The following is a 57,671-nucleotide window of genomic DNA, read 5'->3' as shown; positions in this document are numbered from 1 at the left end:
AAGCCGGTCAATACCTCTTCTGCGCCGATTGCGCGCGGCGCGCGCAGACGTATGCTAGCGCGAGCGCCGGCCACCGCTTCGACGCGGTTTGCCTATGCGTGCACGGGCGAGCGGGAGCGTGTCGTTTTTTTTGGACTTTCCGCCGCAACCTTCGCGTTTGTTGCGGGCACTTGCGTCTGCGCGCGTGCCTCATTCAACGCATCGCCCAGCGACTCGGCCGCAACCTGCAAGCCGAGATCGGCGGCGCTGATGACCGGGCTTTCGGCCATCACCACGGTGCGCCGGATGCAGTTGAAAAGCTCGCGCACGTTGCCGGGCCAATCGTATTGACGGAGCGCCACCAGCGCATCGGCGGAAAAGCCGCGAATCTTGTGCTGCGCTTCCTTTTTGTAGAGCGCAAGCGCATGTTGCGCGAGCATTTCGATATCCGCATCCCGTTCGCGCAGTGGCGGGTTGGTGATCTTCAGCACGCAAAGCCGGTGATAGAGATCGGCGCGAAACTTTCCTTGCGCCACGGCCGCTTCCAGATCCACATGGGTCGCCGAAATAATGCGGACGTCGACTTTAATCGGCGTATTGCTGCCAAGGCGCTCGAATGTGCCTTCCTGAAGAAAACGCAACAGGACCGCCTGACACGAATAAGGCATGTCGCCGATTTCGTCGAGAAAGAGCGTGCCTTTCGCCGCCGATTCGATGCGGCCGATCTTCTGTTGCATGGCGCCTGTGAATGCGCCGCGCTCGTGGCCGAATAATTCGGCCTGCAGCAGCGTCGTGGGAATGGCCGCGCAATTGATGGCGACATAGGGCTGGCGCGAGCGCGCTGAGCGATTGTGCACCGCGCGTGCCGCGAGTTCCTTGCCAGTGCCGGACTCGCCGCTGATGAAAACCGGCGCCGCCGTGCGCGCGCAGCGCTGAATGCCGCGGTAAAGCTCCTGCATGGATTCGCACTCGCCGATCATGTCGAACTGGCCGTGAGCGCGACGGCTGGTCAAGCGTTTCGTTTCTTCGACAGGCGCGGTAGCGCTTGATGCGTCGCGCAGTGTAGCCAGGCCATAGGCGTGGCCAATCGCGAACAGCAGGCTAGACTCGGGGTAGGGCGAGGTGATGAAGTCGTAGCAATGATCGAGGATGAACTGACGGGTCGCGACCGCATCGGATTGACCCGGCTGAACGAGCGCGATCCAGGTGACTTTCGTACGCCGCACGCACCTTTGCAATGCGCTCAACTGCTCGGGCGTGGCGTCGTGCGGCACCTCGATCAGGCCGACGCGCGACGCGACTTTCGTGATCGTTTCGGGTGCGGTTTCCGCGTCCGTTGGCAACACGACGACTTGCCATGCGGCTTTCGTCAGTAGTTCGACGATACGGCTGTCCGGATTGCCGGACACGTACAGGACCGCGCGTTCCGCCGCCAATGAAGCCGATAAGGTATCCATGTTCCCCCCGAACATTCGGCCTGCTCAAGCGGCAATTCACCGTGTTTACCCGGTGATGCTCGAATTTGTGCAGTGCCACACATAGATCTACCTTAATTCAAGGTCGTCGCAGTTTCAATCAGATCAAAACCGCATCAAGTTTTAGCGTAGTGGTTTTCCCCCGGGCGATGGCTGAACTGGCACCAGATTTCGCGCGACGTTATCGTCCCGCCGCGCGTACGCGGGTTGCCGTGCGTCGGCGCGCGAAGTCCAGTTTGGCAACCTGCTCGGTGCGCGTGCTGGACCGCCTGACGGGCAGCGTGCTGACCTTGTTTCTGGCCTGATAGCGCCGCCGCACCAGATAAACCGGACGGCCCTTGGTCTCGTGGTAAATACGACCGACATACTCGCCCACCACGCCGATCCCGATCAGCTCGATGCCGCCCATGAACAGCAGCACGGTGAGCAGCGATGCGTAGCCTGGCACCGGATTGCCGAACAGGATCGTGCGCCCGACGATGAAACCGCCATACAGAAACGCCCCGGCGGCGATGCTCAGGCCGATATAGGTCCAGCTGCGCAGCGGCACCGTGCTGAAGCTGGTAATGCCTTCGAGCGCGAAATTCCAGAGGCGCCAGCCTGAGAACTTCGAATGGCCGGCACTGCGCGCCTCGCGTTCGTAATCGACGATCACGGTCCGGTAGCCCAGCCACGCGAACAGGCCTTTCATGAAGCGCCGGCGCTCGGGCAGCCGCCGCAGCGCGTTGACGACTTCCCGATCCATCAGGCGGAAGTCGCCGACGTTCTCCGGCAGCTTCACGTCGGAGAGCGCGTTATGCACGCGGTAGTAGAGCCCGGCGGCCGTGCGCTTGGTCCAGGTATCGCAGGCGCGGTTGGTGCGCCGCGCGGCCACGACATCGGCTCCGGCGCGCCAGTGCTCGATCATCACCGGAATCAGACTGGGCGGGTCCTGAAGATCGGCATCGATGGGAATCACGGCGTCGCCGCAGGCCTCGTCGATGCCGGCCGTGAGCGCCGCTTCCTTGCCGAAGTTGCGGGTCAGGTCGATCACACGTATGCGCGCGTCTTTCGCACCCGCGCCGACGAGTTTATCGAGTGTGTCGTCGCTGCTGCCGTCGTTGATGCAGACGATCTCGAAGCGTATCGACGCGATGCATTCCAGCACCGGCACGATGCCTTCGAAAAAACGTTCGACGGCTTCGCCTTCGTTGTAGAACGGCACCACCATCGAAACAAGTGGTTTGCTGGTACGTGTGTTCATGATTCCCCCGGTTCAGCTCGCGCGGCGTGAGGCCGCGTCTTTTGCTGCTGGTTACTACGTTTGCGGTCGCGCTCAAACGGCTACTGGCGCTCGTAATGCTTGCGGTTCGCGCGTGCGGCGCAGGACGATCAGCAGCACGAGCAGCAGCGCGATAGGGCCGATTTGCGGCAACATCACATAGCGATTGAACAATTCGTAGATCGGCAACAGCCACGCCAGCACGATGACCGTCTGCTCGCCGCGCAGCCAGCCGGTGCGCAGGCCGCTGGCAAGCAGCCAGGCGAGCGTAAGTCCCAGCCAGGCCAGCTCGTAGTGCCACACATAAGGGTTGGAGATCAGCGTGGCCAGTGCGAGGATGGCGGCGCGCGCGCCGGCGTCGTGCGTTTTTCGCCAGATATGACATGCCGACGCAATCGCGAGCGTAGCTACGCCGCCCTGCAGCAGATACGCGACCGGCAACGGTACGTCGCCCAGCCGCAGCACGGCAAACGTAGTTGGCGAGGCGAGCCAGAAGTTGGCGCTATGTTCGAGGATGATGCTACGCGCGAGATCTGCCACGAGAAACGAGAGCTTGACCGTATGAAGGCCGAAGATCGCCACGCTCAGGCCCGCGCAGACCATGACGGTCACGGCGGCGCTGGCGAAGGCGCGCCACGCGCGCGTGGCGATCAGCACGAACGGGAAAATCATCGCCATCTGCGGCTTGATACATAGCAGTCCGATGCAAATCCCGGCGCGTACTGGATAGCGCTCGACCCAGCGCACGCCGAAAGCGGCAAGTGAGGCAGTGAGCAGCGAGTTCTGCCCGAACGTTGCGGCAACGAATACGCAAGGCGAGGTCGCCAGCAGCAGGACCGCAACGCGGGCATTGCCGCTCCAGCGCGAGAGGCGCGAGAGCGCAAGCGCGCCTTTGACATAGGCAAAGAGGCTTGCGCTGACGAAGAGCGCATAGGAAAGCAGGAAAGGCAGAAGCGCCAACGGCGTGACTACGGCAAGGAAAGTTGGCGGATAGAGCCACGGCAGGAACGAGTTCTTATCAACGCTGCCGAACAACGCGGCTTGCGCTGCGGAGAACGAGGTGAAGTTATAGACCTGCGCCGCGGTGCCATGAAGCAAGACGTGCGATGCGCTCCAGAAAACCGCGAAGTCGCCTGCCGGTCTGGCCGTGCCGGTCGCGAGAAAGCAGTTCGTGACGCGTGCCCACGTTGCAAAAAAGATGACGTAGAGAATGCACATCGTCACGCTGTACAGGACGAAGCGCTCGTGATTGAGCCAGCCTTGCGCACGCTTGCCAGCGCCGCCCGCCGATTGAAGTGGTAATTCCATTGCCACGCCCCCGCATGATCTGCCGATCCGGAGCAGCTTGTTCTCCGGTCGTGCGAATTGTTTAGTGCTGCATTTTAACGACTGATCGTGAAATTGCCTTTGCCGGTCCGGCGATTCGATCTAGACGTAATTTCTATCTCATCTCTGGCTTATCTATTACGCATGCACGTTCTCTCAATTGATTATGTGTAGAAATCGCGATGCGTTACAAGCCAGCAGATTCCAGCACATCAGGCGGCGGCGCGATGCTCACTGGTTTTTCCCCATTTGTCGGTTCAAAACCGGGGCGATGTTTCAGTGTTGTATCAACCGTGGCGGCCTTCCCTGCAGGCTGGCCAGGAAGGGTGTGCAAAGCAGCACAAAGACGGCCCAGGGAAAGTCCTGGGAAAAGCGGCTCAAACCGTTCATACAAAAGGCGATGGCGGCGTTGACGCGGTGGCACGCGCGCAAAGCCGATGTATCAGTTCAGTAACATTTTCGATTGCTGGCCATAGGCAGGGAAATCTTGCCGATTTGCCGGGAGGCCAATGTTTTCGGGCTTCCTGCAGAGCTGGCCCGTACCTTGCCTAGGACTGGTTACGCAGGTCGGCAGTATCGTGGACGAAACAGGCGCCACTGGCCTGACGCAAAGCACCGGCAAAGACCGGATGCCAATAGAAGCGAGGTTAGATCGGGGTATAAAAATGAGCTACGGGGCAATTACACGTTTCATCTTTTCACGCCGCTGCGCGCCAGCACGCTGGACGCTGGCCGCACGGCGCACTCTATTCCTTCACGCATTCATCGGCGGCGCGTTTGAACTTGCGCCTGCTGTTGCGATGCGCGCCATGCCGACATCGGCGACCCAGTCGTCCGCTTACCCGGCCAGGACCGTTCTGCCGCGTTGAGCCTGCTCGCCAGGCTTCTGCGCTCACTCGAAGTCGTTCAACCCCTGCGCCAATTCCGGCAATGGGATTTATGTAGTCATCCTAATGGAGTTAATCATGAAGAACATCATCGCCAAGGCCAGCCAATTCATCCGTGACGAAGACGGCATCAGCGCCATCGAATATGCGCTGCTCGGCTCGCTCATCGCACTCGCCATCATCGCGGCCGTTTCGGGACTTGCCACGAAGATTTCGACCGCTTTCAACACGATCGGCGACTCGATCTGAGTTGTGAGGCGGCGGACGAATCGCCGCTTGCGATTCGTCCGCTCCTCCTGAACTCCAGCATCGACACGAGACGAGGCACGCGATGTTTGTCGAACATCTTCCAGCGCAACCCATTCCGCTATGCGTGGTCGTGCTGGCCATCGTGACGGCCAGCACCGATCTCGTCGCGCGGCGCATTCCTAACCGCATTGTGCTGGGCGGTCTGATCGTCGCGCTGTTCGCGCAGGTCTGGTTGCTTGGCCCGCTCAAAGGCGGCGCGGCCTGGATCGAAGGCGCGCTTGCAGGGTTTGCGCTGCTGTTGCCGTTTTATCTGGTGCGCGGGATGGCCGCTGGCGACGTCAAGCTGATGATGACGATCGGCGCGTGGCTTGGGCCGGCCTTCGCATTGCACATCGTACTGGTGACGCTTCTGATTGGCGGCGTGTGGTCGATCGCCGTGATCGTGAAGCGGGGCAGGATAAAGGATTTGATGCGCCTGATCCACAGAATCAGCGCGCGCTGGCTGCCGAACGCCGTGTGGATCGGCGTCGCGCCACAGGCGCCCAATGAGAAACCCGCCTCGTTGGGCACGTTGCCCTACGGCGTGGCCATTGCGAGCGCAACGATCGGGGTGTTGTTCGCTGCGGTCTAGACGTCATCAACGAGGAGTTTTGCCATGAAGAACAGTCGTGCATTGGTCATGTTTGTTGTCGCCCTGGCGGCGGGCCTCGCGGCCGCGCTCTCGGCGTCCCGCTGGCTCGTGCAAACCTCGTCGAGCGGCGTCACGACCGTGGCGGTCGCCACCCAGGACATCAGCCTCGGTGAGCCGATCGAAGCGAACATGGTCCAGACCATCAGCTGGCCGGCCGGCAGCGTGCCTGTCGGTGCCTTCAAGGATGCGAAGCTGCTGGAAGGCCGCGTCGTGCGCGCAAGCGTCTCGAAGGGGGAACCGGTGATCGAGGCGCGGCTCGCGCCCGCTGGCACCAAGGGCGGTTTGTCCGCCGTCATCGCCGAAGGCAAGCGCGCCATTACCGTGCGCGTCAATGATGTGGTCGGCGTGGCGGGATTCGCACTGCCAGGTAATTACGTGGATGTGATCGTCAACACCCAGGAGCCGGGCCGGACCGATCAGTTGAGCATTTCCAAAACCGTGCTCGAGAAGATTCTGGTGCTGGCTGTGGCGCAGCAGGTTAGCCGCGAGGATACGGCGCCGAAGGTAGTCGATGCCGTCACGCTGGAAGTCACGCCGCAACAGGCCGAGAAACTCGATCTGGCGCGCAGCGTGGGCACGTTGTCGCTCGTGTTGCGCAACCAGGTGGACGAGAAGGGCCTCGCAACGGACGGCGCGACCAAGGACACGCTGCTGGGCACCGCCGTGCCGGTGGCGGCGCCCGCGCCAGTGAAGCCGACCCGCGTTCGCTATGCCGAGCATCGCGCGCCAAAGCGCGATTGCATCAACGTGATCTCGGGCGTCACCAGCAGCCAGGAATGCTTCTGAGCGCGGCTGTATGAAAAAGCGTGGCGCGCGACCGGGCGCACCCGCAGCAAGTCCGGCAACAGAAAGATAGATAAACAGACAAACAAGCAGATAGACATGAATCGGGGGCAATCCGTCATGAAAACAGCACTGCATCACCCACCGCGGCGCGCAGGCCTGCGCCGCACTCCGCTTGCCGCGGCCATGACAGCCTGGGTCAGCGCAGGGCTGCTGATGGCGCAGCCTGCCCGCGCCACGGACGGGGATGAGAATACGCAGGCAGCGAAGACGGTTGCCGCGCCCGCATCGCTCCCGCACGGGCCGGTGCAGATGACCATCAGCATGACGCCGGTTCCCGCCAACGCGTCGGCTCCCGCTGCGGCACCCACGGGCCCGTTGCGCGGCCCGAACTGCACCGGACCGATCCGTGGCGAAAACACCGTGGTCGTGCCGCTGGGCAAATCGGTGCTTGTGCCGCTCGACGAGCCGGTGCTCAATCGCACGCTTGGCAACCCTGCCGTTGCGCAGGCAACCATGTTGTCGCCGCGCACGCTCTATCTGGTCGGCCAGTCCGTGGGCACGACCAATATGATCGTGCAGGGGCGGGGCGGCTCGTGCCAGATCATCGACGTGGTGGTGAATGTCGATGCCGGCGGCCTGATGTCGTCGCTCGCCCAACTGCTGCCCAACGAGCATGACGTGCGCGTCACGACGGCGGGCGACAACCTCGTGCTCTCGGGCCGCGTCTCGACCGCGCAGGCGGCGCAGCAGATCGTCGAGATCGCGAAGGTCTACAGCACGCATGCCGCGGGCGCAGACGGCAAGGGCGGCGGCGTACTGAATATGCTGAGCGTCGATTCGCCTCAGCAAGTCATGCTCGAAGTGAAAGTCGCGGAGGTCGACAAGACACTGATCGATCAACTGGGCGCGGCGGTCAATATCCAGGGCGGTTTCGGCTCGTGGACCGGTGCGCTCGTGAGCAATCTGCTGGCGGGCGTGTCTAGCGCCATCGGTTTCAGCAAGGCGAACAACAAGCCCTTGTCCTTCGCCGTCGATGCGCAAAAGACCGACAGCCTCGTGAAGATTCTCGCAGAGCCGAATCTGGTCACCATCAGCGGTCAGGAGGCCACTTTCCTCGCGGGCGGCGAAGTGTTCATTCCGGTGCCGCAGAGCGTCGGCGGAACCTCCAGTTCCATCATCCTGCAGCAGGAGGAGTTCGGCATCGGGCTGAAATTCACGCCCACCGTGCTCGGCAACGGCAAGATCAATCTGCGCGTCGCGCCGGAAGTCTCCGAGCTGTCGTCGACCGGCGTCACGCTGAGCGCGGCCAATGCGGGCAGCGTGTCGATTCTGCCGCTCATCACGACGCGCCGCGCGTCCACTACAGTGCAGATGAACGATGGCGAATCGTTCGCGATCGGCGGGCTTATCAAGAACAACGTGACCGGTTCGCTCAAGGCGCTGCCGGGCATCGGCGAAGTGCCGGTGCTCGGGGCGTTGCTGCGCAGCACGTCGTTCCAGCAGGACCGCACCGAGCTGGTGTTCGTCATTACGCCGCATCTGGTCAAGCCGTTGCCGATGTCGAATCCGCCGCTGCCGACGGATAGCTTTGTGACGCCCAACGAAGCCGATGTCTACGCCACCGGCAACATGGAAGGACGCGGTGCAGCGCACCCGAACGGCGCCAGCGCCACACCGGCTACGCCCGCTGCGCCCGCGTTGCCGATTCAGAGCACGCAGCCGTCCGCCGCTATCGCCGCGCCCGCCAACGTCGCGGGGGTCTCGACCGAGGGCGCTGCACAAGCCGGCGTCGCACTCAAGCAGTGATGAAAAGGGGAATCTCATGAAACTCGAATGCCTTCGCATCGCTCGTTTGTTCGTGCCATTGGCGACGGTTTGTACTGCGCTCGGTGGCTGCATGACCAGCACGCCGGTCTGGGATGCTCATTTTGGCGAAGCCGTGCGCACCAACACGCAGGCGCAGATCATCGACCCGCATGCGAGCGAGCACAATCCATCGACGCAGGGTGTCGATGGCCAGTCGGCGGTCTCCGCGATGACCCAGTACGACAAGCTGTTCTCGGCGCCACCGGTTTCGTCCAACCCCTACACCATCGGCGTGAGCAGTGGTATGGGCGGCGGAATCTCAGGTGGTCAGTAGTGCAGATTGTTGAAGAAAGAAGCATCGAACAAAGCATCGAACAAGGGTAAGCGCCATGATCGACATTCTTATACTCTCGACAGACTCCGCCAGGCTCGCACAGATCATGAATCTGGTCGGTGAGTGCGGAAACTACCGGACCACCCGCGTAGTCGGTGATGCCTCTGTGCTGCTCGAGCGAGGCGACAGCCTGGATTTGTTCGATATGCTGATCGTCGATGCTTCTTCACTCGACGAGGTGTCGCTCGCGTCCACCGCGCGCCTGTGTCGCGAGCACAAGCATCTGACCTGTATCCAGGTTGCGCCCGATGCGTCGCCAGATACCGTGATCGCAGCGATGCGCGCGGGCTTTCGCGACGTGCTGAGCTGGCCGCTCGGCCGGCACTCGCTGGAAGATGCGCTCCTGCGCGCACAAACGCAGCACAGTCAGCGTAACGCACGCGAGACCCAGGTGGTGTCGTTCGTTTCGTGCAAGGGTGGCGTGGGCACGAGTTTCATCGCCAGCAATGTCGCCCATGCGCTCTCGACCCAGCGCGGCAAGCGCGTGCTGCTGGTCGATCTTTGCCAGCTATTCGGCGACGCCGCGTTTCTCGTCACCGACGAAACGCCGCCTTCCACGCTGCCGCAGATGTGCGCGGAGGTGGAACGCATGGACGGCGCGTTCTTCGGGGCGAGCATCGTGCATGTGAGCGAGAGCTTCGACATCCTTGCCGGCGCGGGCGATCCGGTCAAAGCGGCCGATATCAAGGTGGACCGGTTCGAATGGATTCTCGGCCTGGCCGTGCCACGCTACGACTTTGTGATCGTCGATGTCGGGCAGACGCTCAATCCGCTGTCGATACTCGCGCTCGATCGCAGCACGCAGATTCACCTGGTCTTGCAGGCCACCATGCCAGGCGTGCGCGCCGCGCGGCGTCTCCAGGAGATTCTGGCTTCGCTGGGCTATGCGCCGAACCAGTTGCGCCTGCTGTTGAACCGCTACACGCGCCATGACGAACGCACGCGGGCCGCGCTCGAACAGGTGCTGGGAATGAAGCCGCATCACGTCATCGCCGAGGACGCGCGCGCCGTGCTGGCGGCCGTGAATCAGGGGGCGCCGGTTGCGAAAGCGGGTAACGGAAGCGTCGCTCGCAGCGTTCAGGAAATCGCGGCGCAGATTGCGGGGAATACCGCCGCACCGGCGCAGGACAAACCAAAGACCCGATCGTTGTTCGCGCGTCTGCGCGGCGACGTCCTTCAGTCTGGAGCCCGCCATGTCGCTTCGTGATCACATCAGCGCACAACGCGTGCCGTTCGTCGAGCGTGGCGAGTCGTCGAACGCAGCGCCCGGTCTGCAGCGCGCCGCGTATCAGAAGCTCAAGCGCGACGTTCATCAGGCAGTGCTGGATCGCGTGGAACTGGAGCGTCTGGCGCGCCTGCCTGCCGATCAGGTGCGCCAGGAGATCGCAACGCTCATTGCACGCATACTCGAAGACCAGAAAGTACCGGCCAACGATCTCGAACGACGCCAGTTGGTGAGCGACGTCTACGATGAAATGTTCGGCTTCGGCCCGCTCGAAGTGCTGCTGCGCGATCCCACGATCTCGGACATTCTCGTCAATACCGGCACTCAGATTTATATTGAACGAAAAGGCCGGCTCGAACTGAGCGACGTCACGTTCTACGACGACGCGCATCTGATGAAAGTGATCGAAAAAATCGTATCGCGCGTGGGCCGCCGTATCGACGAATCGAGCCCGATGGTCGATGCGCGTCTGCCCGATGGCTCGCGTCTGAACGCGATCATTCCGCCTGCGGCCGTGGACGGGCCGTTGATTTCGATCCGGCGTTTTTCGGCCACGCCCTTGCAGGTCAAGGATCTGATTGCGCTGCAAACCCTCACGCCGCCGATGGCCGAAGTGCTCGACGGCCTCGCGCGCGCGAAGATCAATATTCTGGTTTCGGGCGGCACGGGCAGCGGCAAGACCACCTTGCTCAATCTGCTGTCGGGTTTCATTCCCGCCGATGAGCGCATCGTGACGATCGAGGACGCTGCGGAACTGCAACTGCGCCAACCCCACGTTTTGAGGCTCGAAACGCGTCCCGAGAACATCGAAGGCCGCGGCGAAATCACCCAGCGCACGCTCGTAAAGAACGCGCTGCGTATGCGCCCGGATCGCATTATCCTGGGTGAAGTGCGTGGCGCAGAAGCGCTCGACATGCTCAATGCGATGAATACGGGCCACGAAGGCTCGCTCGCCACGATCCACGCGAATACCCCGCGCGATGCACTCACGCGCCTCGAAAACATGATCGGCATGGGCGGTCTTGCGCTGCCGCCGAAGACCATGCGCCAGCAGATCGCCTCGGCGATTACGGTGGTGGTGCAGGTGGCGCGCCTGACCGACGGGCGGCGCAAGATCATCAGCGTATCGGAGTTGACCGGCATGGAAGGCGACATGATCAACATGCAGGAGATCTTCACGTTCCGGCGCAGCGGCGTCGATACGAATGGCAACGTGCGCGGCGCCTTTCATGCGACGGGGGTACGTCCCAAGTTTTCCGAGCGCCTGGAGGCGTTCGGCGTTCATCTGGCCGATGCGACCTACGACCCGGCGCGGCGTTTCGAGGCCGCGTGAAATGGGTCATCGGCTTGCATTCAGCGTTGTGCTTGATTCGTGACCGGAGACCTGCATGAGTCCGATCTTCTATGCGACCGTGGTTCTGCTGTTCGTCGCCGTGGTGCTGGCGATGGAGGGCGCGTATATCTGGTGGAACAGCCGTCACGGCCCGGTCGCGCGCCGTGTCGAGTCGCGCATTCGGGCGATTTCGGCGGGCGCGCCGCTCAGCAACGAGCGTTTGTCGATCCTTAAGCAAGGCACGTTCAGCGATGCGACGCCGTTCGAGCGCGCGCTGAGGCTTTTGCCGCGTGTGCAGGGTATCGACCGTTTCCTGCAGCAGGCCGGCGTGCGGTGGTCGGTGGCGCGCCTGGTGACGACGTGCGCGGTGTTTCCGCCGGTGGTGTTCTCGATCGCCGTGTTTTCGCCGGCGCCACTGCCAGTCATCGCGATGCTCGCGCTTCTCTCGGCATCGCTGCCGGTCCTTTATGTGCGGCGTCGGCGCGCAAAGCGGCTGCGTCAACTCGAACGGCAATTGCCGGAAGCTTGCGACATGCTGGCGCGCGCGCTGCGCTCCGGGCACGCGTTCAGTCTCGCAATCGACATGGTCGGTACTGAATTCGCCGAACCGATGGGCAGTGAATTTCGCGCCACGTTCGACGAAATCAACTATGGCGTCTCGCTCAATGAAGCGCTCGCGAATCTGGCGACGCGCGTGCCGATTCGCGATTTGCGCTACTTCGTGATCGCCGTGCTGATCCAGCGCGAGACCGGCGGCAATCTGGCCGAGGTGCTCGACGGCATTACCGTGCTGATACGCGAGCGTTTCAAGCTGTTCGACAAAGTCCGCGTGCTTTCTGCCGAAGGCAGGCTCTCCGCCTGGGTGCTTGGCCTGCTGCCGTTCATCGTCGGCACGTTGATGATGTTCCTGAATCCCGGCTTCCTGCAGGTGCTCTGGCAGGATCCGATGGGCCTGAAGATGATGGTGTCGGCGCTGTCGAGCATGGTGTTCGGCGTCATGTGGATGTCGCGCGTCGTGGCGCTGCGCGTGTGAGCGCAAAGGAGACAACATGCAAGCGCTGAACCTGACGCAACTGGCGATGCTGACCGGAGTATTCGCGGTTGTCTTTCTGATCGTGCTGACAGCGATGCACGCGTTTTCATCAAATGACCGGCGTCGCCGCATCGAGCAGGTTGGCGCTGCGCGCCTCGATCCGTCGAAGTCGTCGCCTAACGGCGGGCAGCCCCAGGTCGAAGAAAGTAGCAAATGGCTTGAAACGATTGTTGAAATCTCGCAGCCGATCTCGAAGCTGTCCATCCCGAAGGAGGGCTGGGAAGGGTCTATTGCGCGCCTGAAACTGGTCAACGCGGGATGGCGCACGCCCAATGCCGTTGCGATCTACTTTGCGGCCAAGACCGTGCTCGCGCTGCTGTTGCCACTGCCGGCGCTGGTCTGGCTGGTCGGAACCTCGGTCGAGACCAGCACGACAATGTTCTGGATGATTCTCGTTGCGCTCGCATCGTTCGGATTCTATTTGCCGAACCTGGTGCTGTCGCGACGCGTGAGCACCCGCAAGCGCGCTATTTTCGAGGATTTCCCGGACGCACTCGATCTATTAACGGTGTGTGTCGAAGCCGGACTCGGTCTTGACGCCGCGCTGATGCGAGTCGCGAAGGAAATCCAGCTCGGCAGCCCAGTGGTCGCAAACGAACTGGACCTGCTGCTGCTGGAATTGCGCTCGGGATTTTCCAAAGCTACCGCATTGCGTAATTTCTCTCTGCGCACGGGCGTTGAGGATATCGAATCATTCAGCACGCTATTGATTCAGGCCGACCGGTTCGGCACGGGCATTGCCGCATCGCTGCGCGTGCTTTCCGACACGCTGCGCACGCGGCGGCGCATGCGGGCCGAGGAACAGGCCGCGAAGATCTCGCTCAAGCTGCTGATGCCGCTGCTGTTCTGCATTTTCCCGGCACTAATGGTGGTGCTTGCCGGGCCGGCGTTCATCAACATCTATCGTACCGTGCTGCCTAACCTGCCAGGCAGCTAAGCTGGGGAGAGAAAAATGAATGCGAAGCGTCAGCGAGGAACAGCGGTGGTGGAATTTTCCCTCGGCTTGCCCGTGCTTCTTTTCATGATGTTTTCCATTGTCCAGGCGGGATGGTGGATGAGTAACTATGTCGTCCTGACTAATGCGGTATCGGCGGGAGCGCGCCTGCTGGCATCGGAGCGGGGATTTTCGACGCCCTATACGGATACGGCTGGCGCCGTGTCGTCTGCGACGGGAAGTCTGTCCGGTGCGCAGACCGTCACGATCGCTGTGGTGGGATCGGGCTCCACCACGACCTGCAGCGGGAGAACGGCGGATACCACCTGCGCGACGGCATTGGGTACGCTTAGCCAGCCGCCGGCGGCGGGAACGCTTGCTAGCGTGTCGATCAGCTATCAATTCGCCGCGCCATTTGGCGGTTCGCTTTTCGGGCTCGGCTCGATCATGCCGTCGACCATGAGCGCTAATGCTGCGGTGGTGGTGCAATGAGCCGCCACGCCAAACGCAACTGGGAGGGCGCCGCGCAACGCAAACGCCAGAAAGGCGTGGTGGCGGTCGAGCTGGCTCTGGCCGCCCCCATCCTGATTGCCATCGCGATGGGCATCGCGCAGTTCGGCTGGCTGCTTGCAAATTCCGTGATGGTTGCGAGCGCGGCATCGGCCGCCGCGCAGAACTTCGCGTTCCAGCGCAACACGACCACGCCCTATAGCTCCACGCAGACGCAGATGACGTCGTCATCGTCATGGCTCAAGTCGCAGAATCTGACGCTCACGACGTCTGTGAACGGCGCGCAATGTAGCAGCGATACCTCGTGCGCGACGGCGTTGACGAGTGCGACGGGCCAGGCGGCCACCGTGACGGTTTCGTACACATTTACGCCGCTGCTGCGCGGCTCGATTTTCGGCATCGCCGCGATGCCGTCCACGCTAAGCACCACGGAAGTCGAGCGCGTGCAGTGAAGCACACAATAAAGTCTCTCTCGGGGAACATCATGAACCGACACCTGGGTCGCCATTCGGGTCGCAAATCGGGTCGCCATTCAGGGCGCAAAGCGCAGCGCGGCGCCGTATCCGTCATGGTTGCGCTGTCATTGATTGTGCTGCTGGGTTTTGCCGCATTGTCGGTCGATATCGGCTACATCGCATTCAGCCAGCGGCGTTTGCAGGCGGGCACCGACGCCGCCGCGATGGCGGGTGCGATGGATCTGTGGAAAAGCGCATCGGCGACGGCGTTCGCAGATGCCCGAGCCTACTCGGCGGGGCAAGGCAACACGCTGCCAAACGGCGTGACGGTCACGGGCACGACGGTTCAAGGCCTGACGCTGAGCGCGAGCAGCGTGCCCTTGCCGGCGTCGCAGGCGGTATCGACGTACAACGGCATTCAGGTTACGCAGCAGGCGAGTGTGCCGCTGTTTTTCGCCCGCATCTTCGGCATCACCAGCAAGACGATTTCGGCGAGTTCGAAAGCGGGCGCGGGATTCGGCGCTGCGCCGTACAACGTGATGATCGTGCTGGACACGACTCGCTCAATGGCGACGACGACCGACAGCAACTGCAAGAACTCGAGCGGCGTTGCGCTCACGCGCCTCGCCTGCGCCGAAGCCGGCGCGTTGCAACTGCTCAACGGTCTCTCGCTCGCGGGCGACAACGTCGGCTTGATGGTGTTTCCGCCGATTAGCCCGTCGTCGTCGGGTTATAGCTTCTCGTGTTCTTCGACGGAGCCAGGCGTCGTTTCGACTGGCCAGCAGGGCTATTCTGCCGTGGGCGCTTCAGGCTCGAACGCCACTTACCAGATTTCGCCATTGGGCGGCGGCTATCTTAGCGGCGGCCAGCTCAGCACCAGTTCGGGCGTCGTGCAGGCGCTGGGTGGCGCGTCCAGCAAGTGCGGCGGGATCAGTGCGCCGGGCGGCCTGGGCACGTTCTACGCGCAGGCCATCGCTTCGGCCAATGCCGCGCTCACTACGTTTTCGCAGGGACAGAATCCGGCTGGCAAGAACGCCATCGTATTGCTCAGTGACGGCATTGCAACGGCTAGTACTTCGCAGCTTGGCAACGTCTACGGGAAATCAGGCGGATCGAGCTATGTCTATGGGACCGAGTGTCAGGCCGCGATCAACACGGCGGCCACCGCCAAAAGTAGCGGCACGACGGTTTATACCGTGGCGTATCTGGGCGGCGAAGGCGCGAGTGCGCCGTCATGCGGCGACGGCGCGGACACGCTCACCGCTTGTGGCACGATGCAGTCGATTGCGAGTAGTCAGTCTGATTTTTATTCGGACACCTGTACAAATGCGAGCAGCACACAAAGCCTGAGCCAGATCTTCTCCAGTATCGCCTATAGCTTGACCAAGGCGCGCCTCATTCCGCCTAACGCTACGTGAGCGCTTGAATGTATGGCTGGAGCGGGCGCGCCTGGTCGATCAGGTACCCGACTTAAGTTGTGCCCACAAGCGATTCTGCAGGCGCATGATGGCGGGCGGTTGCGGGCGCATCACGGTCATTTTGTCGAGCACCTCGTCAGACGGGAACGTGACGGGATCTTTAGCAATAGCCGACTGGACAAGTGTTAGCGAAGCGCGATTCGCGGTCGGATAAAACACTTCGTTGGTGATCGCCGCGCTCGTCTTGGGATCTTCGATGTAATTGATCCATTTGAGCGCGGCTTCCGGATGCGGTGCATCCTTTGGTATCGCCATCATGTCGAACCACACGAGACCGCCTTCCTGCGGATTCACGAACTGGATCTGATAGCTGCGCTTCGCTTCGACGGCGCGCCGGCGCGCGATGCCGGCGTCGCCCGAATAAGCAACGGCCACGCACATATCGTTGTTCGCCAGATCGTTGATGTACCCAGACGAATTGAATTGCGTAATGTAGGGTCGCACTTTTTTCAGCACGTCATAGGCGGCCATATAGTCGGCGGGATTCGTGCTGTTGGGATTGCGATGCAGATATTGCAGCACGGCAGGAAAGACATCGGATGCGGAATCGAGGAAGGACACGCCGCAGCCTTTGAGTTTGGCAAGGTTCTCCGGGTCGAATACCAGCGACCAGGAATCGGGCGGCACGGCGCCGCCCAGCGCTTTTTTGACTTCCTCGGTGTTGTAGGCAATGCCATCCGTGCCCCACGCCCACGGCACGCCGTATTGATTGCCGGGGTCGGCGTCGCTCACCAGCTTCATCAGATGAGGATCGAGATTCGCGAGATTCGGCAATTGCGATTTATCGAGCTTGCGATAGACGCCCGCTTCGATCTGCCGTGCCATATACGCTGATGAAGGCACCACGACGTCGTAACCGGAGCTTCCGGAAAGCAGCTTGGCCTGCAAGGTGTCGTCGCTATCGTAACTGTCGTAGCGCACCTTGATGCCAGTCTGTTTCTCGAAGGTGGGGATCGTGTCGTGTGCGATGTAGTCGGACCAGTTATAGACGTTGACCTGCTGATCTTCTGCCAAGGCGGCCTGCGCCATCACGGCGGACAGGATCGAAAAGGCCGCAACCTGCTGGATTTTCTGATGGAGTTTCATCCTGCTTCCCATTGAGTTCTGTCGGGAACGGCATGCGCGTCCCCGCACCCGGCGTCTGTCGCAACAGACGGGGCGTACTGGATTGCCGCGATCGCCGGTGCTCTGCAAGCACAACAGGCGATAACGGACCGCCGCGCAACGGCTTCAAATAGCGTTACGCGGCACGATTTGAATCGGGAAAGGAAGAAGCAGGCTAGGGCTTGGGCAGCAAGGACGCGATTTCATCCTTGCGAACGGCGAGGAAATCGCACGACATGGCCGTGTTGTGGCGGCGCACGGAGCGAATCGAGAGGACAGTGTCGATCGAGAAATAACAGCAAGGCCTGGCAGGGGTGCACGAGCCTGAAGAAATCGCGCTGCGCATGGCGAGAAAGCCGCCATGTCCTCGATCGTACTGTATCAAGGGGCCACGAAATTTCATGATCTAAGGCGCACGGTATGAGGCGTATGAGCGTCAGACTGCTTGTGGGTGTGTCGGCTGGAATGCCGACGATTTCATACTACCTGCGCCAATAATCGTGTCAATGGGGATCGACCGCGATCATCCAGAACCAACCGTGGCGTGTCAGGTCAATACCTGACTGCGATTCCTTCGCCACGTTTCACTCGGCAATTCACCATATTGCTCGCGATATTCATTGGCGAAATTGCCGAAATGCCAGAAGCCCCAACGCGTCGCCACCTCGGTGACTGTTGCGGCGTGCACGAGGTCCTTACGGACTCTCGCCAGTCTTATGGCGCGCATATATGCCAATGGACTGATGCCCGTGGTTTCTTCGAAAGCGTATTGCAAGGTGCGACGGCTCGCATGCATGCGAGCGCAGAGTTCGGCAACGGACAGCGGACAATCGGGCGAACCTTCGACAATTTCGCGCACGCTGCGCACCAGTTGCCAGTTTCTCGCGATGCGTGCTTCGCCGCGTTCCTGTTGCGCGATAACCGGGAAGTCGTTGAGTGCTTCACTCAGCCCATAAACGATGGATTTTTCGAACGACACCACACTGTCGTGCTCCTGGAGCACATGCGGCGCATCGGCGACGCTGTCGAGCAGGATTCTCAGCACCTCGCGAAACGGCTCCAGACGCATTGGGGCAATATTCACTACGCCCGCTTTCATGCCGATCCGCGCAATGATCGATTCCAGTTGTGCGCGCGTTGCCGGGTCGGCCACGGCGGCCGGCTCGATTTCCAGGTTGACGAAAACGTGTTGATCCGGCGAAAGGAATTCGAATCCGTCCTTGCCGGAGAAAACATGCAATGCGTCGAGGTGGCTCGTTTGCCCTGCCAGGAGCGCGTGCCCTTCGAGGTGAAACGGAATGCCCACGGCGAATTTATTGCGGTCGACGTCGCCGCGCTGATAGACCGTGCGGTTCAGCTTCTCCACCAGCACCTTCACGGCGCCCGCCATGAACCAGGTCACGGAGCCGTCGAACGTACCCCGCGAAAGCTGGCAATAGCTCTGGTTCCATGCGTCGAGCAGCGCCGCCTGTTCGTCGACGCTGCGACAGCTTCGAAACTGTATGGCCTCGTTCGGCCCGTGGACCGCTTCCATTGTGTCTCCCAGGACAAAAGCGTTCATGCATCGCAACAACGCCGTTCTCCACCTGCGCGATCCCTGATTTTTACGGCAATTTTATTTTTTTGCCAAATTTGGATAGTTGCCGTTTTTTGGCGCACCTAACTTGTGCATACGATGGATTCGACCAGGAGCCAGGCATGAGTGAAAGGGCAAGAAAGCTGGAAGGCAAGATCGCGATCGTTTCGGGCGGCGCGACGGGAGCGGGCGGCGCGGCGTCGCTGCTGTTTGCCCGCGAAGGCGCGCAGGTTGCCATCGTCGACGTCAATCGCGGCGCGGGCGAAGAGGTTGTCGCGCGTATTCGCGCCGAGGGCGGCGTGGCCGAACTGTTCGTGGCGGACGTCTCGCAACGTTCGGCCGTAGACGACGCCGTGGCCGGCATCGTCGAGCGATTCGGCCGTATCGACACCTTGTTCAACCACGCGGGCAGCATCGTGGTGAAGCCGTTTCTGGACACCAGCGACGAAGAATACGACTGGCTCATGAACGTCAACGTGAAGAGCATGTTCATGATGACGAGAGCCGTTTTGCCTCATATGCTCGCGGCGGGTCACGGCTCGATCGTTTGCACGGCGTCGATCTCATCGGTGGCGGCGACGCCGCTCGAAGTGCTCTATTGCACCACCAAAGGTGCGTGCGCGATGTTTGCGCGCGCGATCGCCGTGGAGTATCGCGATCGCGGTATCCGCTGCAATGCCGTGTGTCCGGGCTTCATCAACACGCCTCATGGCCAGCGCGAAATCAGCGCACTGGCGCAATACGGCTTCGACGCGAGCGAAGCAGCGCTGTCACTTCAGCAAGGACGTCTGTGCAAACCGGAAGAAGTGGCGCAGGCCGCCTTGTTTCTCGCCAGCGACGACGCGAGCTTTATCAACGGCGCGCATCTCTACGTCGATAACTGCTTTACGGCTGCGTGATACGGAATCCTGTTTAAAGGATGACGAGTTCGACGCTTCAATCACCTCGTTTGAAGGAACGTCATATGGACGCGAATACACTCGAACCCGCGGCGGATCAAGCCGCGCATGCAGACCAGGATGTCTCGTTGCTGCACAAGATGGGCTACGCGCAGGAACTTTCGCGCCGCATGGGCGCGTTCTCCAATTTCGCGGTTTCGTTTTCGCTGATCTGCATTCTCTCTGGTGGCATAACGTCGTTTCAGATGGGGTTTTCAGCGGCAGGCGGCGCATCGATCGGGCTGGGCTGGCCGCTCGGCTCGCTGTTCGCGCTGGTGGTGGCGGCAGCGATGGCGCAGATCGCGTCGTCCTACCCGACGGCAGGCGGCCTGTATCACTGGAGCTCGATTCTGGGCGGTAAAACGTGGGGTTGGCTCACCGCGTGGCTGAATCTGCTGGGTCTCGTGTTTGTGGTCGCAGCGATCAATTACGGCACCTACGATCCGTTCTTTCGCACGCTGATTGCGCCGATGTTCGGCGTCAAACCGGATTCGCTCGGCTGGTGGGATCAGACAATCTTTCTCACGCTGATTACCGCATCGCAGGCGTTCCTGAATCATCGCGGCATTCGCATCACCAGCAAGATCACCGATCTGTCCGGCTACCTGATTTTCGTCGTTACGGTCGTGCTCGTCGTGTCTTTGCTCGCGTATTCGCCGGTGAAGGTCGATCTGTCGCGCCTCTACACGTTCACAAACTTTACCGGCACCGATGGCGGCGCATGGCCGAAGCAGACGATGGCGATGGCGTTTCTCTCCGGTCTGCTGCTAACCGCGTACACGATCACGGGCTTCGACGCTTCCGCGCACACTTCGGAAGAAACGCATCAGGCTGCGCGCAATGTGCCGCGTGGCATCGTCGGATCGGTATTCTGGTCGACGACGTTTGGCTACGTCATGGTGTGCGCGTTTGTGCTCGTGATGCCTGATCTTGGCGCGGCGGTCAAACAGGGCACGGGATTTTTCGAGGCGATCCTCGCGCCGATTCCCACGCCCTTACGCATCGTTATCGAATTGCTGATGTTCTTTATCAACTATGCTTGCGGACTGGCGGCAGTCACATCGACGTCACGCATGATGTTTGCATTCGCGCGTGACGGCGGTTTGCCGGGTTCGAAGTGGCTGCGCAAGGTGAATCCGGCGCACCGCACTCCGGGCGCGGCGATCTGGACGTCCGCCGTACTCGCCATTGCCGCGACGCTCTATGGCGATGCCTTCACCGTGCTGAGCGCCGGCAGCGCCGTGTTTCTGTTCGTCTCGTACGCGATGCCGATCGCAGCGGGCATTTTCGCGGAAGGCCGCACCTGGAAAGAGAAGGGGCCGTTCCAGTTGGGCAAGTTGTCGAAGCCGTTCGCGATTGCGGCTGTGGTGGGCGCGCTGATTCTCGCTTATGTCGGCATTCAGCCGCCGAACGAGAAGGTGCTGTATCTGATCGGCGGCCTGCTGCTTGCACTGCTCGCCATCTGGTATGTGGGCGGGGTACGCAATCGGTTTGCAGGCCCGCCGATCGCCCAGTCCTCGCGTGAACGCGAACAAAAGTTGAGTCTCGCCGAAAGCGAAATCGGCGCGAAATAAGCTGATGATGCCGCTGCATCGCCAATGTTAGTTGTCATTGAGCGATGCAGCGCAGTCGCTGGAAATACAAATGCATGGTGACCGTAAGCCAATCGCTTGCAGGTCCTTACCACTCGTTACACATATAACAAGTTCGCCTTCATTTTCCCTCTCTGCCTGAAATATGATGGGCCGATTGTCCACGAGAGATGAGAATGGGCCCGAACAGTCATCAGCAGCCGCTACTCAAGCGCCTGGGTTTTCGCGGTATGCAGGCCCTCCAACAGGGCGCTGCCCACGCGGGCGCGACGTATGCGGACCCGGTCGAATCCGGGGTCGTGCAGCACGGCGCGAACGCGTGCGGCCGCGACTTCGTGGTCGGCGATATTCACGGCTGTATGAGCGCGTTCGAGCAATTACTGGCCGAGGTCGATTTCGACACTCAGCACGACCGGATGTTTTCCGTAGGTGACCTGATCGATCGCGGCGAACAGAGCGAACGCGCGTTGGGCCTGCTGGAGCACGACTGGTTTTATCCGGTGCTGGGCAATCACGAAGAAGCATTGTGCGCGGTCGTCGATGGACGTTTGCCGCGCGAGCGCTGGTACGAAGTGGGCGGCGAGTGGGCGCGATCGCTATCCGACGGCGAGCTTGCGGCGCACGCCGCGAAACTGAATCTGCTGCCGCTCGCACGCATCGTGGGCGAAGGCCCCACGCGCTTTAATATCCTGCATGCCGAATTCCGTGGCAACGACGAACAACTGGCCGCAGGCCACTTCGAAGCCGCCGTGCGCCGCCGCATGCTGTGGGGCCGCGATCTGGCGTTCAGCGTGTCGCCTTCACGGCAGGCATTGTCGATCACCTACTGCGGGCACACGACGATGCGCGAAGTCCGCCAGATTGGCGCCCATATGTTTATCGACACCGGCGCATGCAGCCCCGGCGGCAAACTGACTCTCGTCGAACCCGCCACCGGCCGTCTCTGGTCGAGCGTCACGCTCTGCGCGTGACGGCGCGGCTTTCCGCTAGATCGTTCCAAACAAGGCACGGGGCCGGTCGCGCAGCGTACGCGCGAGCACCTGCAAGGCCCGTGCGAGTTGTTCGCGCGAACTCGCACAGGCGAGGTTGATGCGCACGCCATGCTCGGTGGTCGAGCGATCGACCGCGAAGGCCGAAGCAGGCATCGTATTCACGCCGCGCGCGAGCGCGTTCGCGGCGAAGTCGTCGGAGCGCCACGGCTCCGGCACACGCAGCCAGACGAACATGCATGCAGGATCGCTCTTGAGTAACTCCTGCGGCAGCAGTTCGCGCGCGAGCGCCTGGCGCGCCTGCAATTCCTCGCGCTGCGCTTCGAGTATTGTCTGCGCCGTGCCGTCCTCGATCCAGCGCGTGACGATGAGCGTCGAAAGCGGCGCGGGCATCCATGCCGTGGTGCGCACGGCTTCTGCGGCGAGCGCAGCGCCATGCGGCGGCGTCAGCAGATAGCCGATGCGCAGGCCCGGCGCAAGGATCTTGGACGTCGAAGCAATGTGGAACGTCAGTTCCGGACAAAGGCTCGCAATGGTCGGCAAGCGCTTGCGCAGCAGCGGCCCATACACGTCGTCTTCGATGATCGCGATGTGATGCCGGCGCGCAATGTCCACGAGCGCCGCGCGCCGCGCAAGACTCATTGTGACGACGCTCGGGTTCTGCAGATTCGGCACCGTGAAGATGGCTTTCACGCGCATGCGTTTGCATGCTTCTTCAAGATGATCGGGCAGCAAGCCTTCGTCGTCGCTGGGGATGCCCACCAGTTCGAACTGGAACACCGGTGCGAGCGCCTTGAGGCCGTAATAGGTCAACTGATCCGAGAGAATCACACCCTCGTGGCCCATCAAACTGCTAAGCACTGCGTATAGACCGTGCTGCGCGCCGCTCGTCACTACGAGATTGTCGGGCGTGGGCGCAAAGCCTGGCGCGGCGATCCATTGGGCGCCCGCCGCGCGCGCCCAGTCGGGACCTTGCGGCGGCTGATATTCCTGGGTTTCCGAAAAGCGCGGATCGCGCGCGATGTTCGTCATCGTGCGCGCAAGCTGCGCGAGGAATTCGCCCGTGGCCGGGCGGTTCACCGTGAGATCGATTACGCCGCTGGCCTGCGGTTCGTCGGCGTTGCTGCGCTGCGCGGGCGATTTGATCGCAGGCATCGCGCCGCCCGTGACGATCGAGCCGCGCCGCTTGCTCGCGACGATCAGCCCGCGCGCCTGTAATTCCTTATAGGCGCGCGAAACCGTGGAGACGTTGATGCCCAGTTCGATCGCCAGGTCGCGCTGCGGCGGCAGACGGCTGCCGGGCGGGTAGCGACCACTGCGGACCTGTTCTTCAAGGTTGCGCGAGACCTCGAGATAGGTGGCTTGCCGACCTTTTGTCTGGAGTTGTTCGTCGCTTTTTGTCTGGTTATCTTCGCGCATCATTCAAGTAGTAGCTCCATACAAAAAACGGCCAGATATCGAGAGAGCGCGGCTGATGAGGGTCGCGCGCCGCGACGCTGCCTCTTGTTTAACTCGGTATCCTGCTGTTTGGCAAGGATTTTCGCGAATATGCAGACGTGCATAGCCGTCGTCGCCAGGGCAAATCCTGGGGTCCATACAAAGACTTTTTATTTGCACACAAAAAATTATTGTGTGAGTATGGATCCACGGTTTTGTTCGGCCGGCATGCCGGCGCAACACGCACTGTACCTGAGGAGCTGTCTGTGGCAAATCACCCAATCCATCCTTCTTCGGCCCCGTCCGGTGGCTCGTCCGCCCATCTCGGCCATGCGCTGCGCAAGCGGCACGTCACCATGATTTCGCTCGGCGGCATCATCGGCGCGGGTCTGTTTGTCGGCAGCAGCGCGACCATCAGCGCGATGGGCCCGGCCGCCTGCCTGAGCTATCTGCTGGCCGGTATCGTCGTGCTGTTCGTCATGCGCATGCTCGGCGAAATGGCGCTCTCGCACCCGGGCGTCGGCTCGTTCACGGAATTCACCCGCCTGGGTCTGGGCAACTGGGCGGGGTTCACGAACGGCTGGCTGTACTGGTATTTCTGGGTGATCGTCGTGGCGGTGGAGGCGGTGGCGGGAGCGGCCATCCTGCAACGCTGGATACCGGCGCCCGTGTGGCTGATCGGCCTCGTGCTGCTTTCGGTGATGACCGCCATCAATCTGCTGTCCGTGAAGTCGTATGGGGAGTTCGAATACTGGTTCGCGTCGATCAAGGTCGCGGCCATCATCGTCTTTATCGTCGTGGGCGTGAGTTGGCTCGGCGGCTTCGGCGGCTGGCATCATACTGCGGCGAATCTGCTGGGCGACCGCGGCTTCATGCCGTTCGGCGCGATGTCGATTTTCGCGGGCGTGCCCACCGTGATCTTTGCCGTGGGCGGCGCGGAAATCGCCACGATCGCCGCCGCCGAATCCGACGATCCGGGCCGCAACGTAGCTTCCATGACGCGTTCCGTGATCCTGCGCGTCATCACGTTTTACGTGGGGTCGATGTTCGTGATCGCCTGCATCGTGCCGTGGTCGCATATCAAGGTCGGTTATTCGCCGTTTGTCGCGGCGCTCGAAACCATGCACATTCCCGGCGCCGCCGACATGATGAACGCGGTCGTGCTGGTGGCCGTGCTGTCCGCGCTCAATTCCGGGCTGTACGTTTCCTCGCGCATCATGTTCCGCCTTGCCGAACGCGGTGACGCGCCGCGCAGCCTGCTGACGCTGTCGAAAACCCGTGTGCCGCGCCTCGCCGTGCTGGCGAGCAGCGTGGTGGGCTATGTGGCGATCGTCGCGGCCATCGCTTCGCCCCAGGGCGTGTTCCTCTACCTCGTGAACGCGTCCGGCGCGATCATGTTGTTCGTCTATCTGTCGATTGCGCTTGCGCAGATCGTGTTGCGCCGCCGCCTTGAAGCCGAAGCGCCCGAGCGTCTCACGCTGCGTATGTGGCTGTTTCCCTGGCTGTCGTGGGCGGTCGTGGCGGCGATCGCCGGCGTGCTGATCGCGATGGGCTTCGACCGGTCGCTCGCGAGCCAGTTGCTCGCCAGCCTTGGCAGCCTGGGCGTGGTGTCGATCGCGTACTGGATCGCGCGTAGTCGCAAGCAGCGCGCGCAGTTTCAAGGCACGCATGGCGGCACGCAGGGCCGCGCGTTTGGCGAACCGGCTGCAAACTGGAAAAAATAATGGCTGAAGTCGCTGTCATCGGTGCGGGATTCGTCGGGCTGTCGTGTGCGTACTGGCTCATGCGCGACGGCCACCAGGTCACGCTGCACGATCCGCTCGGGCCGGGAGAGGGCGCGTCGTACGGCAACGCAGGCACGTTTGCGAACTACGCCTGCATCCCCGTGAACAATCCCGATGTGTTCCGCCAATTGCCGCATTTCCTGTTTTCGTCGACGAGTCCGTTGCGCATTCGCTGGAGCTACGCGCCCACGCTTGCTCCCTGGCTCGCGCGCTTTCTGCTGGGCGCGACGCAACGGCGCTACGAGGCAAGCGCGCAGGCGCTGGCGGCGTTGCTCTCGCGCGCTTTCGACGGTTATCGCGAGATGCTGGGCGATGCGGCGACGCAGTCCTTCGTGCGCGAGCGCGAATGTCTGTATCTGTACTCGAGCGCATCGTCGTTCGAGGGAGCGCAGGCGTCGCTCGCGCTGCGCGCCTCGCTCGGCGTGCGCTTCCAGACGCTCGATAGCGACGCCATCCGCGCGCTCGAACCCGGTCTTGCGCCCATTTTCGCGCGCGGCACGCTGTTCGACGGCAGCTGGTATCTGAGCGATCCGCGCGGCTTTTTGCAGGCCTTGCACGCCTTGCTCGTGCGCCGCGGTCTCACGCACATACCGGCGACGGTCGCGCGGCTCGAACCTGCACGCAACGGCGTGCGCCTCGTCGATGACGCAGGCGGCGCGATAGACGCGCAATACGCGGTCGTCTGCGCGGGCGCGCATTCGAAAGCGCTCGCGCGCCAATGCGGCGACGCAGTGCCGCTGGATACCGAACGCGGCTATCACGTACGTTTTCCCGGCACCTCGAATCTGATTTCGCGGCCCTGCGGCTGGGCCGAGCGCGGCTTCTACATGACGCCGATGACGGGCGGCATCCGCGCGGCGGGCACGGTCGAACTGGGCGGCTTCGACGCGCCAAAGAACCGTAGCCTGCTCGACCTGATCACGCGCTCGGCGCGCGAGGCACTGCCCGAGCTGCCGCAGCCCGATAGCGACTGGCTCGGCTTTCGCCCGAGTCTGCCCGACGGCCTGCCGGTGATCGGCGCCTCGCGCAATTCGCCGCACGTGCTCTACGCGTTCGGCCATCAGCATCTGGGCGTGACGCTGGGCGGCATCACGGGCAGCGTGGTTGCCGACCTCGTGGCGGGCCGCGCCGCACCGCTCGATCTTTCGCCCTATAACCCGCGCCGCTTTTGAGGGCGCATTCAACCACCGCTGCAGTCTTCAGAAGAGGACGAACATCATGAACCGCCGCAATCTGGTCATCGCGCTGGCTCTCGGCGCACTCTATGCGAGCGTGCCCTCGTATGGCGCCGAGCCCGAAACCGTCAAGATCGGCTTTGCCGGACCGCTGACCGGTCCGGTGGCGCGGGTCGGCAAGGATCTGCAATATGGCGCGCAACTCGCGCTCGACGAAGAAAACGCGAAGCATCCCGTGATCGACGGCAAGTCCGTCAAATTCGTGTTAGACGTGCAGGACGATCAGGCTGACCCGCGCGTGGCGATCCAGGTCGCGCAAAAACTTGTCGATGACGGCGTGGTGGGCGTGATCGGCCACTACAACTCGGGCTGCAGCATTCCGGCCTCGGCGGTCTATCACAATGCGAATGTGGCGATGATCACGCCCGGATCGACCAATCCCGCGCTAACACAGCAAGGATTCCTTAACGTGTTTCGCACCATGGGCAACGACGGTATTGGCGGCGTGATCGCGGGCCGCTTTGCGGTCGAGCAGTTAAAGGCGAAGCGCATTGGCATCATCGACGATCGCACGGCGTTCGGTCAGGGGCTGGCCGATGCGTTCCAGCAGGGCGCGAAGGAGGCGGGCGGCAATATCGTCGATCGCGAATTCACCAACGACAAGGCGGTGGACTTTCGCGCGATCCTCACCTCGCTCAAGGAAAAGAATGTCGACATGATCTTCTTTGGCGGCCTTGACGAGCAGGGCGCGCTGCTCGTCAAGCAGATGCGCTCACTGGGTTTGCAGGCGCGTCTGTTCGGTGCGGGCGCGCTCAAGAGCAACGCGTTCCTGCAGGTGGCGGGCAGCGCGGGCGAGGGGACGCGCGATCTGGAGCCGGGCCCGGCGCTCGACAAGTTGCCTTCGGCGCAGGCCTTCGCGAAGCGCTACAAGGCGCGCTTCAATCAGGATGTCGAACTCTATGCGCCTTTCGCTTATGACGCTGCGCTCGCCATGATCAAGGCGATCGAGAACGCGAACTCGTTGGACCGCGCAAAAATCGTCGCCAGTCTGCCGAAAGTCACGGTGACGGGCGTAACGGGCGCGATTGCTTTCGATCCGCATGGCGATCTGATCAAGCCGCCTTATACGCTGTTTGAAGTGCAGCAAGGGCAGTGGAAGAGCCAGCGCACCGTTGGCGGCAGCGGTGGCTAGGCGCTATCCACGCCTCTTTGCAGGCTTGTTCCTGCGTTATTGCTGAATCGCGGCCGCAGGCCCGGGCACCGGAAAATGGACGCCCGCGCGCTGTGCGGCCGCCGTGATGTGCGCCTCGATGGCCTCTCCCGCAATGGCCGGATCACGCGTCTTGAGCGCCGCGACGATGGCGCTGTGTTCACGATAAGTCGAGAGCACCAGTTCGCGCCGGTAAAACGGCATGCGCTGGCTTTCCTTCATGATGTCCGCGCTGCTGCGCAAAATCGATTCGATTGCCGCGTTGCCCGCGAGACTCACGATGCGCATATGGAATTCGAAGTCGAGTTGTGAGGCTTCGTCGATTTCGTCGTTGCTGAGCGCCTCGTGCAGCGCCTCGACATTCGCTTCGAACCACGCCACGTCGGCGTCGCCAATCGCCAGCGCCGCCATGCGCGCTGCGAACCCCTCGAGCGCGAAGCGCATCTGGTAGGTGTCCGGCAGCGAAGTCTGGTCGGCGAAGCGCCATGGATGCGCGCTGGCGGCCTGGGCGCTGGTCACATACACCCCTTTGCCCGCGCGGATCGTCAGCATGCCGAGTGCCTCCAGCGTCGACAAGGCCTCGCGCAGCGACGCACGGCTGATCTCCAGTTCCTCGGAAAGCTGGCGCTGCGCCGGCAGCAGGCTGCCGACCGGATACAGGCCTTCCTCGATCCGTGCGCGGATCGTGGCGATGGCGGCGTCGGTGACGGTATGCGGAACGTTCTTCATCGATGAGCGCAAGCGTGCGTGGTCTGACCGGTATTGTAGTCCGGGCCAGACCGCTGCATGCGCGCGTCCGGCCGTCTTCTGCGCCCACTCAAGGGTAAACACCGTTTTTTGGCGCCTTGACTCCACTATATCGGCTTCCTACTATCCGCTATAACAGTACTGGTCAGACCAGTCAGAACAGTTGCCCGATCCCTTCCTGCAGGAGAAAGTCGTGACGAAGTTCTTCAATTCGCTGTTTGGCCGGGTTGTCATCGCCCTTGTCGTGGGCATTGTTGTTGGAGCGATATTCCCCCATTTCGCGCAATCGCTCAGGCCACTTGGCGACGGCTTTCTCAAGCTGATCAAGATGGTGATCGGGCCGATCGTGTTCTGCGTGGTGGTGAGCGGCATGGCTCACGCGGGTGATCTCAAGAAAGTCGGGCGCGTCGGGCTCAAATCGGTGATTTACTTCGAGGCGATGACGACGGTCGCGCTCGTGATCGGCGCGGTGCTGGCTTACCTCACGCGCCCGGGCGCGGGCATGAATGTGAATCTGCATTCGCTCGACGCGGCCTCGCTCGCGACTTACACCGAGAACGCCAAGAGCCTCAAGGACACCGCCGCGTTCCTGCTGAAGATCATTCCCGATACGGCCTTCGACGCCTTCGCGAAGGGTGACATCCTGCAGATTCTGGTGTTCTCGGTATTGTTTGGCAGTGCGCTTTCGCTGCTCGGCCCGAAGGCGCAGCGCGTGAATGCGATCGTCGATGAACTCGCTCAGGTGTTCTTCCGCGTCATGGGTTTCATCATCAAGCTGGCGCCGTTTGGCGTTCTGGGCGCGATTGCTTTCACGACGGGTACGTACGGCGTGGCTTCGCTCAAGCAGCTTGGTTTGCTCGTGATCGTGTTCTACGCAAGCTGTATCGTGTTTGTCGCGGTCGTGCTGGGCATCGTGATGCGGCTGGCGGGCTTCAACGTCTTCAAACTGATCCGCTATCTGCGCGAGGAACTGTCGATCGTGCTCGGCACCGCATCGTCGGATGCCGTGCTGCCGCAAGTCATGCGCAAGCTCGAATTCATGGGTGTGAAGGATTCCACCGTCGGCCTGGTGATTCCGACCGGCTACTCGTTCAACCTCGACGGTTTCTCGATCTACCTCACGCTGGCGGTGATCTTTATCGCCCAGGCAACCAACACGCCGCTCTCGGTGCATGACTTGATTGTGGTCGTGCTGGTCTCGCTCGTGACCTCGAAGGGCGCGCACGGCATTCCCGGCTCGGCCATCGTGATTCTTGCCGCGACGCTTTCGGCCATCCCCGCGATTCCGGTGCTGGGCCTCGTGCTGATCCTGCCGGTAGACTGGTTTGTCGGCATCGCACGCGCCGTGACGAACCTGATCGGCAACTGTGTTGCGACGGTGGTGGTGGCGGTGTGGGAACACGATATCGACAAGGCGCGCGCAAAGCGCGTGCTGAATCTCGATGAAGGTTATCTCTACGTGCCTGGCGGCGACGAACCGGCCGCCGCTCATGACGACGTGCTGGGCGGGAACGCGGCGCATGCGTGAGTGCTAACGCATCACGCGCGATTGATTCGAATAACTGACTATCTGATTCAAAGGAGACAAATCATGGCGATTCCGACACTCGATCCCAACGCACCGGCCTTTACGCGCCGCTACATGAATCTCACGGACGCACGCCTGGGTGCACGCGCAATTGTCGCCAGCGACGAGTTCTTCGCGCCCAAGGAGCGCATGCTGGAGCCGCAGGCCGCGGTTTTCATCCCCGGCAAATACGACGATCATGGCAAGTGGATGGACGGCTGGGAAACGCGCCGCAAGCGCACGACGGGTCACGACTTCTGTATTGTGCGGCTGGCGCGGCCCGGCGTGATTTACGGTGTCGATCTCGACACGAGCCACTTCACCGGCAACTTCCCGCCGGCCGCTTCGATCGACGCATGCTACGCAGAAACCGGCGACGACGCACCGCCTGAAAACGCCGACTGGCAGACCGTTGTTCCCGCAACGACCTTGCAAGGCAACCAGCATCACTACATCGAAGTGAACGATACGCGCGCGTTCACGCATCTGCGCGTGAATCTCTATCCCGATGGCGGTCTGGCGCGCCTGCGCGTGTACGGCCAGCCCAGGCGCGACTGGAGCCGCGTGGAGCGGGGCAGTCTGATCGACCTCGCCGCGCTGGAAAATGGCGCGTATCTGGTAGCGGCGAACAATCAGCATTTCGGCATGGCGTCGACGCTTTTGATGCCTGGGCGCGGCGTGAACATGGGCGACGGCTGGGAAACGCGCCGCCGCCGCGAGCCGGGCAACGACTGGGCTATCGTCGCGCTGGCGAGGCCTGGCATCATTCACAAGATCGAAGTCGATACGGCGCACTTCAAGGGTAATTATCCCGACCGCTGCTCGCTGCAGGCCGCGAGCGTGACGGGCGGCACCGACGATTCGCTCGTCACGCAGGCGATGTTCTGGCCGACACTGCTTGGCGAACAGAAGCTGGAGATGGACAAGCAGCACATCTTCGAAAGTGGCCTGGCGGCGCTGGGGCCCGTGACGCACGTGCGCTTCAACATCTATCCGGACGGCGGCGTTTCGCGTCTGCGTTTGTGGGGCGAACTCGCCTGAGCGGAGAGTAGCGATGGAAACGACGCTTGTTTTGCAGCTGGAAAAGCTTACGCGCGAGGCGTTCGCACCGTTCGGCGATGTGATCGAGCTTGACGGTGCGCGCCACTTTCCGATCAACGGCGGCACGACCGAGCGATTTCACGACCTTGCCACCATCGACGTGTGCGAGGCGGGCGGCAGGCCGCTCGTCAGCGTGTTTCGCGCCCAGCCGCGTGCGTGGCCCGTGCCGATTGCGATGATGGAGCGGCATCCGCACGGCAGCCAGGCCTTCGTGCCGCTCGGGCACATGCGCTATGCCGTGGTGGTGGCGCCCGCCGGCGAATTCGACCCGGCGCGCCTGCGGGCGTTCTGGGTGGACGGCACTCAGGGCGTCAACTATGCAAAGGGTGTCTGGCACCATCCCTTGCTGGCATTCGATCGCGTGAGCGATTTTCTCGTGGTCGATCGCGGCGGCACGCAGCCGAATTGCGATGAAATCGAGCTTGAAGTTGCGCTGGAACTGCACGAACCGATGAGCGCGAGCTGAATGGAATAGACCCGGCCCCGTCACCTCTTCCGATGACTTTTCGCGAACGCAGGCATCGGAATATGTCACTTGTCGACCCATTTGTGGCTACTTAGGATCAATCCGACTAGTCGCAGTGGGAGCGCCCGGCACCGCCGGCGCGGGCCCGGTCTTCTCTCTATCGGCAGGTGCTCAGCATGATCGACCCCAATAAAAGCAGGCGCGCCAGCTTCGCGGTATTCGCGCTGCTCTATCTCGGCTACTGCATCTCGTACATCGATCGCTCGGCGATCGCCTTGTCGCTGGTCGCGATCGGCAAGGAATTTCACGTCGGCGCTGCGGCGCTTGGCGTCGTCATGAGCACGTTCTATATCAGCTACGCCGCCATGCAGATCCCCGGCGGCTGGATCGCCGATCGTTGGGGCAGCAAGAAGGTCATCGTCGTTTCGGTGGCGTTCTGGTCCCTGTTTACGCTGATGACGGGGCTTGCATGGTCGCTCGCTTCGCTGATCGCGATCCGTTTTATCTTTGGGCTGGGGGAAGGCGGTTATCCCGGCGCGGCGGTCAAGGGCGTCACCGAATCCTGCGCGCGCGCCGACCGTCCGAAGATGTCCGCGCTGCTAATGTCGTCGAACTATGTCGGCAGCTTTATCGCGCCGCTCGCCATTGCGCCGCTCATTCTGATGCTCGGCTGGCGGCATGCGTTCGTTGTCGCGGGCTGCGCCGGAATCGTGTTCGCGCTTGTCTATCTGTTCGCGGTGAAGGACACGCATCAGACGCGCGATTCGACGGGCCGCTCCGCACGCATCGACGGCGCGGCGACGCGCGCGCTTCTCAAGATGCCGCTCATGTGGAAGATTCTGTTGACGTGGTTCGGCATGGGCATCGTCAACAAGGGACTCGATGCATGGATGCCGGCCTATCTGCTGACCGAGCGTCATCTCGATCTGAAGGCTGTTGGCATGCTCACGCCGCTGCCGTTCGTCGCGGCGAGCATTTCGACGGCGCTCGGCGGCTGGATTCTCACGCGCTGGTTCGACGGCCGCGAAAAGTGGCTGATGGCGACCTGCTGTGCGATCTCCGGTTTCTTCCTCTACGAGATGTACACGGCTCAAACGGTGACGGGCGTGATTGCGTATCAGTCGATCGTCTACTTCTTCAAGTCATTCGTTTTTGCCGGCGTATTCGCTTTGCCGACGAAATTCCTGCCGCAGAAGCTGATCGGCACGGGAGCGGGCATGGTCAACTTCGGTGGCCAGGTGGCGGGATTCGTTGCGCCCGCAGTCATCGGTGTGCTGGTCTCGGTGACGGGCAACTACAACGCCGTGTTTGGTTTCCTGATCGTGGCGACGGTGTTCGCGCTGATCACCAGCCTTTCGATTCGCCTCGTACCTGGAGCCGACGCGCGCCTCGCCGCGTCCGGGGAGGCCTGCGCGCTCGATTGAGAAAACAGGCGCTATGATGGCGTATTCCGCGTCTTTTAATCGATCCATCATGAGCGCCCGTATTCTTCAGGAAGCCGCTGTCCGTTACTTCCTCGAAGTGGTCAACACCGGTTCCGTTGCCGATGCCGCCAGTCGTCTGAACGTCGTGCCATCCGCTATCAGCCGGCAGATCGCGCGGCTCGAGAGCGAACTCGGCACGCCGCTGTTCGTGCGGCAGTCGCGTGGCATGGTGCCGAGCAAGGCGGGTGAAATGCTCGCCGCGTATGCGCGCCGCTCGCAGCTGGACGCGGAACAGATTTCGCTGGAAATCGACGCACTGCGCGGCGAAGCCGAACGCACGATCCGCATTGCCTGTACCGAAGGATTCGCGGCCGCTTTCCTGCCGCGCGCCATGGCGGACTTTCGCCGTACCGTTGCGCACGCATCGTTCGAAGTTGTGGTCGATACGGCTGGCGGCGTCACGCAGCGCGTGCGCGAAGCCGAATGTGACGTTGGCCTCACGTTCAGCTTTGGTCCGGAAAAAGACATTCATACGGCGTTTTCCGCGCCTTCGCCCATCTTCGCGATTGTCGCGTCGTCTCATCCGCTGGCGCATGCCGAGCAGGTGTCATTCCGCGAGTTGCTGGCTTATCCGCTGGCCTTGCCGGGCGTGCATTCGACGCTGCACAAGCTGATCGATATCTATTGCAGCCGTGAAGGCGTCGCGTGCAAGAGCGTGTTAAGCAGCGCGACGCTGGAAACGCTGCTCGGCTTCACGCTTTTCAGCGATGCTGTCACCTTCAGCGGCGAACTGTTCGTGCGCCCGCGTCTTGCGTCCGGTGAACTGGTCGCACTGCCCGTGCCGGAACTCACGGCGAGCGAGCGCACCGTCGAAATCCAGACGCTGGCGCGGCGCGCGTTGCCGCCGCTGCTGAAATCGTTTATCGAACGTCTGAGCGATGAACTCTCTACGCGCGCGCGTTGACCAAAAGTGAATTCTGGTTTCGATATTCATCACTAGCCGCTGCGTTTTGGGTCGTCTACATTGAGCGCACCGTTGCAGACTGCTTAAAGGACCGCCCGATGAATGACCGCCACGAATTGACCCGTCTTAGCGCCGTCGCGCTGCGCGCGCTATTGCAGGCGCGAGAAATTTCCGCCGTCGAATTGCTCGACGCCAGCATCGCGCGAATCGAAACGCTCAATCCGTACGTCAACGCGATCACGGCGACGAGCTTCGAGCGCGCCCGCATCGAGGCCCACGCCGCCGACGCCGCGCTCGCACGGGGCGACGCAGTGGGCGCCTTGCATGGCCTGCCCATCGGCATCAAGGATCTCGAAGAGACGGAAGGTCTGCTGACCACGTATGGCTCGCCGCTCTATCGCGCGAATGTGCCCGGGCAGGACAACACGCTGGTGCGCCGCTTGCGCGCGGCGGGCGCGATTGTCGTTGGCAAGACCAACGTGCCGGAAATGGGCGCCGGCGCAAACAGTTTCAATCCCGTGTGGGGCGCAACAGGCAATCCGTTCGATCCGCGTCTGAATGCGGGCGGGTCCTCTGGGGGCTCGGCGGCTGCGCTTGCACTGGATATGGTGCCGCTTGCCAGCGGCTCCGATACGGGCGGCTCACTGCGCATTCCAGCGGCCAAATGCGGCGTGGTCGGCATGCGCACTTCGCCGGGACTCGTGCCCAGCGATCGCAAGCCATTGGGCTGGACGCCGATCGCGGTAGTGGGGCCGATGGGCCGCAATGTCGAGGACACCTGGCTGCAACTCGCGGCGACGGTCGGTCAATCGGGCAGCGATCCGCTTGGCTATCCGTTCGCGATGAGCGCGACGATGGAGGGCCGCGCGCCCACGGATCTGTCGAAACTGCGCATCGGTTATACGGAGGACTTTGGCGTTTGCGAAGTCGATGACGAAATCCGCGCCGTGTTCCGCCGCAAGATCGATTTTCTGCGCCGTGAGGTGGCGATCTGCGAGCCGATCGAGGTGGACTTCGACGGGGCACATCAATGCTTCGACGTGCTGCGCGCGGAAGCCTTTGTCGCCGGTCTGCAAAAGGCCTATGAAACCAACCCTGATCTGCTCGGGCCGAATCCGCGCGCGAACTACGAAATGGGTATCGGTCTGGGCCTCGCGGATTGCGTGCGCGCCCATGCCGATCAGACGCGTTTGTTCCGCCGCTTCCAGACGCTGTTCGAGCGCTACGACATAATTCTTTCGCCCACCACGCCGGTATCGCCGTTCCCATGGACGCAGCCGTATCTGAAAACGGTGAACGGTGTCGCGCTGGAAAACTACTATCGCTGGCTGTCGCTCACCTATGTCGTCACGCTCGCGACCAATCCGGCCTTGTCGCTGCCATGCGGCGTCGATCATCGCGGCATGCCGTTCGGCTTGCAGATGATCGGAGCGTTTCGCGGCGATCTCGAACTGCTCGATGCAGCGCGCGCGTTCGAAACGCTATTCGAGTCGTCGGACGAAACGCGCCGACCGATTCCCGATGCCGCGAAATTGCGCGCTTCCCTCGTAGACCTCAAATCCATTGTCACGCATCCGCCTGTGCTGGATGCCGTGACGTCTCCCAACGCCTGCGCTTCTGCTGTCTGATTCAAACATGATCGAATCAATCTATGGCAAGCCGCTCGATGCGTGGCTTCGCGAATACCCGCTTTTGCAGCCGCTCATGGCGCTCGAACCGGTCGAATGGTTCAACCCGGCCGTCGCGCCGCTGGCCGAAGCGAGCCAGGACATCCCCCTCGACGCCTCGCATATCGCCGATGCAAGCGCGCGCCTGCAACGTTTCGCGCCGCTGCTCGCAGAGTCGTTCGCCGATGTGCGCGAGGCGGGCGGCATCATCGAATCGCCGCTGACCGACGTGAGCGCGTTCGCGCAGGCGTTGAGCCAGCGCTACGATGTGCAAACGCCGCAGCGTGTGTTGCTCAAGCAGGACAGTCACTTACCGATCTCCGGCTCGATCAAGGCGCGCGGCGGCATCTATGAAGTGCTCTTTCACGCCGAGCAACTCGCAATCCGCCACGGCCTGCTCAAAGAGGGCGACGATTACCGCGTGCTCGCGAGCGACGCATGCCGCGCGCTGTTTCGCGAGCACAGCATAGCGGTGGGGTCCACCGGCAATCTGGGCATGTCGATCGGCATTGCGAGCGCGACGCTCGGCTTCACGACGACGGTGCATATGTCCGCCGATGCGCGTCAATGGAAGAAGGACCGCTTGCGCGCGCATGGCGTGACGGTGGTGGAATACGCCGGCGATTATGGCGAGGCGATCGAAAGCGGCCGGCGACTTGCCCAAGGCGATCCGAAATGCCACTTCGTCGACGACGAAAACTCGACGACGCTCTTTCTCGGCTACGCGGTTGCGGGCGAACGCCTGAAGCGCCAGCTTGATGCTGCAAACGTACGCGTAGATGCCGCGCATCCGCTCTTCGTGTATCTGCCGTGCGGTGTGGGCGGCGGTCCGGGTGGCGTCGCGTTCGGTTTGAAGCTGGCGTTCGGCGACGCGGTGCATTGCATTTTCGCCGAGCCGACTCACTCGCCGTGCATGTTGATGGGCGTGCTGACCGGGCTGCACGAACAGCTAGCCGTGCAGGACTTCGGCATCGACAATGTGACGGCCGCCGACGGACTCGCAGTTGGACGGCCCTCCGGTTTCGTTGGACGCGCGATGCAGCGCATGATCGACGGCTTCTATACCGTTGAGGATAGCGAACTATATGCCTTGCTTGCGCTCATGGCGCAGACGCAGGACATCCGGCTGGAACCGTCTGCGCTTGCGGGCGCGCCGGGCTTCGCGCGCCTGGCGAACGAACAGCAGGGCTATCGCACGCGTATGAAACTCGACGATGTGGCGATGCGTGACGCCACGCACGTCATCTGGGCGACCGGCGGCGGAATGGTGCCGCAAGCAGAGATGAGCGCCTATCTCGAGACGGGCAGGCGGGCGTTGAACCACGCCTGAAATGGCGCACGCGTGTCAGGCCGAAAATACCGCCACCGCGCCTTGCAGACGCATCGCCTGTTCGTCGAGCGCATGCGCGGCTGCGGCGGCTTCCTCCACGAGCGCGGCGTTTTGCTGCGTGACCTGGTCCATTTGCGAAATCGCCTGATTGACCTGTTCGAGGCCGCGGCTCTGCTCGCCTGACGCCTGCGCAATCGCCTCGAAGACCTGTTTTGCCGAGGCGATATCGGCGCGTAGCTGCACCATCGTCGCGCCGACATCGTGCGCGCGCGTCACGCCGCCCGAGATCGACGCCGTCGAACGCTCGATCAATTCCTTGATTTCCTTCGCTGCTGTGGACGAGCGCTGCGCGAGCGAGCGCACTTCCGATGCAACCACCGCAAAACCGCGCCCCTCGGTGCCCGCGCGCGCCGCTTCGACGGCCGCGTTGAGCGCCAGAATATTGGTCTGGAAGGCGATCCCTTCGATGATCGCCGTGATCGAGGCGATTTTCTGGGCGCTGCCCGACGCCTCGTTCATCGTTTCGATCATTTGCGCCGACATCGTGTTGCCCGCGTTCACGGCATCCATTGCGCGCACGATCACCTCGCACGCGTGGCGCGCGTTATCGGCGTTCTGGCGCACTGCCTCGGTCAGCTCGTGCGTGGTCGCCGAGGTTTCTTCGAGCGCGGCGGCCTGTTGCTCGGTGCGCGAGGACAGATCGGTATTGCCCGCGGCGATCTGCGCCGCGCCCACCTTGACGGCCTCCACGCCGTGCGTCACCGAGCCGACGATGGTCTGTAGCGAAGTCTGCATCGCATCCATGGCCGCGAGCAGACGGCCGGTTTCATCGGTGCGGTCGCGCTCGATCCGGCTGTCCAGACGCCCGGCGGCGATTGCCTGCGCGGTTTCTACGGCGCGCGCGAGCGGGTCGCGGATCGCGCCCACCAGCCAGCGCCCGGCGAGTGCCGCGCACAACACCGCCAGCGCCGCTGCCAGCGCAACGCTCGCGTAGATCGTGTGGCGCAGCGACGCGAGTTCAACGGTGCGGGCATCGATGCCTGCGCGCTCGGCTTTATCGAGCGCATCGACGGCGGCAATCATGTCGCCCGTGCCCAGATAGCTGCCGAAGCTCTCGGTGAGTTCGCTCAACTGTGCGAGCGTGGCGCTGCCTTCGTTGACGTGCGTGCGCATCGCGAGCAGCGGATCGACGACCTTCGTCTCCCAGATGTCGTACTGGGCGACGGCGGTATCAACGAGCTGATTGCGCGCCGCATCGGCGGGATCGAGCGCCTTGATGGCGGCCATCCGCGCGCGGAAGTCGCCGATGTGATCGACTTTCCACTTCATATGGCCGGGCTGTCCGTCCAGGTTATAGGCCAGCACCGACCAGATGATGTTGAGGTAATCGGCGCTGGCGTCCTTGACCAGCCGTTGCGCCTGCACGGACACCGCGTTTTGCTGCTGCTTCTGGTCGATGGCGTTCAGGCCGTACCAGCACACGGCCGAACTCACGAGAAAGACCGCAATGACGACGCAGAACGCCGTGGTCAACTTCTTGCCGATAGACAGGTTCTGCATCTTCATGGTCACGTCGCATCGATGAAATGCGAAGCGCATTCGCCCCGTTGGTTTTTAATTGTAATACGGTATACCAACATATTTGGACAGGCAACTGTTATTGGTATATGGAATACCATGATGGTCAGACAAGGCAATCGAGCGCTGCCGAGAGGCGCGTACGATGCGTCTTGCATACCCCTCGCGGCTTCCTACAATACAAGTCGAACCGCGCTTTTCGCATCGTCAAAGCCTCCTGAATCTATCCGGCCGCACAGGCCTGTCCGCTTCTCGCCTACCCATCTTTATCCGGTGCTACGTGCTACCAGCAGGCGCTACCCGGCGCTACCCGAGGGGGTAGGCAGCCGTGATCGACCGTGTCAAACGGAGGCAATGATGAGCTACCACCTTGAAGGCCGTCTGCTTGAGGTCTGCAACTGCCGCGTGCTGTGCCCATGCTGGATCGGCGAAGATCCCGATTTCGGCACCTGCCAGTCCATCGTTTCCTGGCACTTCGACCAGGGCGCGATCGATGGCGTCGATGTCGCGGGCTGCACGATCGCCGCGGTGTGCAATATTCCGGGCAACGTGCTGGCGGGGAACTGGTCGGTGGCGATCTATCTCAACGACACCGTCACCGACGCCCAGGAGGCGGCGCTTCTCAAGGTGTACACGGGGCAGGCGGGCGGCCCCGTCGCCGACCTCGCGAAGCTGATCGGCAACGTCGTATCGGTGGAGCGCGCGCCAATCCAGTTCGATGTCATGGGCGGCAAGGGCACGCTCAAGATCGGCCAGGACTATCACGCCGATCTCGAGCCGTACGTGGGGCCGAACGGCGCGACCACGACTTTGTCGGACACGGTGTTTTCCACGGTTCCCGGCGCGCCGGTGTTCGTCGGCAAGGCGCCGCAGTACCGCGCGATGAACGCGGCGCTGGGCATCGACGTGAGCCTGAAAGATCACAACGCACTGCAAAGCACTTTCCGCTTTGACGCCTGAAGTCAGGGGCGGACATGCCTGGCGCCGTGCGTCATCGACGTGTCTTTCTGCCCGTGCTCGGCCTCATGGTCGTGCTTGCGTGGGCGACCTTGTGGTTCTGGGCACGCAGTCCCTATGGGCGCTATCTGGAACATGGCGATGCGCTGTCGTCGGGGCCGGCCGCGGGGTTGTGCCGCGCGATTCCCGGCGGCTCGCCGGTCCTGCAAGCCGTGCTCTACGCGCTTTCATGGACGCTCATGATGATGGCGATGATGCTGCCGACCACGCTCTCCCTCTTCAACGCGGTCGAGCGCATCGTCGCGGGACGGCCCGACCGGATGCGCGTGTTGTGGCTGCTTTACCTCGGTTATCTCGCGGTGTGGAGCGCGTTTGGTTTGCTGGCGCATGGGCTGCACACGCTGCTGTTGAGCGGCGTTGCGCGCGTGCCCGCGATGATCGGCAATGGCTGGCTGATTGGCGCGGCGACCCTGGCGTGCGCGGGTGCGTTTCAGTTCAGCAAGCTCAAGTATCGATGTCTGGAGCAATGCCGCACGCCCTTGAGTTTCGTGATCGGCCATTGGCGCGGCCGCGCGCCGGGGCGTGAAGCGTTCGAACTGGGCCTGCGCCATGGGCTCTTCTGCGTCGGCTGTTGCTGGGCGCTGATGCTGCTGATGTTCGTGGTCGGCGCAGGCAGTCTGGGCTGGATGCTGGTGCTCGCGTGCGTGATGGCAGTCGAGAAGAATCTGCCGTGGGGCAAGCGGGTCGGTGCGCCGCTGGGCGCGGCCTTGCTGATGTGGTCGGCGGTGCTGGTCGTCAGCCACGGTTGAATGACGGGTGAACCTATGAGTGCGGATACGCATCTCGTTCAGCCCGCGGCGCGCACCGGATTGCTCACCGGCATCGCGATGATCGCATTTGCGTCCAATTCGCTGCTGTGCCGACTGGCCTTGCAGCACGCCAGCATCGATGCAGCAAGCTTTGCGAGTATCCGGCTGGTCTCGGGCGCGGCGATGCTCGGCGTACTGGCACGCTTGAACACTGGCCGCGCGCCACGGGCGCGTGCGGACTGGATCGCGGCGACGGCGCTCTTTGCCTATGTCGCGTTCTTCTCGTTCGCGTATCTGAGTGTGAGTGCGGGTACGGGCGCCTTGATCCTGTTCGGCGCCGTGCAGCTCACCATGTTCGCCGCCGGCCTGCGCGCGGGCGAGCAGTTCGCGCCGCTGGCGTGGCTGGGTCTTGCGCTTGCGCTCGCGGGGCTGCTTTATCTGGTCTCGCCCGGCGTGACCGCGCCTACGCCCCTGGGTGCGGTGCTGATGGGCGCGGCCGGCGTCTCGTGGGGCGTGTACTCGCTGCGCGGGCGTCGAGCCGCCGATCCGCTGTCGGCCTCGGCGGCGAATTTTCTCTGCGCGGCGCCGATGGCCCTCGTCCTGAGTCTGTTGCTGCACAACGGCTTTCACGCGGCCCCAACGGGAATTGCGCTGGCGATAACCTCGGGCGCGGTGACGTCCGGCATCGGCTACGTAGTCTGGTACGCCGCGCTCAAGGGGCTATCCGCGATGCGCGCCGCGACCGTGCAGCTATCGGTGCCGCCCATCGCCGCGTTTGGCGCTGCGCTGCTGCTCGCGGAGCCTATGACGATGCGCCTCGTGTGCGCCTCGGCGGCGATTCTTGGCGGCATTGCGCTCGTGCTGGCAAGCCGCACTCGCGCCGCGCATCGGTGATGCTGCCTGATAGACGATAGAGAGGCGATAGAGATCGTTATCATTGACAGCCTCGCTCTGTCCCCACTCAGCACAGTCACCTCTGCACGAATCGGGGCAGAAGGGGTACGCTTGAGAGTACGACGCCGAACCCCATTTATCTTTCGTGAACCAGCGCATCCGTCCCCCTTTGCCCCCTGCATGGCCATTTCCGCCGAGTCGCGACATCACGGGTCGCGCCTTCGGCGATCTCGTCGCGCTGCAGTATCGGGGCGCCAATGTGTGGCTCTGGAAGTGCCGCTGCGGCGCGCACCTGAGCGCCACGCTCGACCAGGTGGAAAGCGGGCAGACGCGCGATTGTGGCTGCCGCGCACAACGTCAGGTCTGGCGCTCGCGGCCGGGATCGCCGTCGCTCAAGGGCGGCGAGGTGTTCGGTCAACTGACGACCGAACGCTACGCGGGCGACGGTCTGTGGGTATGCCGCTGCGAATGCGGCGCGGAAGTCAACGTGAGCGCCGGGCGTCTGCGTCTGGGTCAGGCGCGCTCGTGCGGCCGCTGCTTTGGCGCGTCGAACGACTGAGCGGCCGCCGCACGCAGTAGTCGACCATCAGACCGCGGCATCCACGCAGGCATCGGCGCGCGCTTGCAGCCATGGCGCAAGCGCTTCGTGGCGCAACGGCCGCGCGTAGAGAAACCCTTGTAGCTCGTCGCAGCCGATACGCTTGAGCGCCTGCGCCTCGTGCTCCTGCTCGACGCCCTCGGCCACCACGCGCAGCCCCAGTTCGTGGCCCAGCTCGACAATCGCGCGAATCACCGCGAGGTCGGCGCTCGCTTCCAGCCTGCCGTGCACGAAGGCGCGATCGATCTTGACCCGGTCGAGCGGGAAGCGATGCAGATAGCTCAGGCTCGAATAGCCGGTGCCGAAATCGTCGAGCGAGAGCTTCACGCCCAGTGCGCGGATCTCGTTGACCACGCCCAGATAGCGGTCGACGCTTTCCATCAGCACGGTTTCGGTGATTTCGAGTTCGAGGCTGCCGGGTTCCACTTGCTGCGCCGCCAGACTGTCGCGCAAACGGCTCACCAGTTGCGCATCGTCGCGTAGTTGCACCACCGAAAGATTGATCGACACGCGGATCTCAGGCAGTCCGGCCGCGCGCCAGCGCGCGATCTGACGGCATGCCTCGTCGATCACCCATGCGCCGATCGGCACGATCAGCCGCGTGTCCTCCGCAATCGGAATGAAATCCGCCGGCGACACCAGTCCCAGATGCGGATGCTGCCAGCGCAGCAGCGCCTCCACGCTCATCAGTTCGCCCGTCGTGGCATGCACGCAGGGCTGATACGCCAGCCACAGTTCGCCACGCTCCACGGCAGTGCGCAGATGCGTCTCCAGCTCCAGGCGATGACGCGTGCTTTCCGCCATTTCGCGCGAAAAGAATTTGACCAGATTGCGTCCCGCGGCCTTGGCGCGGTACATGGCGGCGTCGGCGTTCTGCATCAGCGTTTCGATATCGTCGCCGTCGTCGGGATACAGCGCGATGCCGATACTGCACGCGACCTGCAAGGTCATGCCGCCAATCCTATGCGGCTCGCGCAAGAGCGGCAGAAGCCGTTCGTCGATCAGCCGCGCGACGTTGCTGGCTTCGCCAGCGTCGCCGAGCAGCACGGTGAATTCGTCGCCGCCCAGACGGCTGACCGTATCGCCCGTGCGCACCGACTGCAACAGACGCCGCGAGACCGAGCGCAGCAGGCCGTCACCCGCATGATGGCCAAACGTGTCGTTGATGTCCTTGAAGCGGTCGAGGTCGATGAACAGCACGGCGACGCGGCCACGCGTGAGGCGCGCATGCTCGATGGCGGCGCCCACGCGCTTTGTGAACAGCGCGCGATTGGGCAGTTCCGTGAGCACGTCGTGTTCGGCGAGAAACTGGATGCGCGCTTCGCTTTTCTTGCGATCGGTGATGTCGATCAGCGTGCAGATATAGTGCGAAACGCTGCCGCGCTTGTCGCGCACGGCGCTGATCATCAGCCACGCGGGATAGTCGCCGCCCGCGCGTCTGCGCACCACGGCTTCGCCATTCCAGACGCTGGCGATATCGACGAGCGCAGTCAGTTGCGCCATCAACGGTTCGCCGTTGCTGCTGGCGACGATGAATTGCGGCAGCTTGCCGCTGAGATTGCCCGCGCGATAGCCCGTTGCGCGGTAGAACGAGGCGTTGGCGGTGAGCAGACGGCGCTCGGCGTCGAGAATGAGGATGGCCTCCGACGACGCCTCGAACACCTTCGCCCACAGTTCCAGACGCTGCTCCATCAGCTTGATCTGGTTGATCGGCGTGAATGCCGTGAGCACGGCGTCGCGGCCCTGGAAGGTGAGGCGGCGCGCCGAGAGCATGGCCCACGTCGGCTCAACGCTCGCCATCCAGCGCACCTCGAATTCGTCGATGGCGCCGCGATCGGAAAGCTGCTGGAAAAAGCGCGCCCGCACCGCGGAATCGAGTCCGTATGCCCACGGGTCGGACGTGCAACCGTTGAGCCAGTAGAGCGCGGGATGATTGGCGTGCAGCACTTCGTGGCCCGGCACGGCGGTGACCATCATCGGCACCGGCGTGGCTTCGACGAGCGCGTGCTGCGCTTCCGAGGCGCGCGCCGTGGCCGCGAGTTCCTTTTGCACATCCCGCTCGTGATCGAGTTGCGCAAGCATGTCGTTAAAGCCGCTGACGAGCTGGCCGATCTCGTCCTGGCTATGCCACGAGGCGCGCTGCCGATGGTCGCCCGTGCGCCGCACCGTATCCATCACGCGCGCGAGATGGCGCAGCGGCCGCGAGATCTGCTGCGCGACCAGATAGACCATCGAAAGAATCCCGCAGAGCAGGAACAAGGCCGTGCCCAGATGCAGCCACATGCGCGAAAAGAGGCCGCTCACGCGCGCCTGCAGCAGCGTGTCGAGTTCCGCGCCGGTTGCACTCCAGGCATCGCCCACGCGGGCGACCAGCGCCTGCTGGGCCGCGTCCGCCGCCGCGAGCGAGGCTGCGTCGGTGCCGCCCTGAGTGACGGCCAGGCGCGCGGCCCCGCGATAGGTTTCGATTGCCGCGAGCAACTGCGCCACCGGCGCGGCAAGCTTGAGCTTCACGTCTTCGTTGGCCGCGCCCGCTTCGGCGAAGTCGGAGCGCAAGCCCTGCGCCACCGCATCGAGCTGGCCTTCAAGCACCAGATAACGCGTGCTCAACTCGCGTTGCGACTGCGCATCGCGGCTGCCTTCGTGCAGGCGATGGCCGATGCCGTCTACGGCGTCGAGCAGGGCGGGATAGCGCAGGATCGAAAGCGACATCGAGTAATAGCTGTCGAGGTCGGGGTCGAGAATGAGATTCGACTGATTGCCTACGCGCGTAATCAGATCGCGGCAGGCTTCCAGCGCGTCGCGCACGGCCTGCGATTGCGCCGCCCGTGGCGCATGCGAGAGCGCGTCGAGCGCGCTGCGAAGGCGTGCGTTCAATTCTTCGCTTTGCAGGTTCGCGCCGTATTGCTGTTCGGCTTGGGCGAGCGCCGCACGCGTTTGCGCGATATGCGGCGAATCATATTGCCCACCCGCGCCACGCACGGCGACATCGACGAGCGCTTCACGCACCGTGGCCAGATAGGTATTGCCGATGATTTCCTTTTGCGAGAAATCGATCGACATATATTTTTCGTGAATCAGGATGCTGCTGATATAGACGACCGCGCTCAGATCGAGCAGATAGATCAGCAGCAGCTTGCGGCCGACGCGCAAGCGCCCGAGCAGTCGTATAAACGGATTGTGCTTCATCGCATGCGCCAGGATGACACCAAGGTTTACGCCGCATTCTGAACTGTAATTCGGCGTGGCCAATATCAGCGCCGCGTTTTTAAAACGCGGCTTACCACTGCGTAACGGCAAGGCTGCGTGTCGGCTTGAGCACGATGACGCCAATTCACCGCGCTGGCGTGCAGATTCCTTGATGTGGTGCGCTTGTGCACCGGCGTGGCGCTGAAATGGTTATTCATGAGCAACGCAGTTCGTTGCTTGCGCAACAGCTTGTGCGCACTTGATCGCTGGCGGCGATCGTTGCGCGCACATTAAATCTTTCACATAACTTTCATTATTGCCCGGCACACTGCGAATTGATTACGATTCTTTCATTCGCAGGGTTTTTCATGACAATAAATTCCAGCAAGCACGCGCTGGCTGCTTCGCTTCTTTCGATCGTCGCGCTTACTGCGCTTAGCGCTTGCGGCGGCGACCCTGCCTCTCCCGCCAAAACGCCCACAGAGGATTCGGCCACGCCTTCCAGCGGCGCTTCGGACGCGGCCACGACGCCCGACACCGCATCGCAACCCGCCGCCACCACGCCCGGCAAGTGGCAGGCCGCAGCGGCGGGGCAGGTGATCGACGTGACGCTCGGCGATCTGCATCCGACCCAGGCCGCGCTGGGCTACGACCAGATCTATTACAAGCTCGGCCGCTACGAAGCCGATATGACCAAGGAGTTCGACGACTTCTGTGCGGACGAAGGGCTGACGGGTCTGGCCAGCAACGGCTCGACCTCGGCATCGACGCTCACCGATGCGACGTCCTATACCTGCACGGTGACCGACACGACCCAGCGCGATACCTCGGTGCTCAACCCGGTTGTGATCGGCCCGAACGGCGACACGCTGTATCTGACCGACGGACATCACGGGTCGTCGACGTATTACGAGGTGCCCAACGGCGGCCCGACGGTGCACGTTCATGTGGTGGTCAAGGACAATCTCAGCGCGTATTCGGGCAGCACGTTCTGGGCGGAAATGCAGAGCCGTGGCTACACGCGGCTCAAGGACGCCAACGGCGCGGCCATCACGCCCGAGCAGTTGCCCACGGGTCTCGGCCTGAAGCTCGGCATGCAGAACGATGTCTACCGCTCGCTCGTCTATTTCACGCGCGACGTGGGCTATAGCAAGCCGACGCCTTCGACCGATTTCCTCGAGTTCTACTGGGCCGACTGGCTGCGCACGACGTTCCCGCTCACGGGCTATACGCTGACGAAGGCGGGCACGACCGATCCCGATCCGGCCACGGCGGACACGGGCTATCTGAACGCGGTGTGGAACGCATCGGTGAAGATGGTGGCTTCGACCGACGGCGAAATCTCCGGCCTCACGGGTGCGCAACTTGGCCGCCTCGCGCAGATCAATGCGGGCAAGGCCTATACAAAGGGCACATTCGGCGATCTGCTCAAGCCGATTACCGCTTCGAAGCCCGGCAAGATTGCCTACGCGATCGACTACAAGACGCGTCACGGCATCCAGTAACGCGTTATGGCGAAGCCGCCGGGCAGCGCGCCCGGCGGAATGTGGAACCCAGAAACGCCGCCGCCGTGGGTGATAGACTTCGCCCCTTGAACCCACGGAAAATCGGCAAGACAGGATGGACGAAGCAAAAACGGACGTGCCGGAAGACGGCGAATATCTGGCGATCTGCCGGGAAAATAACCCTCTTTCGGCCGCTGCGAATGGCCATGCGCAGGTTTTTCCGCGCGCACAGGTCACGGTGAAAGACGGCTGGGCGACGTTCTATCACGACGGCCTGGAAGTCTGGAACTGCAATGCGCGCTATGCGGCGGCCAACTTCGTGCTGCAGAAGGCATAGCGCTCGTAGCCTCAATCACACCCATAATCGATAGATCCAGAACGATTCGTCCTCGGCGAAACGCCGCGCGAATTCGTTTGGAGAAAAGCCTGTGGTGCGTTTCACGGCGCGGCTCAAATGCGCCTGATCGGCGAAACCTTCGTCGTGTGCGATCGCGGCCCAATCCGGCGCCTCTCCGGCCTCGTATTGCGCGCGCGCGTTGAAGAATACGCCCTCGGTCTTGACGAGCGCCTGCCATTCACGCAACGAGCGCCCGCTAAACGCCTTGATGCGCCGTTCCACATGTCGCGGACTCTGCGAGCGCCGCCATTCGTGGGCCTGCCACGCGAGCCGTTTCACCCAGTAGCGGCCCGCTTCCCGCAGCGACGGCAGTATCGGGCTGGCGCCGCTCAGGGCGCGCCATCGAGGCGTGAGGTGATGCTGGATCGTCGCGAGCACATCAGCGTCGCTTTCCGAGGCGAGTAACGCGTCAAATAGCGTGTGCCATGCGCTGCCGGTCAGCGCGCGCGCATCGACGATCACGTCCTGAATCACGGACAGATCGATCTGGAACAGGGCCTGCGCGGCGTCCGCTTCGAAGCAGATCATTCCGGCGCGCCCGCTGCCTGGCGCCCAGCAGGTTGTGGGATGCAAATGGCTGCCGGACAGCACGACCGGCGCATTGAACGGCCGCCATTCGTGACCCTGATCGGTCTGCTCGATACGACCCGCATCGACGTCCTGAAACCACGTGAGGCACACCATCGGCGAGGCAGGGAAGTGCGTCAGGCGTTGCGCATCGCTCAACGCGAAGCCGCGCGTATCGCGGCAGAGCACGGCGATGACCGCCCCTTGCAGGCCAGGCGGGGCGAGATGAAGCCGTGCGTGCGGACGGCGCTCGCCTTGCGTTGCGAGCGGCGCACGCGCGAGCGGATCGGGGCAGGCTGCAAGATGGGGCGTCGATTCCATGAGCGGGCAGTATAGGGAGGTCGGGTCGGGCTGTCGATGTCGTTTGCGTTCAAGAAAAGGCGTGGCTGCCGGTCCAGAATCAGGTCCATGATCAACGTGGCCACCTGAAACCATGAATATGCCATCCGAGCGTCAATGTCCGTTTCATCGCAACGCGTCGCCGGTCGCGCACGCGGCGCTTTCCCCGACGGCGTGGCCGCCCGGTCCGCAGGCCGGGCTCACCGGCTGGCGTCTGCTGCGCGCCATGTCGCGCGACTTGCCTGGCACACTGGCCGCGTGGCAACAGGCGTTTGGCGACGTCGTGCATCTGCGCCTCTGGCCGGAGCATGAGGTGGTGGTCACCGATCCGCAACTTGCGCGCGAGCTGCTGGTGACCCATCACGATGCGTTGATTCGCTGGGAACGCGGCATCCGCATCTTTTCCCAGGTGCACGGGCATAGCGTCCTGACTGCTGAAGGCGAGGCCTGGCGCAGTCGTCGTCATGCATTGATCGGCAGTTTCTCTCCGCGCTCCGTGCAAGACTTTGCGCCAACCATCGTCCAGGCAACGACGCAGGCGTTCGCGCAGTGGCCGCACGGCGACGCGAACTGGCCGGTCGAAAGCGCGCTCACCACGCTCACCATGGACGTGATTCTGCAGATGATGTTTTCGGGCAGCATCGGCGAGGATGTGAGTGCGGTGGCAGAGGCCATTCGCGTGACGAGCGCCGCCGCCAACGCGGAATTCTACTGGCCGGCGAGCATGCCTGACTGGATGCCATGGAAGCGGCAAAAGCGGCAATCGATCAGGACTCTGAAGGATTTGATCGAGCGGCAACTGCAACGCCGCCTGAGTCTGGCGCGCGACGCATGGCCAGACGATCTGCTCACGCGTCTTTTGCAATCGCGCGACGACGGATCGGCGTTGTCGCTGCAAAACGTGCGCGACGAATGCATGACCATTTTCCTCGCGGGCCATGAAACCACGGCGGCGACCCTCGTGTGGTGGGCATGGTGCATGGCGTCGAACCGCGAGGCGCAGCGCATCGCCCGCGATGAAGTCGAGCGCGTGCTGCAAGGCCGTGCGCCAACGCTCGAGACGCTGCCGGCGCTGGGCTATCTGACGCAAACGCTCAAGGAGACGTTGCGGCTCTATCCGGTCGCGCCGCTGCTCATCAGCCGCCGCGCCACGCGAGCCGTGCAACTGGGCGACTGGAGCCTGCCTGCGGGCACGCTGTTCATGATCCCCGGGCATTTGATGCATCACGACCCGCGCTGGTTTGCCGATCCTGAAGCGTTCCGGCCCGAGCGCTTCGCGCCCGATGCCCCGGAATTGCCGCGTGGCGCGTATATGCCTTTCGGAGCCGGCCCGCGCGTGTGTCTGGGGCAGCACCTGGCGATGACGGAGATGACGGTCATCGCCGCCATGTTGCTGCAACGCTTCACGCTGGGCGTGCCGCAAGGCGCGGCGCCGCCGCGCCCGGTGTTCAACGTGACGCTGCGGCCCGCCCAGCCGTTGCATCTGGCGATCTCGGGTGCGTAGAGGCCGCCTCTATCGGCGCGTCCCGGTATGGCCTCATGCACAAGACGCCGCGCACGCGGGCCGCAGCGTGCCCGCAAAGCACAGCCATAGCGCCAGCGAACCCACCGATACGGTGCCCAGCGCGAGAAACGCGCCCGCATAGCCGAACTGCTGTGCGAGCGTGCCGCCCAGCAAGGGGCTGAGCGCAGCTCCCACGCCTTGCGCCGTGGCAACCGCGCCTTGCGAGACATTCACGCGGCCCGTGCCTTCCATGAGACGCACGACTAGCGCGGGCACGGCGACGCTCTGCAGCCCGGCGCCGATGCCATCGAGAATCTGCACGGGCCACACGCCCGCGCCATTCATGACGAGCGCCGCCAGAACGCCGCGCACCGGCAGCGCGCACCACGAAACCAGCAACACCCACCAGTAGCCATGTTTGCGGATAAAACGTGGCGCGAGCCACGCCGCGCCGACCATGACGCATTGCGCGATCACGATGGTTTGCGCCGTAAAGGCGCTGGGATTGCCGCGATGGGCCGCCACGACGCCCATGCCGTAAAGCGGCAGCATCGCTGCATTGCCGAGGTGAAAGAGCGCGAGCGAAGCGCCCAGAAGCGCAAGCGGGCGATTGACGAACAGCGAACGCAACCGGCCCGGCGATCGCGGCTGGGCTGCCTGACGTTGTGCCTGATCGCCATCGAGACCCCGCGCGCTGGCGTAGTCGATCGCCTGCGCGGGGATGAGCAGCACGCTGACGACTGCAAGCACAGCGAAGATCGCGGCCAGCGCGAACACCGCATTGAAGCCGTAATGCCAGCCGAACCAGCCGGCCAGCGCCGCCCCCGCGACATTGCCGGCGTGATTCGCCATCTGGTTGCGGCCAAATTGACGGTCGAAACCGCTCGCGCGCACCATGCCGAGCGTGACGCCTGCGAGCGCAGGCAGCAGCACGGAAGCGCTCACCGCCGCCACGATCTGCGATCCCGCCACGCCCGCATAACTGCGCGTGTACACGAGCGCCAGCGACGCCAGCGTCGTTGCGAGCGTGGCCGCGACGATCAGCGCGCGCTTCGAGCGGGTGGCGTCGACGACTGCACCGGCCAGCGGCGTGGCGACCATCGCCGCAAGCCCGGCCAGCGACATGACCGAGCCGATCTCATCGGCGCGCCAGCCTCGGTCCAGCAGAAACACGCCGATAAACGGCCCGATGCCGGCTTGTACGTCAGCCATGAAGAAGCTCAGTGCTTCCAGTGCGAGGGTGGCTTTCATGGCCTTTGCAGGGAAGGAGATCGCGGCAGCGTTCGCGAGGGACGTGAGGTCAATCCATATGGTCAATTCATGTGGTCAATTCGCGCGAGCAATTCGCGGACCCACGTTCGGCAGCGCGGCGTCACCCGCACGCTACAATCGCCCGACGCCAATGACCGTCCCAGCCTTTCAAAAAGCATGGCCCGTCCCTCCTTGCGCAATGCGAGATCTTCTCCTGTGCTGTCGCGGCTCGCGTTATGGGGGCCGGGACTGCTCGTGATGCTGGCGGACTGCGATGCCGGCAATGTCGTGACCGCCGCGCAGGCGGGCGCACAAGCGGGCCTGCGCTTGTTGCCCGTGCTGCTGGCGCTCGTGCCGCTGCTTTACATGGTCCAGGAACTCACCGTGCGGCTTGGTATTTTTACCGGCCGCGGTTTTGGCGAACTGGTGCGCGCACGCTTCGGATCGCTATGCGCGGGCCTGGCCGCAGCGGGACTGATCGTCGCCGTGCTCGGCTCGCTCGTGACCGAATTCACCGGCGTGGCCGGTGTCGGCGAAATGTTTGGCGTATCGCGTGCGATCTCGCTGCCGCTTGCCGTTGCGGTGCTGTTCGGCATCGTGCTGACCGGCTCGCACCGGCGCGTCGACCGGATCGTCATCGCCATTGGTATTTTCGATCTCGCTTTTTTCGCCGTGGCGTGGAGCGCCCGCTCGCAATTTCACACGATGATCGGGCAAATGACGCATCTACCCATCGGCGATCGCGAATTCGGCTATCTCGCCGCGGCGCTGATTGGCGCAACCTTCAATCCGTGGATGGTGTTCTATCAGCAGGCGGCGGTCGCGGATACGCTCAGCGCGAACAATCTCGCGTCGGCGAGAATCGAAACCGCCGTGGGCGCCGTGCTTACGCAATTGCTGACAGGTGCGGTACTGGTCGCGGCCGCGGCGACGTTGTCGGCGCATGGTTTGCCGCGTTCGCTGGGCAGCATCGGCGAAATCGGCAATGCGCTCGTTGCCGAACTCGGTCCATTCGCGGGACGGCTTTTGTTCGGCGCGGGTGTGCTCGCAGCAGCGCTGGTGGCGGCCATCGTGAGTTCGCTGGCGCTCGCGTGGGGGCTTGGCGAAGTGTTCGGCTATGCGGCGTCGCTGGAAGCGCGTCCGGCGCGCGCGCCGTGGTTTTACGCGGCCTATGCGCTGTCCGTCGCGGGCAGTGCCGGTTTCGTGTGGCTATCGCCGGACCTGGTCTCGCTGAACGTGGCGGCGCAGGTCGTCAATGCGCTGATGCTGCCGTTCGTGGTGGTGATGCTCGTTGCGCTCAGCGTCACGGTGTTGCCGAAGCCGCAGCGGCCGCGTGGGCTTTATCTGTGGCTCGTGATCGTCGTGGGTGCGATTGTGTGCGCCGCCGGTGTGTGGGGCGCGATTCAGGGCTGGCGGCCAGTGCAGATTGAGGGCCTGTCGCTTTCGCAGCGCTAGTTTCACACGCATTTTTCCAGTCGAAATGAAAAAACGCGGCATCCGGTGAGGGATGCCGCGCCTGATGTATTGACGCCTGAATTCGAACTCGCGCCTTGCTTACACATCTTGCAGTATCAATTGCCGAAGTAGGTGGGCTTCATGCCGGGCGCGCCGGTGTGTGCGGGTTGCGCGGGTTGTGCGGATTGTGCGGATTGAGCCGGGCCACCCGAAGCATCGGAACCCGGCATGACGCCGCCGTAGCCGCTGCCTGCTTGCGGCGTGTATTCGCCGCTCGTGACTTCACGCACCTGTTCCTTGCCCACGCGCGCCTCGGCGGCCTGAACCTGACGCGGATACGAAGCCTGATCGCCCATCGACGTGTCGTAACCCGAGTGCTCCAGACGCGCCTGATCCTGCTTGACCTGTGCGCGCGTCAACCCATCGTTACCTGCAAGACCTGGCTCTACGACCGGCGTCTGGGCCTGCGCAAGTGCGGCTAGCGGAACGGCAAAAAGTGCCGCGATGGCGGCAACGTGCTTGATCGTCTTCATCAACGTTCTCCCATGGAAGTGGCGAAGTACACCTGCACTAGCGCATGTGCTGTGCCACGCGCGCCGCGAACGGCGAAAAAAGCACGCGAGGAATCGATGCGCGCGCCACTAAATGGGGACGCAATTCGCGGGCCGTAATTCGGGGGACGTAATTGCCCTTGCTGACACGCGCGCCATAAAAAACGCCCGCAACGCGTGAGCGCTGCGGGCGTTTGTGGACGTCGCGGCGGGATGGCTCCTGCCGCGCGTTTGGCGTGTCGCTTAGAAGCGGTGACGCAGGCCGAGGTTCACGAGGGTCTGCGAGCCCGTGCCGCTGTAACCGTACGAACCAATCGACGCTTGCGCCGAGGTCACTTCGCCGTCTTCCTGGCGCGTCGTGCCGCTGGCGTGCTGGTAAGCCGCCGTCACGTAGACATCGGTGCGCTTGGACAGGTTGTAGTCGCCGCCCAGCGAGAACTGGTGGTAGTTCGCCGAGGTGTCGCCGCTAGCGTGCGTGTAGCTGTAGCCCGCGCCGACCAGCAGCGCCGGGGTTGCTTGGTACGCGAGGAAACCTTGTCCCGTGTTGTACTTCTGCTTGCTCTCGAATGCCGAGTTAGCGTCCGCCGCGTACTGCGCGTTGCTGTAGCCCAGGCCGAAGATAAACGAGCCGAGCGTGTACTGAGCCGCCACGCGTGCGATCTGCAGCGAGTGCGCCGTCGTATAGCCGTTGTTGATCGCGCTGTCGAACGTGCCGCCGTCCGAGGTGCTCGTCCAGCCACTGCGATCGCCTGCGCTGTTAGCTGCGTAGTAGTAGCCGGCTGCGACTGCCAGCGGGCCGTTGTTGTATGCGAGCGCTGCCGAGTACGACTGTTCCGCGCCCGTCGAGCCGGCGACGCCGCCGAACGAGTACATGACTTCGGCCTGCAGGCCGCGATAGACCGGCGAGGTGTACTTGACCGCGCTGTTCACGCGGAAGCTGTTGTCGTAGTTATCGACGTCGCCTGCCGTGGCGAACACCGAGCCGAAGTAGTTGTCGGCGGTGATGCCCTGGATCAGATCGACCAGCGGATCATACTGGCGGCCCAGCGTGAGCGTGCCGTACTGATCGCTTGCCAGACCGACGAACGCCTGACGGCCGAACATCGCACCGCCCTGTCCCGCTGCACCCGTAGACGGGTTGAAACCGTTTTCGAGCTGGAAGATTGCCTTGAGGCCGCCACCCAGATCTTCCGAACCCTTCACGCCCCAGCGCGAACCGGCCAGATTGCCGTAGCTGCTGTTGCCAAGTGCCCAGAGGTTCTTGCTACCGCTTGCGTGGCTCACGTAGGTGAGGGAGGTATCGATGACACCGTAGAGCGTGACGCTCGATTGGGCGTGGGCCGTACCGGCGATGCCGAACGCGGCAAATGCAGCGAGAGTAAGGGCGCGTGATTTCATCTATAACTCCGTTTTGTTGTGGAACTGCTTTTGATTCAAGGCCCGAAGGCTATATTGCGCATTGGGACCTGCGCAAGACCCAATAAAAAATTCGTAGCAAAATTGTGACACCGTCGATAATGCAATTCGATGCTTGAAAGTATGTTGCGTGCGCAATTAGTTTTAACGAATCAATGACTTGATAGTCTGAATTCTGGGCGCGAAAGACATTTATTACGCGTTGGGAAGATTTAATTTTGATGCGTAGCAGAATGCTGCGGCAACGCGCTGACGTGTTGATGAATGCGGAGATGTTGCGCGCGCGAAGGAGGGGATTTGCCTGAAGCGAGGCCAAAGTGCGACGAATGCGCACAATGAAAAAAGCCCCGCTACATGAGCGGGGCTATAAAGCGTGGATAACTGTCTGAAACAAAAAACAGTTGAATGAATTGTATGGCAAGAGACTTCGCGCATAAATTCAATTTCCGCAATAATATCGTGACAGATTCGCTATAAATAAAGCGCCATGCGACACGGCATGGCTGCGCGATGGTTATCGATCTGGCGAACGCCGTTGCGCTACACGCCGTGAGGCGACGTCATGCGCGACATGGCATCATGCCGGAGCCGACGCGATTGTCGGTTGCGCGGTTCGCCGCGGAACATCAACGCCGTCTACGTAGCCCAGAACTATGTCGCGCGCAATTCCACAGAATCCCGTCGAGCCGCAAAAGCCGCGCCGTGCGTGGCTGCGAATCCTGCAGGTCGTCGTTATCGTTGTGATTGTCGTTCTGGCGGCAGCGGTTCTGGCCGGTTGGCTGGTACTGCGCGCGAGCCTGCCGCAACTGGACGGCGCGCAGCCCGCGCCACTGTCCGCAGCGGTGACGGTCGAGCGTGACGCGCTGGGTGTACCGACGGTGCGTGGGAGTACGCGCGATGACGTCGCGTATGCAAGCGGTTTCGTTCACGCGCAGGACCGGTTTTTCCAGATGGACCTGTTGCGCCGCGTGGCCGCGGGCGAGATGAGCGCACTCATCGGCCCGGCGGCGCTGGCGCTGGACCGGCGCGACCGGCCCTTGCGTTTTCGGGCGCATGCACAGGCGGCACTAGCGGCGCTGCCCGCAGATCAACGACGTCTGATCGAGCGCTACACGGCAGGTGTCAACGATGGGTTGCGCTCGCTTCATGCGCGACCGTTCGAATATTGGCTGCTGCACACGCGACCCGCCGCCTGGCGCGCCGAAGACACGTTGCTCGCCGTCTACGCCATGTACTTCGACCTCCAGTACGAGCAGGTGCGGCGGGGGCTGTCGCGCGCCGCGCTCAAAGACCGCGTTCCCGCCGATCAACTCGCGTTCCTGTTGCCTGCGACCAGTCATTGGGATGCGCCTCTCGACGATGAAGGTGCATTGCCCGCGCCTACCGCATCGGTGCCCGCTTCGGCGCCATGGCTGCGCGCGAAGCAATCCGCCGCGAACGCCGAACCCGACGCCACGCCGTTGCTCGCGAACCTGCCGGGATTTGTCGCCGATGGTAGCGAGGCCGCCTCGATGATCGGCAGCAACAGCTTTGCGGTTGACGGCGCCCACGCTACGCGCGGCGGCGCGCTGGTCGCCAGCGACATGCACCTGGGCCTTGCGTTGCCGAACGTCTGGTACAGGATCTCGCTGCTTTTTCCGGTGTCCGGTGGCGGCACGCGGCGCATTACGGGCGTAAGTTTGCCGGGTACGCCGCTGGTGGTAGCGGGCAGCAATGGCCATATCGCGTGGGCGTTTACCAATAGCTATGGCCGCTTCGTCGATCTGGTCGAATTGCAGCGCGACCCGGCCGATCCGTTGCGCTACCGGGTCGCGGGAGGTGGATGGGAAAAGGCCCAGGTGATTCACGAGCGCCTCGACGTGAAGGGCGGTGCGGGCGTCGATCTGCCGGTTATCCAGACGCGTTGGGGGCCGCAGATCGTGGTCGGACAGCATGCCTATGCACTGCATTGGGTTGCGCAGGACCCGCAGGCGGTTAACCTGAATCTCATGCGGCTCGAAAGCATCACCAGCGCCGCCGATGCCTTGCACGCGGCGTCAAGCTTCGGCGTGCCGACGCAGAATTTCACGGTGGTTGATGCGCAAGGCCATATTGGCTGGACGCTGGCGGGGCCGCTGCCACGCTTCGCTGACGCTGATACCGATACCGATGCTCGCAAGACAGCAATCGCAAGTTTGCCATTTAGTTCGGATACCTATGCAGGCTGGCAGGGATATCTTGCGAGCGACGCTTACCCGATGCGTATCGATCCACCCACCGGCCGCCTCTGGACTGCGAATAACCGCACGCTGCCCCTGGCCGACGCGGCGCGTATTGGCGACGCCGGCACCGATCTCGGCGCGCGCGCCACGCAGATTCGCAACGATCTGTTGGCGCTGCCGAACGCTACCGGCGGCGACATGCTAGCGGTGCAGACGGACGACCGCGCGTTCTGGATCGACTACTGGCGGCGGGTGACGCTCGATGCGCTGGATGCACGCGCGTTGAATGGCCATCCCGAGCGTGCGGAATTCCGGCGGCTTATCGAAGCCTGGAACGGGCGTGCCGATGTCGATGCGGTCGGTTACCGTCTGGTGCGCGCGTTCTACTTCTCTCTATACGAAGCCTGGTTCGGGGCGCTCGATCATGACCTGGGCACGCTAGCGCCCGAACTGAGCTATCGCGCGGCAAACACCCGCAACGAAGCGACGATGGAAACACTCGCCGATCACCACGCATGGATACCCGACGGTTTTGCAGACTGGCAGGCTTTCATGCTCGAACGCATCGACCACTCGATCGCGCAGTTGCCGAAGGGCACGAAGCTCACAGAGGCGCGCTGGGGCGAGCGCAATCGCTCCGACATTGCGCATCCGTTTGCGCGCATGGTGCCCGCATGGCTGCCGTGGGTGCGCGGCTGGCTCAGCACGCCGAACGACCCGCTGCCAGGCGACATCAATATGCCGCGTGTGCAGTTGCCCGCGTTCGGCGCGTCCGAGCGCTTTGTGGTGTCGCCCGGGCGCGAGCAGGAGGGCATCTTCGAAATGCCGGGTGGACAGTCGGGTAACCCCATGTCGCCATATTTCATCGCTGGACATGAAGCGTGGGTGCACGGCGACGCCACGCCGTTCCTGCCGGGCAAAGCCGCGCATACGCTCACGCTCAACGCCGGAGCCGCAGACAAGGCGCCGTAATTCGACGCCCGCCGCAATCTACATCACGCGCACGCCACAGTCTCCCACCAGCATAACGGCCTGGTCGACCGAGAGTATCGTGCCCTTTAGATGCTGCAGCACGTCGGCCAGACGCAAACCACTTAGGTCTACAGATCGTAGATCCGCGCCGTCAAAGCGGCTGTTACGCAGCAGGGCGTTTCTCAGGCTGCCGCCTTCGAAAACTGCATCGCGAAAGTCGCAGTCGGACAGATCGGCATCGGAGAAATTCAATCCTTCGAGCGTTTGTTTGCGAAAGGAAAGTCCCCGCAGATCCGCGCCGACGAGCAGGGAATCGTGAAAGGTCAGCCCCAGCGTGCGGGCATCGACAAAGCGTGCGCCCGTCAGCTTTACACCGGTGAAGGTCGCAGAAGCGAGTTTTGCGCCGGTCCAGTCGGTATTGTTCAGATCGCTTTGGCAGAAGCGGGCGTCGCCCGCATTGGCGTATCGAAATCTCGCGCCCGCGCCTTTGCACGCCAGCCAGCGGCTTCTCGAAAGCTCGCAATGCTCCAGCACGGTT

Annotated in this window: 48 protein-coding genes; 34 read left to right on the top strand and 14 right to left on the bottom strand. The window is 62.9% G+C overall.

The genetic code is table 11. From position 1 onward, the window contains the following. Positions 1-92 precede the first annotated feature (92 nt). From VG320_RS30995 to VG320_RS30985, 3 genes are all read right to left on the bottom strand, one after another. Complete coding sequence (locus tag VG320_RS30995; RefSeq protein ID WP_327203884.1) at positions 93-1,436, bottom strand: sigma-54 dependent transcriptional regulator; 1,344 nt, start codon at positions 1,434-1,436, stop codon at positions 93-95. A 199-nt stretch (positions 1,437-1,635) separates the two neighbouring features. Continuing rightward, a complete protein-coding gene (locus VG320_RS30990) occupies positions 1,636-2,697 on the bottom strand; it encodes a glycosyltransferase family 2 protein (protein ID WP_327203883.1) in 1,062 nt (353 codons plus the stop codon). A gap of 72 nt (positions 2,698-2,769) precedes the next feature. Beyond that, on the bottom strand, positions 2,770-4,023 hold the full coding sequence (locus VG320_RS30985; RefSeq protein WP_327203882.1) for a glycosyltransferase family 87 protein: 1,254 nt from the start codon (positions 4,021-4,023) through the stop codon (positions 2,770-2,772). Positions 4,024-5,006: 983 nt separating this feature from the next. Between VG320_RS30985 and VG320_RS30980 the strand changes: the two genes are divergently transcribed. From VG320_RS30980 to VG320_RS30925, 12 genes are all read left to right on the top strand, one after another. After that, positions 5,007-5,177: a Flp family type IVb pilin gene (locus tag VG320_RS30980; RefSeq protein ID WP_167056941.1), complete on the top strand. Its 171-nt coding sequence runs from the start codon at positions 5,007-5,009 to the stop codon at positions 5,175-5,177. An 82-nt stretch (positions 5,178-5,259) separates the two neighbouring features. Beyond that, a complete protein-coding gene (locus tag VG320_RS30975; RefSeq protein ID WP_327203881.1) occupies positions 5,260-5,808 on the top strand; it encodes an A24 family peptidase in 549 nt (182 codons plus the stop codon). A 24-nt stretch (positions 5,809-5,832) separates the two neighbouring features. Next, positions 5,833-6,654, top strand: a complete 822-nt coding sequence (cpaB, locus tag VG320_RS30970; protein WP_327203880.1) for a Flp pilus assembly protein CpaB — start codon at positions 5,833-5,835, stop codon at positions 6,652-6,654. Between the two features lie 117 nt (positions 6,655-6,771). Further along, positions 6,772-8,460 carry a type II and III secretion system protein family protein gene (locus VG320_RS30965; protein ID WP_414696175.1) on the top strand — a complete coding sequence of 563 codons (1,689 nt, stop codon included), beginning with the start codon at positions 6,772-6,774 and terminating at the stop codon, positions 8,458-8,460. A 16-nt stretch (positions 8,461-8,476) separates the two neighbouring features. Then, positions 8,477-8,794 (top strand): hypothetical protein, encoded by a 318-nt coding sequence (locus tag VG320_RS30960; protein ID WP_327203879.1) that lies wholly within the window; start codon positions 8,477-8,479, stop codon positions 8,792-8,794. Positions 8,795-8,849: 55 nt separating this feature from the next. After that, on the top strand, positions 8,850-10,061 hold the full coding sequence (locus VG320_RS30955) for an AAA family ATPase (protein WP_327203878.1): 1,212 nt from the start codon (positions 8,850-8,852) through the stop codon (positions 10,059-10,061). After that, a complete protein-coding gene (locus tag VG320_RS30950) occupies positions 10,048-11,412 on the top strand; it encodes a CpaF family protein (protein ID WP_327203877.1) in 1,365 nt (454 codons plus the stop codon). The genes VG320_RS30955 and VG320_RS30950 overlap by 14 nt, the downstream gene beginning before the upstream one ends. Positions 11,413-11,467: 55 nt before the next feature. Next, entirely contained in the window at positions 11,468-12,445 is a 978-nt protein-coding gene (locus VG320_RS30945) for a type II secretion system F family protein (RefSeq protein WP_327203876.1), read from the top strand. A 16-nt stretch (positions 12,446-12,461) separates the two neighbouring features. Continuing rightward, a complete protein-coding gene (locus tag VG320_RS30940) occupies positions 12,462-13,442 on the top strand; it encodes a type II secretion system F family protein (protein WP_327203875.1) in 981 nt (326 codons plus the stop codon). 15 nt (positions 13,443-13,457) lie between these two features. Further along, entirely contained in the window at positions 13,458-13,931 is a 474-nt protein-coding gene (locus tag VG320_RS30935) for a TadE/TadG family type IV pilus assembly protein (RefSeq protein ID WP_327203874.1), read from the top strand. After that, positions 13,928-14,401, top strand: coding sequence for a TadE family protein (locus VG320_RS30930; RefSeq protein WP_327203873.1), 474 nt, complete (start codon positions 13,928-13,930; stop codon positions 14,399-14,401). Before VG320_RS30935 ends, VG320_RS30930 begins: the two co-directional genes overlap by 4 nt. 32 nt (positions 14,402-14,433) lie before the next feature. Next, a complete protein-coding gene (locus VG320_RS30925; RefSeq protein WP_327203872.1) occupies positions 14,434-15,822 on the top strand; it encodes a pilus assembly protein TadG-related protein in 1,389 nt (462 codons plus the stop codon). A 39-nt stretch (positions 15,823-15,861) separates the two neighbouring features. Here VG320_RS30925 and VG320_RS30920 read toward each other — a convergent pair whose 3' ends face one another. Together VG320_RS30920 and VG320_RS30915 are read right to left on the bottom strand one after the other, a co-directional pair. Beyond that, positions 15,862-16,911 (bottom strand): polyamine ABC transporter substrate-binding protein, encoded by a 1,050-nt coding sequence (locus tag VG320_RS30920; protein WP_327203887.1) that lies wholly within the window; start codon positions 16,909-16,911, stop codon positions 15,862-15,864. Positions 16,912-17,533: 622 nt separating this feature from the next. Continuing rightward, positions 17,534-18,520: a helix-turn-helix domain-containing protein gene (locus VG320_RS30915; protein ID WP_327203871.1), complete on the bottom strand. Its 987-nt coding sequence runs from the start codon at positions 18,518-18,520 to the stop codon at positions 17,534-17,536. A 164-nt stretch (positions 18,521-18,684) separates the two neighbouring features. Here VG320_RS30915 and VG320_RS30910 point away from each other — a divergent pair, with 164 nt between their 5' ends. The 3 genes from VG320_RS30910 to VG320_RS30900 all read left to right on the top strand — a co-directional run bounded on the left by VG320_RS30910 (position 18,685) and on the right by VG320_RS30900 (position 22,063). Continuing rightward, the gene (locus tag VG320_RS30910) at positions 18,685-19,461 is read left to right on the top strand and encodes an SDR family oxidoreductase (protein ID WP_327203870.1); all 777 of its coding nucleotides are present in this window, start codon (positions 18,685-18,687) and stop codon (positions 19,459-19,461) included. Positions 19,462-19,526: 65 nt separating this feature from the next. Continuing rightward, entirely contained in the window at positions 19,527-21,074 is a 1,548-nt protein-coding gene (locus VG320_RS30905) for an amino acid permease (protein ID WP_327203869.1), read from the top strand. Between the two features lie 194 nt (positions 21,075-21,268). Further along, positions 21,269-22,063: a metallophosphoesterase gene (locus VG320_RS30900; protein ID WP_414696174.1), complete on the top strand. Its 795-nt coding sequence runs from the start codon at positions 21,269-21,271 to the stop codon at positions 22,061-22,063. A 15-nt stretch (positions 22,064-22,078) separates the two neighbouring features. Here the strand turns inward: VG320_RS30900 and VG320_RS30895 are convergent, their stop codons facing one another. Next, positions 22,079-23,500, bottom strand: coding sequence for a PLP-dependent aminotransferase family protein (locus tag VG320_RS30895; protein WP_414696177.1), 1,422 nt, complete (start codon positions 23,498-23,500; stop codon positions 22,079-22,081). A 284-nt stretch (positions 23,501-23,784) separates the two neighbouring features. Between VG320_RS30895 and VG320_RS30890 the strand changes: the two genes are divergently transcribed. Genes VG320_RS30890 through VG320_RS30880 form a run of 3 tightly spaced genes read left to right on the top strand, consistent with a single transcriptional unit; the run spans position 23,785 to position 27,669 of the window. Further along, positions 23,785-25,242, top strand: coding sequence for an amino acid permease (locus VG320_RS30890; RefSeq protein WP_327203867.1), 1,458 nt, complete (start codon positions 23,785-23,787; stop codon positions 25,240-25,242). Next, positions 25,242-26,474 (top strand): FAD-binding oxidoreductase, encoded by a 1,233-nt coding sequence (locus VG320_RS30885; RefSeq protein ID WP_327203866.1) that lies wholly within the window; start codon positions 25,242-25,244, stop codon positions 26,472-26,474. Before VG320_RS30890 ends, VG320_RS30885 begins: the two co-directional genes overlap by 1 nt. Positions 26,475-26,520: 46 nt before the next feature. Then, positions 26,521-27,669: a branched-chain amino acid ABC transporter substrate-binding protein gene (locus tag VG320_RS30880; protein ID WP_327203865.1), complete on the top strand. Its 1,149-nt coding sequence runs from the start codon at positions 26,521-26,523 to the stop codon at positions 27,667-27,669. A 36-nt stretch (positions 27,670-27,705) separates the two neighbouring features. Here VG320_RS30880 and VG320_RS30875 read toward each other — a convergent pair whose 3' ends face one another. Further along, positions 27,706-28,416 carry a FadR/GntR family transcriptional regulator gene (locus VG320_RS30875; protein WP_327203864.1) on the bottom strand — a complete coding sequence of 237 codons (711 nt, stop codon included), beginning with the start codon at positions 28,414-28,416 and terminating at the stop codon, positions 27,706-27,708. Between the two features lie 211 nt (positions 28,417-28,627). Here VG320_RS30875 and VG320_RS30870 point away from each other — a divergent pair, with 211 nt between their 5' ends. The 7 genes from VG320_RS30870 to dsdA all read left to right on the top strand — a co-directional run bounded on the left by VG320_RS30870 (position 28,628) and on the right by dsdA (position 36,953). Beyond that, positions 28,628-29,962 (top strand): C4-dicarboxylate transporter DctA, encoded by a 1,335-nt coding sequence (locus tag VG320_RS30870; protein WP_414696173.1) that lies wholly within the window; start codon positions 28,628-28,630, stop codon positions 29,960-29,962. A gap of 63 nt (positions 29,963-30,025) precedes the next feature. Continuing rightward, positions 30,026-31,042 carry an allantoicase gene (alc, locus tag VG320_RS30865; RefSeq protein ID WP_327203863.1) on the top strand — a complete coding sequence of 339 codons (1,017 nt, stop codon included), beginning with the start codon at positions 30,026-30,028 and terminating at the stop codon, positions 31,040-31,042. A gap of 13 nt (positions 31,043-31,055) precedes the next feature. After that, positions 31,056-31,568, top strand: coding sequence for an ureidoglycolate lyase (locus VG320_RS30860; RefSeq protein WP_327203862.1), 513 nt, complete (start codon positions 31,056-31,058; stop codon positions 31,566-31,568). A 176-nt stretch (positions 31,569-31,744) separates the two neighbouring features. Further along, on the top strand, positions 31,745-32,992 hold the full coding sequence (locus VG320_RS30855) for an MFS transporter (protein ID WP_327203861.1): 1,248 nt from the start codon (positions 31,745-31,747) through the stop codon (positions 32,990-32,992). 49 nt (positions 32,993-33,041) lie between these two features. After that, positions 33,042-33,956, top strand: a complete 915-nt coding sequence (locus tag VG320_RS30850; protein ID WP_327203860.1) for a LysR family transcriptional regulator — start codon at positions 33,042-33,044, stop codon at positions 33,954-33,956. Positions 33,957-34,054: 98 nt separating this feature from the next. Next, the gene (locus VG320_RS30845; protein ID WP_327203859.1) at positions 34,055-35,584 is read left to right on the top strand and encodes an amidase; all 1,530 of its coding nucleotides are present in this window, start codon (positions 34,055-34,057) and stop codon (positions 35,582-35,584) included. Positions 35,585-35,591: 7 nt separating this feature from the next. Further along, positions 35,592-36,953, top strand: a complete 1,362-nt coding sequence (gene dsdA / locus VG320_RS30840) for a D-serine ammonia-lyase (protein WP_327203858.1) — start codon at positions 35,592-35,594, stop codon at positions 36,951-36,953. Between the two features lie 15 nt (positions 36,954-36,968). Here dsdA and VG320_RS30835 read toward each other — a convergent pair whose 3' ends face one another. Then, positions 36,969-38,519 (bottom strand): methyl-accepting chemotaxis protein, encoded by a 1,551-nt coding sequence (locus VG320_RS30835; RefSeq protein ID WP_327203857.1) that lies wholly within the window; start codon positions 38,517-38,519, stop codon positions 36,969-36,971. Between the two features lie 369 nt (positions 38,520-38,888). On the opposite strand from VG320_RS30835, the gene VG320_RS30830 reads away from it, so the two are divergent. From VG320_RS30830 to VG320_RS30815, 4 genes are all read left to right on the top strand, one after another. After that, a complete protein-coding gene (locus VG320_RS30830; protein ID WP_327203856.1) occupies positions 38,889-39,491 on the top strand; it encodes a DUF1326 domain-containing protein in 603 nt (200 codons plus the stop codon). 14 nt (positions 39,492-39,505) lie between these two features. Then, entirely contained in the window at positions 39,506-40,297 is a 792-nt protein-coding gene (locus VG320_RS30825) for a DUF2182 domain-containing protein (RefSeq protein WP_327203855.1), read from the top strand. Then, positions 40,298-41,191 (top strand): DMT family transporter, encoded by an 894-nt coding sequence (locus tag VG320_RS30820; RefSeq protein WP_327203854.1) that lies wholly within the window; start codon positions 40,298-40,300, stop codon positions 41,189-41,191. It abuts the gene before it with no gap. A gap of 145 nt (positions 41,192-41,336) precedes the next feature. After that, positions 41,337-41,750, top strand: coding sequence for a hypothetical protein (locus tag VG320_RS30815; RefSeq protein WP_327203853.1), 414 nt, complete (start codon positions 41,337-41,339; stop codon positions 41,748-41,750). Positions 41,751-41,777: 27 nt separating this feature from the next. On the opposite strand, the gene VG320_RS30810 is transcribed toward VG320_RS30815, so the two are convergent. Further along, positions 41,778-44,975, bottom strand: coding sequence for an EAL domain-containing protein (locus tag VG320_RS30810; RefSeq protein WP_327203852.1), 3,198 nt, complete (start codon positions 44,973-44,975; stop codon positions 41,778-41,780). A 368-nt stretch (positions 44,976-45,343) separates the two neighbouring features. Between VG320_RS30810 and VG320_RS30805 the strand changes: the two genes are divergently transcribed. Beyond that, positions 45,344-46,480, top strand: a complete 1,137-nt coding sequence (locus tag VG320_RS30805; RefSeq protein WP_327203851.1) for a ParB/Srx family N-terminal domain-containing protein — start codon at positions 45,344-45,346, stop codon at positions 46,478-46,480. Between the two features lie 115 nt (positions 46,481-46,595). Continuing rightward, a complete protein-coding gene (locus VG320_RS30800) occupies positions 46,596-46,817 on the top strand; it encodes a hypothetical protein (protein WP_327203850.1) in 222 nt (73 codons plus the stop codon). 15 nt (positions 46,818-46,832) lie between these two features. Here VG320_RS30800 and VG320_RS30795 read toward each other — a convergent pair whose 3' ends face one another. Continuing rightward, positions 46,833-47,765 (bottom strand): AraC family transcriptional regulator, encoded by a 933-nt coding sequence (locus VG320_RS30795; protein ID WP_327203849.1) that lies wholly within the window; start codon positions 47,763-47,765, stop codon positions 46,833-46,835. A 112-nt stretch (positions 47,766-47,877) separates the two neighbouring features. On the opposite strand from VG320_RS30795, the gene VG320_RS30790 reads away from it, so the two are divergent. After that, entirely contained in the window at positions 47,878-49,287 is a 1,410-nt protein-coding gene (locus VG320_RS30790; RefSeq protein WP_327203848.1) for a cytochrome P450, read from the top strand. Positions 49,288-49,320: 33 nt separating this feature from the next. Here the strand turns inward: VG320_RS30790 and VG320_RS30785 are convergent, their stop codons facing one another. Next, a complete protein-coding gene (locus VG320_RS30785) occupies positions 49,321-50,538 on the bottom strand; it encodes an MFS transporter (RefSeq protein ID WP_327203847.1) in 1,218 nt (405 codons plus the stop codon). 177 nt (positions 50,539-50,715) lie between these two features. Between VG320_RS30785 and VG320_RS30780 the strand changes: the two genes are divergently transcribed. Beyond that, the gene (locus VG320_RS30780; RefSeq protein WP_327203846.1) at positions 50,716-51,993 is read left to right on the top strand and encodes an NRAMP family divalent metal transporter; all 1,278 of its coding nucleotides are present in this window, start codon (positions 50,716-50,718) and stop codon (positions 51,991-51,993) included. 116 nt (positions 51,994-52,109) lie between these two features. Here the strand turns inward: VG320_RS30780 and VG320_RS30775 are convergent, their stop codons facing one another. Further along, positions 52,110-52,526 carry a DUF4148 domain-containing protein gene (locus VG320_RS30775; RefSeq protein WP_327203845.1) on the bottom strand — a complete coding sequence of 139 codons (417 nt, stop codon included), beginning with the start codon at positions 52,524-52,526 and terminating at the stop codon, positions 52,110-52,112. Positions 52,527-52,787: 261 nt separating this feature from the next. Then, positions 52,788-53,942, bottom strand: a complete 1,155-nt coding sequence (locus tag VG320_RS30770) for a porin (RefSeq protein ID WP_327203844.1) — start codon at positions 53,940-53,942, stop codon at positions 52,788-52,790. Positions 53,943-54,613: 671 nt separating this feature from the next. Here VG320_RS30770 and VG320_RS30765 point away from each other — a divergent pair. Next, positions 54,614-57,133, top strand: coding sequence for a penicillin acylase family protein (locus tag VG320_RS30765; protein WP_327203843.1), 2,520 nt, complete (start codon positions 54,614-54,616; stop codon positions 57,131-57,133). 18 nt (positions 57,134-57,151) lie between these two features. Here VG320_RS30765 and VG320_RS30760 read toward each other — a convergent pair. After that, positions 57,152-57,671, bottom strand: a 520-nt coding sequence (locus VG320_RS30760; RefSeq protein WP_327203842.1) for a pentapeptide repeat-containing protein, incomplete at its 5' end; no start/stop codon positions are given.

Source organism: Paraburkholderia sp. (assembly GCF_035948235.1).
Lineage (GTDB): Bacteria > Pseudomonadota > Gammaproteobacteria > Burkholderiales > Burkholderiaceae > Paraburkholderia.
Note: the sequence above shows the minus strand (reverse complement) of the source record. Positions and strands in the feature narration are given on the sequence as shown.

Coding starts and splice junctions, on each gene's coding strand:
- VG320_RS30995 (WP_327203884.1), bottom strand. CDS start 1,436: ATGGATACCTTATCGGCTTCATTGGCGGCGGAACGCGCGGTCCTGTAC.
- VG320_RS30990 (WP_327203883.1), bottom strand. CDS start 2,697: ATGAACACACGTACCAGCAAACCACTTGTTTCGATGGTGGTGCCGTTC.
- VG320_RS30985 (WP_327203882.1), bottom strand. CDS start 4,023: ATGGAATTACCACTTCAATCGGCGGGCGGCGCTGGCAAGCGTGCGCAA.
- VG320_RS30980 (WP_167056941.1), top strand. CDS start 5,007: ATGAAGAACATCATCGCCAAGGCCAGCCAATTCATCCGTGACGAAGAC.
- VG320_RS30975 (WP_327203881.1), top strand. CDS start 5,260: ATGTTTGTCGAACATCTTCCAGCGCAACCCATTCCGCTATGCGTGGTC.
- cpaB (WP_327203880.1), top strand. CDS start 5,833: ATGAAGAACAGTCGTGCATTGGTCATGTTTGTTGTCGCCCTGGCGGCG.
- VG320_RS30965 (WP_414696175.1), top strand. CDS start 6,772: ATGAAAACAGCACTGCATCACCCACCGCGGCGCGCAGGCCTGCGCCGC.
- VG320_RS30960 (WP_327203879.1), top strand. CDS start 8,477: ATGAAACTCGAATGCCTTCGCATCGCTCGTTTGTTCGTGCCATTGGCG.
- VG320_RS30955 (WP_327203878.1), top strand. CDS start 8,850: ATGATCGACATTCTTATACTCTCGACAGACTCCGCCAGGCTCGCACAG.
- VG320_RS30950 (WP_327203877.1), top strand. CDS start 10,048: ATGTCGCTTCGTGATCACATCAGCGCACAACGCGTGCCGTTCGTCGAG.
- VG320_RS30945 (WP_327203876.1), top strand. CDS start 11,468: ATGAGTCCGATCTTCTATGCGACCGTGGTTCTGCTGTTCGTCGCCGTG.
- VG320_RS30940 (WP_327203875.1), top strand. CDS start 12,462: ATGCAAGCGCTGAACCTGACGCAACTGGCGATGCTGACCGGAGTATTC.
- VG320_RS30935 (WP_327203874.1), top strand. CDS start 13,458: ATGAATGCGAAGCGTCAGCGAGGAACAGCGGTGGTGGAATTTTCCCTC.
- VG320_RS30930 (WP_327203873.1), top strand. CDS start 13,928: ATGAGCCGCCACGCCAAACGCAACTGGGAGGGCGCCGCGCAACGCAAA.
- VG320_RS30925 (WP_327203872.1), top strand. CDS start 14,434: ATGAACCGACACCTGGGTCGCCATTCGGGTCGCAAATCGGGTCGCCAT.
- VG320_RS30920 (WP_327203887.1), bottom strand. CDS start 16,911: ATGGCGCAGGCCGCCTTGGCAGAAGATCAGCAGGTCAACGTCTATAAC.
- VG320_RS30915 (WP_327203871.1), bottom strand. CDS start 18,520: ATGGAAGCGGTCCACGGGCCGAACGAGGCCATACAGTTTCGAAGCTGT.
- VG320_RS30910 (WP_327203870.1), top strand. CDS start 18,685: ATGAGTGAAAGGGCAAGAAAGCTGGAAGGCAAGATCGCGATCGTTTCG.
- VG320_RS30905 (WP_327203869.1), top strand. CDS start 19,527: ATGGACGCGAATACACTCGAACCCGCGGCGGATCAAGCCGCGCATGCA.
- VG320_RS30900 (WP_414696174.1), top strand. CDS start 21,269: ATGGGCCCGAACAGTCATCAGCAGCCGCTACTCAAGCGCCTGGGTTTT.
- VG320_RS30895 (WP_414696177.1), bottom strand. CDS start 23,500: ATGCGCGAAGATAACCAGACAAAAAGCGACGAACAACTCCAGACAAAA.
- VG320_RS30885 (WP_327203866.1), top strand. CDS start 25,242: ATGGCTGAAGTCGCTGTCATCGGTGCGGGATTCGTCGGGCTGTCGTGT.
- VG320_RS30880 (WP_327203865.1), top strand. CDS start 26,521: ATGAACCGCCGCAATCTGGTCATCGCGCTGGCTCTCGGCGCACTCTAT.
- VG320_RS30875 (WP_327203864.1), bottom strand. CDS start 28,416: ATGAAGAACGTTCCGCATACCGTCACCGACGCCGCCATCGCCACGATC.
- alc (WP_327203863.1), top strand. CDS start 30,026: ATGGCGATTCCGACACTCGATCCCAACGCACCGGCCTTTACGCGCCGC.
- VG320_RS30860 (WP_327203862.1), top strand. CDS start 31,056: ATGGAAACGACGCTTGTTTTGCAGCTGGAAAAGCTTACGCGCGAGGCG.
- VG320_RS30855 (WP_327203861.1), top strand. CDS start 31,745: ATGATCGACCCCAATAAAAGCAGGCGCGCCAGCTTCGCGGTATTCGCG.
- VG320_RS30850 (WP_327203860.1), top strand. CDS start 33,042: ATGAGCGCCCGTATTCTTCAGGAAGCCGCTGTCCGTTACTTCCTCGAA.
- VG320_RS30845 (WP_327203859.1), top strand. CDS start 34,055: ATGAATGACCGCCACGAATTGACCCGTCTTAGCGCCGTCGCGCTGCGC.
- dsdA (WP_327203858.1), top strand. CDS start 35,592: ATGATCGAATCAATCTATGGCAAGCCGCTCGATGCGTGGCTTCGCGAA.
- VG320_RS30835 (WP_327203857.1), bottom strand. CDS start 38,519: ATGAAGATGCAGAACCTGTCTATCGGCAAGAAGTTGACCACGGCGTTC.
- VG320_RS30830 (WP_327203856.1), top strand. CDS start 38,889: ATGAGCTACCACCTTGAAGGCCGTCTGCTTGAGGTCTGCAACTGCCGC.
- VG320_RS30825 (WP_327203855.1), top strand. CDS start 39,506: ATGCCTGGCGCCGTGCGTCATCGACGTGTCTTTCTGCCCGTGCTCGGC.
- VG320_RS30820 (WP_327203854.1), top strand. CDS start 40,298: ATGACGGGTGAACCTATGAGTGCGGATACGCATCTCGTTCAGCCCGCG.
- VG320_RS30810 (WP_327203852.1), bottom strand. CDS start 44,975: ATGAAGCACAATCCGTTTATACGACTGCTCGGGCGCTTGCGCGTCGGC.
- VG320_RS30805 (WP_327203851.1), top strand. CDS start 45,344: ATGACAATAAATTCCAGCAAGCACGCGCTGGCTGCTTCGCTTCTTTCG.
- VG320_RS30800 (WP_327203850.1), top strand. CDS start 46,596: ATGGACGAAGCAAAAACGGACGTGCCGGAAGACGGCGAATATCTGGCG.
- VG320_RS30795 (WP_327203849.1), bottom strand. CDS start 47,765: ATGGAATCGACGCCCCATCTTGCAGCCTGCCCCGATCCGCTCGCGCGT.
- VG320_RS30790 (WP_327203848.1), top strand. CDS start 47,878: ATGAATATGCCATCCGAGCGTCAATGTCCGTTTCATCGCAACGCGTCG.
- VG320_RS30785 (WP_327203847.1), bottom strand. CDS start 50,538: ATGAAAGCCACCCTCGCACTGGAAGCACTGAGCTTCTTCATGGCTGAC.
- VG320_RS30780 (WP_327203846.1), top strand. CDS start 50,716: ATGGCCCGTCCCTCCTTGCGCAATGCGAGATCTTCTCCTGTGCTGTCG.
- VG320_RS30775 (WP_327203845.1), bottom strand. CDS start 52,526: ATGAAGACGATCAAGCACGTTGCCGCCATCGCGGCACTTTTTGCCGTT.
- VG320_RS30770 (WP_327203844.1), bottom strand. CDS start 53,942: ATGAAATCACGCGCCCTTACTCTCGCTGCATTTGCCGCGTTCGGCATC.
- VG320_RS30765 (WP_327203843.1), top strand. CDS start 54,614: ATGTCGCGCGCAATTCCACAGAATCCCGTCGAGCCGCAAAAGCCGCGC.